Origin of the sequence: Nocardioides okcheonensis (assembly GCF_020991065.1) — a bacterium.
Classification (GTDB): domain Bacteria; phylum Actinomycetota; class Actinomycetes; order Propionibacteriales; family Nocardioidaceae; genus Nocardioides; species Nocardioides okcheonensis.
Genome location: NZ_CP087710.1, coordinates 1,701,369 through 1,756,524, shown reverse-complemented (window position 1 = coordinate 1,756,524; position 55,156 = coordinate 1,701,369). Strand labels below are relative to the sequence as shown.

Here is a 55,156-nt window from a genome sequence, read left to right as displayed (position 1 = left end):
AGCGACGACACCGCGACCGGGCCGACGAGGGCGTCGGACGGCGTGCGGAGCCCGCCGGTGAGCAGCACCGACGTGGTGGGCTCGCCCGTGCGGTGCAGCAGGTCGGCCACCCACACCGAGTTGGTGACCACCGTCAGGTGCGGGATCCGTGCGATGTGCTCGGTGAGCGCGTGGGTGGTGGTGCCGGCCGAGACGGCGATGGCCATGCCGGTGTGGACCAGCTCCGCTGCGGCCGCGGCGATGGCCTGCTTCTCGCGCAGGCGCTGCACCGACTTCGCGGCGAAGCCCGGCTCGGACGCCGACGGCTCGGCGACCGCGAGCGCCCCGCCGTGCACCTTCTCCAGCAGGCCGTCGCGGTGCAGCGCGACGAGGTCGCGCCGCACCGTCATGTCGGAGACGCCGAGCAGCTCGACCAGGTCGGTGACCCGGACGGTCCCGTCCCGGCTGAGCTCGGCGAGGATCCGGCCGCGCCGCTGGGCGGCGAGCATCAGTCGCCCCGTCCGCCGTCGCGTACGGCCTCGCGGACCACGGCGACCCCGCCCGGCGCCACGACCAGGTCGCCGTCGACGTCGGTGCCGGTGACCAGGTCGACGCCCGACACCGGCACGGGGGCCGGGGCGTCGCCGTGGTTGATGACGAAGAGCCAGCTCGCGCCGTCACCGACCCGGCGGGTGACCTCGACCAGGGGGCCCGCGCCGGGCAGGCGCTCCACGCCGGACTCGGCGACGAGCCGTTCGACCAGGCGGTCCGTGCCGGTGGGGTCGAGGCGGGTGGCGACGTACCACGCCGAGCCGCGGCCGACGTCGCGCCGGGTCACGGCCGGCAGGCCGGCCGCGGGGCCGTCGGTGTAGGTCGCGACGACCTCGGCGGCGTCGGCCTCGAGGTCCTCGGTCCAGGTGTCGGCGGTGACGGGGTCGCCGAGGCCCTCGACACGGACCTGCTCACCGGCCAGCAGCGGCATCAGCTCGGTGGTCCGGACGCCGAGCAGGTCGCGGAAGGCGCCCGGGTAGCCGCCGAGCCGGACGTGGTCGTGCTCGTCGACGATGCCGCTGAAGTAGGTGACGACGACCGTGGCCCCGGCCTCGGCGGCGGCGGTCAGCGCCGCGACCGTCTCGTCGGAGACGAGGTAGAGGGTGGGCACCACGACGAGGTCGTAGCCGCTGAGGTCGGTGCTCGGGTGCACCACGTCGGTGCCGACGCCCTGCGCCGACAGCGCGCGGTGGAGGTCCTCGGCACGGTCGCGGTAGTGGACGTCGATGCTCGGGTGGGAGTCGAGCTGGCACCCCCACCACGCCTCGTAGTCGAACAGGATCGCGGCGCGGTTGGCCGCGACCGACCCGGTGACCTCCTCGATCGAGTCGAGCAGGCGGGAGAGCGAGACCACCTCGCGCCACTGGCGCGTGTCGGTGCCGGCGTGGGGGAGCAGGCCGGAGTGGAACTTCTCCGCCCCGGCGCGCGAGGCGCGCCACTGGAAGTAGAGCACCGCGTCCGCGCCGTGGGCGACGTGGGACAGGCTGTTGCGGGTCATCTCGCCGGGTCGCTTGGCGCGGTTGCGCGGCTGCCAGTTGACGGCGCTGGTGGAGTGCTCCATCAGCAGCCAGGGCCGCCCGCCCGCGGTGCCGCGGGTCAGGTCGGCGCTGAAGGCGAGCTCGCGGTGCCCGTCGGCCTCGGCGGCGATGAGGTAGTGGTCGTTGGACACCACGTCGAGCTCGCGGCCCCACCGCAGGTAGTCCATCTCCATGGTCTGGCGCATCACCATGAAGTTGGTGGTCACCGGGACCCCGGGCGACAGGCGGTGCAGCACGTCGCGCTCGACGACGAAGTTGTCGAGCAGCTGGTCGGAGGAGAAGCGCAGGAAGTCGAGCTGCTGCGTGGGGTTGGGGAAGGTCGGGGCCGAGCGCGGCGGCAGCACCTGCTCGAAGTCGTCGTAGCGCTGCGACCAGAACGCCGTGCCCCAGGCGTGGTTGAGCCGGTCGACGTCGTCGTCGTAGCGCCGGCGCAGCCAGTCGCGGAACGCCGCGGCGCTGACGTCGCAGTAGCACCGGGCGTTGTGGCAGCCGAGCTCGTTGGAGACGTGCCACAGCGCGAGGGCGGGGTGGTCGTGGTAGCGCTCGGCCAGCCGGGTGCAGAGCTCGAGCGCGTGCTCGCGGTAGACCGGCGAGCTCGGGCAGAACGCCTGCCGGCCGCCGGGCCACAGCGTGGTGCCGTCCGCGGTGACCGGCAGCATCTCGGGGTGGCGGTGGGTCAGCCACGGTGGCGGCGAGGCGGTCGCGGTGGCGAGGTCGACGCGTACGCCGGCGGCGTGCAGGTCGTCCATCTGCTCGTCGAGCCACGCGAAGTCCCACCGGTCGGGACCCGGCTGCAGCCACGCCCACGAGAACACCCCGAGGGTGACCAGGTCGACGCCTGCCTCGCCCATCAGGGCGCGGTCCTCCACGTGGGCCTCGCGTGGCCACTGCTCGGGGTTGTAGTCGCCACCGAAGGCGAGGGCGGGCAGGGGAGTCGGCATGACGCAACTGTGTCGACCCTCACACGGCAAAGTCAACGTCCGGGCGAGGATTTCAGTTCGGAAATGTTCGATCTGGTCCGAACTGTGACCTTCGAGAGGGTTGACGGCCCTGTGTTGGTCGTCACATGCTGTGCATCCCTGTTTGGTTTTGTCTCCAGGAGGATCCTCGTGTCCCGTTCCAGCTCCAGCGCCATCCCCCGCTCCGCCCTGGTCACGATGGAGGCCTCGCGCCGCTCCGTCCTCCGTGGCATGGCGCTCTCCGGTCTCGCCGTCGGCGGGGCCAGCATGCTCGCCGCCTGTGGTGGTGGCGACTCGGGCCCGGCCACCGGCTCGGGCGCCACGGTGAAGTTCGGCATCAACGAGGCCGAGGGGTCCGGTGCGGCCTACGACCGGCTCAAGGCGATCGCCGACGCCTACACCAAGGAGAGCGACACCGAGGTCGCGCTCAACGCCGTCGACCACAACACCTTCCAGGAGAGCATCAACACCTACCTGCAGGGCACGCCCGACGACGTGTTCACCTGGTTCGCCGGCTTCCGCATGTCGCAGTTCGCCGACAACGGGCTGATCACCGACCTGAGCGACCAGTGGCCCATCGACGGCCTCGGCGACTCCTTCAAGCAGGCCGCCACCGCCTCCGACGGCAAGCAGTACTTCGTGCCGATCAGCTACTACCCGTGGGCGGTCTTCTACCGCAAGTCGGTCTGGGAGAAGAACGGCTGGACCCCGCCGGAGACCAACGACGACTTCACGGCGCTCATGGACGACATGCAGGGCAAGGGCGTCACCCCGTTCGCCTTCGGCGACAAGGACGGCTGGCCCGCGATGGGCACGTTCGACATCCTCAACATGCGCCTCAACGGCTTCGACTTCCACATGAGCCTGATGGCCGGGGACGAGGCGTGGGACGGCGACGAGGTCAAGCTGGTGTTCGACACCTGGCGCAAGCTGCTGCCCTACCACCAGGCCGACCCGCTGGGCCGCACCTGGCAGGAGGCCGCGACGTCGATGGGCAAGGGCGAGTGCGGGATGTACCTCCTCGGCACCTTCGTCGTCGACGCCCTCGGCGAGAACGGTGAGGACCTCGACTTCTTCACCTTCCCCCAGCTCGACTCCTCCATCGCCGCCGACTCCCTCGACGCCCCGATCGACGGCTTCTGCGTGGCCGCGGCGGGCAAGAACCAGGAGGCCGGCAAGGCGATGGCCAAGTGGCTCGGCAGCGCCGCGGCCGCCGACGCCGGCAACAACGGCGCCGACGCGCCGTTCATCGCCGCCAACGAGGGCGCCAGCACCTCCACCTACAGCGACCTGCAGAAGAAGTCCGCCGAGGTCGTCGGCGCGGCCGCCAACATCGCGCAGTTCATGGACCGCGACACCAACGCCGACTTCGCGAACACCGTGATGATCCCGTCGATCCAGGAGTTCCTGAAGAACCCCGACGACATCGACGGGGTGACGGCCAGCATCCAGGAGCAGGCCGCCTCCATCTTCGGCTGAGGTCCTGCCCATGTCCCACATCGACGAGGCGCCGCAGTCCACCGGGGCTGCGGCGCCCCCGCAGGGCCGGGAGAAGAAGCTGCCGGCGCGCGACCGGCTCACCGTGATCCTCATGGTCACGATCCCGCTGCTGCTCGTGCTGCTCCTGGTCTGGCTGCCGGCGCTGCTGTCGGTGGTGCTGTCGTTCGGCAAGTGGAACGGCTTCGGCGACCTCGACACCATCGAGTGGGTCGGGTTCCAGAACTACACCGACATCGCCACGATCTACCCGCCGTTCTGGCCCGCGATCCAGCACAACCTGATCTGGCTGGGCTTCCTGTTCGTGTTCCCCACGCTGCTCGGCATCCTGCTGGCGGTGATCCTCGACCGGGAGATGCGGGGCAGCCGGATCTACCAGACCGCGTTCTACATGCCGGTCGTGCTGTCGCTCGCGCTGATCGGCTTCATCTGGCAGCTGTTCTACTCGCGCGACCAGGGCCTGATCAACCAGGTCTTCGGCACCCAGGTCGACTGGTACGGAGACCCGGACATCAACCTCTGGGCGGTCCTCGTCGCCACGGCCTGGCGCCACACCGGCTACATCATGCTGATCTACCTGGCCGGCCTGAAGGGGGTCGACGCCTCCCTGCGCGAGGCGGCGGCCGTCGACGGCGCCAGCGAGGTGCGGACGTTCTTCAACGTGATCTTCCCGGTGATGCGGCCGATCAACATGATCGTGATCGTCATCGTCGTGATCGAGTCGCTGCGGGCCTTCGACCTCGTGTGGGTGGTCAACAAGGGCCGCAACGGCCTCGAGCTGATCGGCGCGCTGGTCGCGCAGAACGTGATCGGCGAGGCCACGCGCTACGGCTTCGGGTCGGCGCTCGCGGTCATCATGATGCTGATCTCGTCGGTCTTCATCACCGTCTACCTGCGCAACGTCTTCCGTGAGGAGCGCCGAGGATGAGCAGCCACGACCCCGTCCTGGTGGCCACGACGCCGCCCGACGACCAGGTGCGCGACGCCCGTACGCCCCCCAAGCGGGTCGAGGGCGGCGTGATGAGCAAGCCCCGCGGCGTGCTGGTGACCGTCATCGTCGCGCTGCTCGCGCTGGCCTGGCTGTTCCCGCTGCTGTGGGCGCTGGTCAACTCCTTCCGCGAGTACGACTACACCCAGGCCAACGGGTACCTGTCCTTCGGCGGGTGGACCTTCTCCAACTACGAGGACGCCTGGACGCGCGGCAACTTCGGCCTGCACATGAGGAACTCGCTGCTCATCACGGTCCCCGCGGTCCTGCTGACGCTGTGGCTGTCGTCGATGGTGGCGTTCGTGCTGGCGCGCTTCAGCTATCGCTTCAACCTCACCCTGCTCGGCATCTTCCTCGCCGCCAACCTGCTGCCGCCGCAGGCGCTGCTGATCCCGGTGTTCCGGATGTTCCGCGAGGTGCCGCTGCCCTACTTCATGAGCGACTCCGGCTCGATGCTCAACAGCTTCTGGGCGCTCATCCTGGTCAACACCGCGTTCCAGCTCGGCTTCTGCACGTTCGTGCTCAGCAACTACATGAAGACGCTTCCGCACGAGATCTACGAGTCGGCCGAGCTCGACGGCGCCAGCGTGTGGCGGCAGTACTGGCAGCTGACGATGCCGCTGGTCAGGCCGGCGCTGGCCGCGCTCGCGACGCTCCAGGTCACCTGGGTCTACAACGAGTTCTTCTGGGCGACGGTCCTCATCCAGCAGGGCAACAAGCTGCCGGTGACGTCCGCGCTCAACAACCTGCGCGGGCAGTTCTTCACCGACACCAACCTGGTGGCCGCGGGGTCGATCATCGTCGCGCTGCCGGTGCTGGTGGTGTTCTTCGCCCTGCAGAAGCAGTTCGTCTCCGGGCTCACCCTGGGCTCGACGAAGGGCTGACCCAGGCGCCGGCCCGCATCACCCGCACGACCTCGAGGTCGGCGTCGAGCACGACGAGGTCGGCCCGGCGACCGGCCTCGAGCGCTCCGACGTCGGTGAGGTCCCACACGCGGGCGGGCGCGGTGCTGGCGGCGTGCACCGCGTCGGCGAGACCGATCCCCGCGTGCCGGACGGCGTGGCGCACGGCCGCGTCCATGGTGAGCGTCGAGCCGGCGATCGCGCCGTGGCCGTCGTCGGAGGCGAGGCGCGCGACGCCGTCGCGGACCTGCACGTCCATGGTGCCGAGGCGGTAGTCGCCGTCCGGCGCGCCGGCAGCCGCCATCGCGTCGGTGACGAGCAGGCAGCGGCCGGGCTTGGCGGCGAACACCGTCGCCAGGACCGCCGGGTGCAGGTGCACCCCGTCGGCGATCACCTCGACGTCGGTGTCGGAGTCGAGCAGGGCGCCGACCGCGCCGGGCTCGCGGTGGTGCATCGGACGCATCGCGTTGAACAGGTGCGTGCCCACGCGCGCACCGGCGTCGATGGCCGCCCGCGCCTGGTCGTGGGTCGCGTCGGTGTGGCCGACGGCGGCGACGACGCCGCGCTCGACGAGGAGGCGTACGGCCTCCACGCCGCCGGCGAGCTCGGGGGCGAGGGTGACCATCCGCACCGTCCCGCCGCCCGCGTCGAGCAGCGACTCGACGTGCGCACGCTCGGGCAGCGCGAGGGCACCGGGGGAGTGCGCACCCGAGCGGGCCGGGCTGAGCCACGGCCCCTCGAGGTGGAGGCCGGCGAGCACGCCGTCGTGGACGCAGTCGGCGAGGGCGCGGACGGTGCGCTCCATGACGTCGCGCCGGTCCGTCACCAGGCTGGCTGCGATGGAGGTCGTGCCGTGCGCGAGGTGGGCGGCAGCAGCGGTCCGCGCCGCCTCCGGCGTGCCGGTCTCGAACGCGGCGCCACCGCCGCCGTGGACGTGGACGTCGACGAAGCCGGGGCACACGGTGACGTCGCCGAGCGCGAGGTCGGGGCTGCGCGGCGGGGCGCCGTCGCCGACCTCGAGGACGCGGTCGCCGTCGAGGAGCAGCCACCCCGGCGCGAGGACCCGCGCCGGGGTGACGACCTGTGCGGCGGTGAGGAGGGTGGTCACGCGCTGGTGTCCGCCTCGACGAGGGAGTCCTCGCCCTCGTCCTCGCGACCGGGGGTCTTGAGGTTCCACCTCCGGATGACGGCGCGGAAGAGCACGTAGTAGAGCGCGGCGTACGCCAGGCCGATCGGGATCAGCAGGATCGGCTTCGTGGCGATGTTGAAGTTGAGCACGTAGTCGAACAGGCCGGCGGAGAAGCCGAAGCCGTCCTTGATGCCGAGCGCGTTGACCAGGGCCAGCGACGTGCCGGTCAGCAGTGCGTGGATCACGTAGAGCGGCCAGGCGACGAACATGAAGGCGAACTCGAGCGGCTCGGTGACGCCGGTGAGGAACGAGGTCAGCGCGGCAGACAGCATGATGCCGCCGACCGCCTTCTTGTGCTGGGGCTTCGCCTCGTGCCAGATGGCGAGCGCGGCGGCCGGCAGGGCGAACATCATGATCGGGAAGAAGCCGGTCATGAAGGCGCCCGCGGTCGGGTCGCCGTGCAGGAAGCGGGCGATGTCGCCGGTCCACACGTCGCCGTTCGCGTCCTGGTAGGAGCCGATGAGGAACCACGGTCCGGAGTTGAGGATGTGGTGGAGGCCGAGCGGGATCAGCAGCCGGTTGAGGGTGCCGTAGACGAACCCGCCGGTGACGTCGTTGCTGGTGACCCAGTCGCCCAGCGACGTGAGGCCCGCGTCGAAGCCCTTGTAGAGGAAGCTGGTGGCGACCGCGATGAGCATCATCGTGATGGCGGTGATGATCGGCACGAACCGGCGCCCGCCGAAGAACGCGAGGTAGGGCGGCAGCGAGATCCGGTGGTAGCGCTGCCAGAGCCACGCGGCGACCAGGCCGGAGACGATGCCACCGAGCACGCCGTAGTTGATCAGCTGCTGCTCGGCGTCGCCCTCCGGGAGGCCGAGGATGGTCGGTGACATCGCCTCCCCGACGCCCTTGAAGACCAGGTAGCCCACCACCGCGGCCAGCGCGGTCGAGCCGTCGGCCTTCTTCGCCATGCCGATGGCGACGCCGAGGGCGAAGAGCAGCGGCAGGTTGTCGAAGATCGCCCCGCCGGCGGCGCCGATGACGGCGGCCACCTCGGTCCAGCCGAGGCCGTCGGCGCCGAGCAGGTCGGGCTGGCCCAGGCGCAGCAGCAGCGCGGCCACGGGGAGGGCGGCGATCGGGAGCATGAGGCTGCGCCCGAACTTCTGCAGCGGCGCCAGGTTGAGCCGCTTCCTGGTGTCGGTGCCGCCCGAGGCGGCGTCCTGGGTGGTCATGGTGGGTCCCTTCGGGGTCAGGCGGTGGTGGTGTCGCGGGTGATGTCGGCGTCGGCGTCGGCATCGGGGGCCCTGGTCGGGCCCAGGGTCATGTGCAGCTGGTAGCGGTCGCCGCGGTAGCGCGAGACGACGTGCTCGATCGGGCGCCCGTCGGCGCTCGAGAGGCGGCGGAAGACGAGGAGCGGGGTGTGGACCGGGGCCTCGAGGCGGCGCGCCGTGGTGCCCTCCGCGGACTCGCCCCACAGGGTCTGCTCGGCCGCGTCGACGACCAGGTCGTAGCGCTCGGCGAAGACGGTGTAGAGCGACCCGGACAGGTCCTCGGTGTCGAGGTCGGGCAGCAGCGAGCACGGGTACCACCCCTGCTCGATCGCCATCGGCTGGTCGTCGGCGAGCCGGATCCGGTCGATGCGCCAGGCGGTGCCGCTCGCGCCGAGCCGGAGCGTACGGGCGACGTCGGCCGGCGGACGCTCCTCGTCGACGCGCAGCAGGCGGGTGGACGGGGTGAGGCCGCGCCGGCGCATGTCCTGGGAGAACGACGCGAGGTGGAGCCGGCTCTCGACGCGGGGGCGGGCGACGAAGGTGCCCTTGCCCTGGATCCGCTGCAGCAGCCCGCCCGCCACCAGGCTGTCGATGGCCTTGCGGACCGTCGCCCGCGACACGTCGTAGGAGGTCATCAGCTCGCGCTCGGACGGGATGGCGACGCCAGGGCCGAGGTCGCGCAGCGCGAGCTCGGCCAGCACGTCGCTCAGCTGGGCGTGCTTGGGCCGGGGGCCGTCGTCGATCCTGCGGGTCATCGGTGCCTCTCGACGGGAGCTGGTTCTATTGGTACGGTCTGGTACGTACCAGTTGGAGCATGGCCGCACGCGCGGCGGCTTGTCAAGGACCAGGCAGGACAGAGGACACCCATGACCACCACGCAGACCCGGATGGCGGCGGAGGTCGCCGAGCAGCCGGAGGCGGCCCGCCGCACGCTCGACCACCTGCTCGCGCAGCGTGACGCGCTGCGCGAGCTCGCCCGTGACCGCCGCCGGGTGCTGCTGGTCGCGCGCGGCTCCAGCGACAACGCCGCGATCTACGGTCGCTACCTGCTGGAGACCGCGGCCGGGGTGCCGGCCTCGCTCGCGGCACCGAGCGTGGCGACCCACTACCGGGCCCGGCTCGACCTCGCCGACACCCTCGTCGTCTCCGTGTCCCAGTCGGGCTCGACGACCGAGATCGTCGAGACCCAGCAGTGGGCGCGCGACTGCGGAGCCGCCACCGTGGCCGTCTCCAACGTCGCCGGCTCGCCGCTCCTCGAGGCGGCCGACCTCGCCCTGGCCACCCAGGCCGGTCCCGAGGTCGCGGTGCCGGCCACCAAGACGTACCTCACCCAGCTGCTCGCCCTCGGCGTGGTCGCCGCGGCGCTCGGTCCCCGCGAGCAGGCCGAGCGGTCGGTGGCCGACCTCGAGCGGGTGCCCGACGCGGTCGCCGGCCTGCTCGGCACGGACGTCACCGCCGCGGCCGACGCGCTCGCCCGGGCGCAGCAGGTCGTGGTGTCGGGGCGCGGGCTGCTGCTCGGCACCGCGCTCGAGACCGCACTCAAGATGGAGGAGACCTGCCTGCGCCCGGTGCGCGGCTACTCCTACGCCGACCTGCGCCACGGGCCGATCTCGGTCGTCGGCGACGGCGTCCTCGCCGTCCTCGTCGCGGCCGGCAGCGGCCCGCTGGCCGGCGCGATGGCCGAGCTGGCCGACGACCTGCACGAGCGCGGCGCGCGCGTGCTGGGCATCGGTGGCACCGCCGACTTCGCCGGTCGGTGCGACGTCCACCTCGCCGGCCCCGACCTCCCGGAGACGGTCGAGCCGGTCGCGAGCATCGTGCCCGCCCAGCTCATGATCGAGCGCCTCGCGCGCACACTGGGCCTCGACCCCGACAACCCGCGCGGCCTGGCCAAGGTCACCCGGACCGACCGCTGAACCCCCACCCGCACCCATCGAGAGGAACCCTGATGAGCACCAAGGCAGAGCAGATCCTGGCCGGCCTCGGCGGCGCCGACAACGTCGTCGAGATCGAGGCCTGCATCACCCGGCTCCGCACCGAGGTCAAGGACGGCGCGCTCGTCGACCAGGCCGCCCTCAAGGCGGCGGGCGCCCACGGCGTCATGGCCAGCGGCACCGTCGTGCAGGTCGTCGTCGGCCCCGAGGCCGACAACCTCGCCGACGACATCGAGGACCTGATGTGACGTCCTCCAGCCGGAACGTGCTGGCTCCCTGCCCCGGTCGGGTCGTCGCGATGGCCGACGTCCCGGACCCGGTCTTCGCCGAGGAGATGGTCGGCCCAGGCGTCGCCATCGAGCCGGACGCCGGGCGCACGACCGTGGTGTCGCCGATCGCCGGGAAGGTGCTGAAGGTGCTGCCCCACGCGTTCGTCGTGCTCGGCGACGGCGTCGGCGTCCTGGTCCACCTCGGCATCAACACCGTGCGCCTCGAGGGTGAGGGGTTCGAGGTCCTCGCGACCCAGGGCGCCGAGGTCGCCGCGGGCGACCCGATGATCACGTGGGACCCCTCCGCGCTCCCGCCGAGCATCGGCGGGCAGGACGTGTCGCCGGTGGTCCCGATCGTGCTGATGGACGGCGTCAAGGGGTCGGTGACCAGCGACGCGCTGGGCAGCGCCGTGGCCGCCGGCGACCCGCTGTTCGTGCTGCCGTGACGGCGGTCCCCGAGCGGGTCTCCGGGCTGCTGCTCGACCTCGACGGCACCCTGGTCGACTCCGAGCCGCTGCACCGCGCCGGCTACGAGGCGTACTTCGCGCACCGCGGGTGGGACGTCCCCGACCTCTCGGTCTTCACCGGCCGGCGCGCCGAGGACGTCTTCGCCACCGAGCCTGGCCCCTGGGCCGGCCTCGACTCGGCGGAGGTGCTGGCGGGCGTCCTCGCCCACGTGCCGGACGAGGCGGCGCCGGCGGTCCCCGGTGCGCGCGACCTCGTCGTCGCGGCGCGGTCGGGCGGCGTTCCCGTCGCGATCGTGACCTCGGCCGGACCTGCCTGGGTCGAGCGCTCCCTGGTGGAGTCGCTGGGGCTCACGCTGGACAGCGTCGACACGGTGGTCACCGCCCGCGACGTCGCGGACGGCAAGCCGCACCCGGCCGGCTTCGCGCTGGCGTGCGAGCGCCTCGGCGTGGACGCCTCCCGCGCCGTCGCCGCGGACTCGCCCGCCGGTGTCCGCGCGGCGCTCGCCGCCGGCGTACGCCGCGTGCACGGCATCGCGACCACGCACCCCGAGGCGGTGCTGGCCGCCGCCGGCGCCACCGCCGTCGACGACGACCTGCGCCCGCTGCTGGGGCTGCTGCGCCGCTGACGCCCGCTCCTGCCGGGCTCCTGACCGGGCGCCGGCCGGGTACCTGCCCGGCCCGGCCCACCGGGGTACCCGACCGGCCCGGCCCACCGGGGTATCTGCGGACATATCGGTGGGCGGATCGTCACTTTCACCCACCGATATGTCCGCAGATACCCGGGGTGGGGAGGCGAGGGTGGACCCGCGTGCCGGGACCGGTCAGTCGACCGCGCCCTTGCCGACCGTGCGGGCGTGCGGGCGGCCGGGGTCGTCGAGCGCCGGCGTCTCCTCGCCCGCCCGCAGCGCCTCGAGCTGGGCGCAGACCGCGGTGCCGTAGAAGAACGAGATCGACGACAGCAGCGCCCACAGCAGCAGCGCGACCACGCCGGCCAGCGGGCCGTAGACGTCGCCGAACGACCCGCTGAGCCGGACGTAGAGCGCCAGGCCGACCGTCGCGAGCCCGATCAGCGCCACCGCGATCGCCGCCCCGAGCGCGAGCCACGACAGCGCCGGCTGGCGGCGCCGCGGCGAGTGGTCGAGCAGCACGGCGATGGTGAGGACCAGCAGGCCGACGCCGATCGGCCAGCGCAGCACGTCCCACCAGAGCACCGAGGTGTCGGACCAGCCGTAGCTCTCGGCCATCGCGTCGCCGAACGCCCCGCCGCCGACGATCATCACGAAGCCGACGCCGACCGGCACGGCCAGGATCGCGGTCAGCACGGCGGCGCGGCCGTACTTGTGGAGCGCCTTGCGGTCGCGGCGGATGCCGTAGATCCGGTTGGCGCCCCGCTCGACCTGCGCCATCGCCGTCGTCATCGACACGAGCGCGAAGCCGAGGCCGAGGACCAGCGCGACCTCGCCGGCCTCCTCCGAGCCGACGGTGCCGCCCGAGCCGTCGGAGCCCTCGACGGCCGACGCCAGCGCGTCGGCCTGCCCGGATCCGGGGGAGAGGGAGTCGACGACCTGCGCCACGACGGTGGCCGGCCGCTCCTCGTCGAGGTCGGAGGCGAGTCCGGTGAGCGCGAGCAGGAACGGCACCACCGCGAGGCAGGCCTGCAGGGCGAGGGCGCGGGAGTTGGTGAAGCCGTCGCCGTAGCGGAACCGGACGAACGACTCGACCACGATCCGCCGCAGCCCGTGGTGGCGGGCGAGGTGCCAGGCGTCCAGCGCGTCGAGCTCGTCGCCGTCCATCTCCGTGGTGACGGGCACGGTCCGCGCGGTGGTCATGGCCGCACCCTAGGGCGCCGCCCACGACGGCGCCGCCCCGGCTTGGGACAGTCCAGTGGCGATCGGCTGCCCCGCCCCGGTAGTCCAGTGGCGAATGGCTGTCCGGAGGCCCCGGACGCAGCCATCCCTCACTGGACTACCCCGGCTGGGGAAGCTGCCCCGGCGGCGGGCGGGGTCGGCGACCCGGACCCGGACTACCGCGCGGCCGTCTCGAGCGCGGCCACGGCGGCGGTGGCGTCGGGAAGGGCGGCGACCTCGGCCGCGACGGCTCGGCACCGCTCGCGGACCCTGCCCTCGGCCAGCAGGACGGCGGCGCGCTCGGCGACCTCCGCGGGCGTGAGGGTGGCGGCGTCGAGCCGGTCGGCGAGCCCGAGCCCGACGGCCCGCGAGGCGTTGTGCGGCTGGTCCGCGCCGAGCGGGACGAGCAGCGACGGAAGTCCGTGGGCGAGCGCGGCGACCAGGCTGCCGGACCCGCCGTGCGAGACGACCAGGTCGACCGTGGGCAGGACCTCGGCCTGGGGCACGAAGCGCTCGACCCGTACGTGCGCGGGCTGCGGTCCGAGGTCCGCCGGCGCGATCCCGCGCCCCACCGTGGCCACCACGTCGACGTCGAGGGCGGCGAGGCCCTCCAGCAGCCGCTCGAACAGGTCGCCCGAGCCGCCGTTGAAGATGGTGCCGAGCGTGACGTAGACGCCCGGGCGGGTGCGCGGCGCCGGCCTCGGGGCGTCGGTCGAGCGGTAGTGCAGCGGGGTGACCCGCAGGGGCGCCCGCGGGCTCCGGAACGACGGCGGTGCGTCGGACAGCACCAGCCCCGAGGTGAGGGCGGCGAGGTGGGGGTCGGGGGCCAGCCCGTGCTCGGCGCGCACCACGTCCAGCGCCGGCGCGACGAGCCCGGGGCGCGCGAGCATCCCCGAGGCCAGCACCAGGTGCGTCGCGACCGGGACCCCGAGGACCTCCGCGGCGATCGTGGTCCCGAGGTCGGTCTCGTCGCGCAGCACCAGGTCGGGCCCGAAGTCGCGGACCACGTCGGGCATCGCCGCCGCCATCCGCCGGGCGCCGCGGTCGGCGAAGTTGGCGGCGAACTCGATCTCGGTCGCCCGGGCGTCCATCACCTCCAGCGGCCCGCGCTCCTGGTCGACCCCGGAGTGGTGCCGGGCCTCGCTGGTGGGGTACGCCGTGAAGCCGAGGTCCTCGATGCCGGCGACGAGGCCGCCCGAGCCCGCGACGGCGACCTCGTGGCCGGCGTCTCGCGCCGCCCGCGCGATCGGCAGGAGGGGTGCCAGGTGCCCGAGGCCGCCGACGAAGCTGAGGAGGAGACGCATCGCCGCCACCCTAGGCCGGACGCTGGCCGGTGTCGGCGGGCAGCGCCACACTGGCTGCATGAGGGCTCGGGAGCGGATGGCGTCGATGACGGAGCCGGTGGCCCAGGAGGCCCGCCGGTTCTACGACGGCGGCACGCTGGCCGTCGACGGGCGACCCGGCGAGCCGCCGGACCCCGGCTCGGACCCGCGGATCGTGCTCGAGCGGCACGCCGAGGAGGGGGTGGAGACCTTCGCGCTCGAGCGTCGGCTGGCCTACCGCGACCGGCTGCTCGGCGAGCTGGTCGTCCCCGACGACCCGGCGTTCCGCACCGACCTGACGTCGGTGCCGGCGCTGTTCACCTGGCTGGTGCCCAAGACCGGCGCCCACCTGCCGGCCGCGTTGCTCCACGACGCCCTCGTCGCCGGACCCGACGGCCCGTCGTCCTACGTCTCCACCGAGGGCCACGTCGTCGACCGGGTGGCCGCCGACCGGGTCTTCCGCGACGCGATGGCCGACACCGGCACCGGCGTGGTGCGCCGCTGGATCGTCTGGTCGGCCGTCACGGTCGCGACGGTCCTCGTCGGACGCGAGGTGCCCTGGACGCGCGCGCGGCAGTGGTCCTACCGCGTGGCGGCGGCCGTCACGATCGCCGCGATCCTCTACCTCGGCTACTGCGCCACCAGCGACCTGTTCGACCGGTCCTGGCCGGGGGCCGTCGACCTGCCCTGGATGGGTGAGCGGTCGTGGTGGGTCGAGGTCGCCGGTGGTCTCAGCGGGGCGGTCGTCGTGCCGCTCGCGCTGAGCCTGCTGTGGGGCCGGCTCCGGATGGCGGGTGCGATCGCGGGCGTGATGCTCGCGGTGCTGCTCCACGTCACCGTCGGGCTGGCCGCGATCGCCGCGACCTACGTCGCCGTCGAGCGGCTGGCGCGCCGCTCGCCGCTCGCCGCCACGGTCCTGGCAGGCGTCGTGGTCGCGGGGGCGTTCGCGACGTTCGCGGTGGTCAGCCTCGGCTGATCCCGACCTCCGCCAGCCAGCGCGCGGCGAAGGTGTCGGCCGGCAGGTCGCGGGTCAGGAGCGTCACGCCGGTGTGCAGCGCGAAGACCACCAGGCCGAGCGCGACGGCGGTCACCAGCATGCCGTTGACGTTGCGCGGGAACCGGCTCGGGACGCTGCGGACGCGGTGCCAGCCGCCGACCACGCCGGCGGTGACGATCGCGGAGACGATGCTCGCGAAGGCGGCGCCGAGGACGGTGCCGAGCAGGCCCATCCGGCTGATCAGGACGGCCGAGGTCGCGGCGGCGGTGGCGCCGGCGACGAGCTGGGGGAGGCTGAGGTCGAGGAAGGGCTGGCGGTCGTTCTCGGGAGTGTCAGGCATCTCGCGACGGGGGTCGGGGACAGGCGCTTCCCCTGTACGACGACCCGCGCCCCGCGATGGTTTCCGATCGTGAGCAGCCTCACCCCAGCCCACGCGCTCGGCGTCCTCAGGGACGCCGAGCACGCGCGAGCGGAGCGAGCGCCATCAACGCAGGCTGTAGGTCGCCAGCGACACGCCGACGTAGTGCGCGGCGAAGGCCAGCACCGTGAAGGAGTGGAAGACCTCGTGGAAGCCGAACCAGCGCGGCGAGGGGTTGGGCCGCTTGAGGCCGTAGACCACGCCGCCGAGGGTGTAGAGCACGCCGCCCGCGGCCACCAGCACGAGCGTGGCGATCGCGATGCCGGAGCTGAACTTGTCCGCGCCCTCCATGAACTGCGGGATGAAGAACACCGCCGCCCAGCCGAGCGCGATGTACATCGGCGTGTAGAGCCAGCGCGGCGCGTCGGTCCAGAACACCCGGAAGACCACGCCGGCGATCGCGGCGCCCCACACGACGGTGAGCAGCGTGGTGCGCGCCGTGCCGTGCAGGAAGAGCAAGGCGTACGGCGTGTAGGTGCCGGCGATGAGCACGAAGATGTTGGCGTGGTCGAAGCGGCGCAGGAACGCCCACGTGCGCGGCGACCAGGTGCCGCGGTGGTAGATCGCGGAGACGGTGAAGACGAGCAGCGCGGACAGCGCGAAGGCCGCCGAGCCGACCCGGGTGGAGGCGGTGGGGGAGAGCGCGACCAGCACGATGCCGGCGGCGAGGGCGAGCGGGGCGGTGCCGGCGTGCAGCCAGCCGCGCAGCTTCGGCTTCACCTCGGCCATCTTGTCGGCCATCACCTCGCCGGCGCGCTCGACCCTGTCGGCGACGAGCTCGGAGGCGCGCTCGACGCGGTCACGGGGCGTCACGAGGGGGTCTCCATGCATCCAAAGTACCGGTCGAACCGCGAGCCACGCAGCCGGTCGCGCGGAGTGCTCGGTCACACGGCGTTACGATCGGTCGGTGGGCAAGGTCAAGGACGCGGTGCGACGGGTGCTCTACCCGGCGTACGAGTCCCGGATGGTGCGGAGCCTGTCGAGCGACCAGATCCCCCACCACGTCGGCGTGATGCTCGACGGCAACCGCCGCTGGGCGAAGACCGTCGGGCTCAACACAGCCGAGGGATACCAGGCGGGCGCCGACAACATCCGCCCGTTGCTCGGCTGGTGCGAGGAGGTCGGCGTCGGCGTCGTCACGCTGTGGCTGCTCTCGAGCGACAACCTCACCAACCGTCCGCCCGAGCAGCTCACCGGCCTGCTCGAGATCATCGAGGGCGCGGTCGAGTCCCTCGCCGAGGCGGGGCGGTGGCGGATCCACCCGGTCGGCGCGCTCGACCTGCTGCCGCCGGAGACCGCGGCCCGGCTCAAGGCGGCCGAGGAGGCCACCCGCGACATCGACGGCATCCTGGTCAACGTCGCGGTCGGCTACGGCGGCCGGCGCGAGATCGCCGACGCGGTGCGCGCGCTGCTCGCCGACCACGCCACGCGGGGCACCTCGCTCGAGGAGCTCGCCGACCTGATCGACGTCGAGCACATCGCCGAGCACCTCTACACCAAGGGCCAGCCCGATCCCGACCTCGTGATCCGCACCTCGGGCGAGCAGCGCCTCGGCGGCTTCCTGCTGTGGCAGTCGGCGAACTCGGAGTTCTACTTCTGCGAGGCGCTGTGGCCGGACTTCCGGCGGGTCGACTTCCTGCGCGCGATCCGGTCGTACGCCGCCCGCGAGCGCCGCTTCGGCGGCTGACCCGCGAGCGCCACAGACGTCACCCTCCCGTCACCTCGCGTTCGGGCGTGTCGTCCCGGATCGGGCTCCCGGCGGGCGTACGTTCGCGACATCGGCAGGTGGGGAAGCCTGCCGAACCGGGAGGCAGTCCGTGGGCACTCAGGTGGAGGCTCTCCGGTCCGTTGAATGACATCGGACCGGGGCGGGGAGTGCGCGCGCCGGTCCGCTGAGGGGACAGTCGTGGCCAGCAACTCAGCATCGCCCAGCACTGCCGCAGCTCTCGCCGGTGACCGGCTCACCTACGTCCTGGACACGAGCGTCCTGCTCGCCGATCCGGGCGCCATCAAGCGCTTCGCCGAGCACGAGGTCGTGCTGCCGGTCGTGGTGATCACCGAGCTGGAGGGCAAGCGCCACCACCCCGAGCTGGGCTTCTTCGCCCGCTCGGCCCTCCGTGCGCTCGACGAGCTGCGGATCCTGCACGGTCGGCTCGACGAGCCGGTGCCGATCGGCTCCGACGGTGGCAGCCTGCGGGTCGAGCTCAACCACACCGACCCCTCGACGCTGCCGTCGGGCTTCCGCCTCGGCGACAACGACACCCGGATCCTCGCGGTGGCGCGCAACCTCGCCGACGAGGGCCACCGGGTCACGCTCGTGTCCAAGGACCTGCCGCTGCGGATCAAGGCGTCGGCGGTGGGCCTCGACGCCCAGGAGTACCGCGCCGAGGCGATCAGCGACTCCGACACCGGCTACACCGGCATGTCCGAGCTCGAGGTCCCGGCCGTCGACCTCGACGCGCTCTACGAGGACGGCGTCATCGACCTGGCCGAGGCCCGCGACCTGCCCTGCCACAACGGGCTGGTGCTGATCTCCGAGCGCGGCACCGCGCTGGGTCGGGTCGGCGCCGACAAGCGGGTCCACCTCGTCCGCGGCGACCGCGACGCCTTCGGCATCCACGGCCGCTCGGCCGAGCAGCGGGTGGCGCTGGAGATGCTGCTCGACCCCGAGGTCGGCATCGTCTCCCTCGGCGGCCGCGCCGGCACCGGCAAGTCCGCGATGGCGCTGTGCGCCGGGCTGGAGGCGGTGATGGAGCGCCGCCAGCACAAGAAGGTGGTCGTCTTCCGGCCGCTCTTCGCCGTCGGCGGGCAGGAGCTGGGCTACCTCCCCGGCTCGGAGAACGAGAAGATGTCGCCGTGGGGCCAGGCGGTCTTCGACACCCTCGGCGCCCTGACGTCCAGCGACGTCATCGACGAGATCATGGACCGCGGGATGCTCGAGGTGCTGCCGCTGACCCACATCCGCGGCCGCTCGCTGCACGACGCGTTCGTGATCGTCGACGAGGCCCAGTCGCTGGAGCGCAACGTGCTGCTCACCGTGCTCTCGCGCATCGGGGCCAACTCCAAGGTGGTGCTGACCCACGACGTCGCCCAGCGCGACAACCTGCGGGTCGGGCGCCACGACGGCATCGTCGCGGTGGTGGAGAAGCTCAAGGGCCACCCCCTGTTCGCCCACGTGACCCTGACCCGCTCCGAGCGCTCGCCGATCGCGGCGCTGGTCACCGAGATGCTGGAGAACGTCACCCTCTGAGCCCGCGGGTCTCGTCCCGGTGCGGCGGCGTGGGGCCGTCGCACCGGGACGTACGGGGCTGCTGCGATGCCTGTGACGGATGTGGCAGAAGAGACGCGACCAATCGGTGCGTTCGGTTTGCACGCCTCCGGCGCCTCATGCATGGTGGCTCGTGACCGTTTCGTGATCTTGGTACGCGGGCAGAGCCCGCGAGCACGTCGGTCGGCGAACCCCCGCGCCGAACGTCCCTGTCCTCTACCCCCGAGAGAACTGTGCCGAAGCCCGACAAGTACGTCCCGAAGCACCGCGCCCCCGGCAAGCACAAGGCGGCGCGCCCACGCCAGAAGGCGCTGCGCACCGGTGTTGCCCTGACCGGCCTCGCCGCCGCGGCGACCGGTCTCACCGTCTCCGGTGGCCTGCTGGCCGACGACCCGTCGCTGACCCCCGCCGCCGCCGACGTCACCCGTGCGGCCTCGTCCGAGACCTCGTCCGAGACCTCGTCGGAGACCGGGTCGGAGACCGGGTCGGAGGCTGGGGGCATGAGCGCCGCCGAGCTCGAGCAGCGCGCGCAGCGGCAGACCGCCTCCCGCTCGGCCGTGCGCCAGGCCCGCTCCGGTTCGGAGAAGGCCGCCGCCCTCTCGGTGTCGTCCGGCACGGCGGTCACCAGGTCGGAGAAGCTCTCCGAGGGCGACCCGCGCGACATCGCCCGCGCCCTGCTCCCGACCTACGGCTTCTCCTCCGACCAGTTCTCCTGCCTCGACTCCCTCTACGTCAGCGAGTCCGGCTGGCGGATCGACGCGGACAACCCGACGTCCTCGGCCTACGGCATCCCGCAGGCCCTCACCGAGCTCCACGACATGCCGGCGGGCTACATGACCTCCGCCGAGGTGCAGATCCGATGGGGCCTGGAGTACATCCAGGACACCTACGGCACCCCGTGCAGCGCCTGGAGCTTCAAGCAGGGCAACGGCTGGTACTGACCGGCGTCGGGCCGGTCGTCACCGGCCCGTCATCGAGTCGACGTCGAGGGCGGCGTCGAGCTCCTCCTCGGTGAGGTCACCGCGCTCGACGTGGCCGAGCGCGATCACGGTCTCGCGGATCGTCGCGCCGTCGGCGAGCGCCTTCTTCGCGACCTTCGCGGCCGCCTCGTAGCCGATGTGCCGGTTGAGCGGGGTGACGACCGACGGCGACGACTCGGCGTAGCGCCGCATCCGGTCGGCGTCGGCGGTGATGCCGTCGACGCACCGCTCGGCGAGCAGCACGGTCGAGGTCGACAGGACGTGGATCGACTCCAGCAGCGCGTGCGCCATGACCGGCATCTGCACGTTGAGCTCGAAGGACCCCGACGCCCCGGCCCAGGCGATGGTGGCGTCGTTGCCGACGACGCGCGCGCACACCATGAGCGTCGCCTCGGGCAGCACCGGGTTGACCTTGCCCGGCATGATGCTCGAGCCCGGCTGCAGGTCCGGGAGGTGGATCTCGGCCAGCCCGGTCGTCGGGCCCGACGACATCCAGCGCAGGTCGTTGCAGGTCTTGGTGAGGCCGACCGCGATCGTGCGCAGCACGCCGGAGAGCTCGACCAGCGAGTCGCGCGTGCCCTGGGCCTCGAAGTGGTCGCGCGCCTCGGTGAATGGCTGGCCGGTGCGCTCGACCAGCGCGGCGATCGCCCGCTCGGCGAAGGCGGCCGGGGTGTTGATGCCGGTGCCGACGGCCGTCCCGCCCAGCGGCAGCTCGCGCACGCGCGGGAGCACGCCCTCGAGCCGCTCGATCCCGATCCGCAGCGACGCGGCGTACGCGCCCATCTCCTGCCCGAGCGTCACGGGCGTGGCGTCCATCAGGTGGGTGCGCCCGGCCTTCACCGTCGCGGCGAACTCGTCGGCCTTGCGCTCGAACGACGACGCGAGCCGGTCGAGCGCCGGCACGAGGTCGTCGACCACCGCGAGGGTCGCCGCGACGTGGATGCTGGTCGGGAAGGTGTCGTTGCTGCTCTGCGAGGCGTTGACGTGGTCGTTGGGGTGGACCTCGACGCCGGCGCGTGCGGCGAGGGAGGCGATCACCTCGTTGGCGTTCATGTTCGAGCTGGTGCCCGACCCGGTCTGGAAGACGTCGAGCGGGAAGTGGTCGTCGTGCTCGCCGGCCACCACCGCGTCGGCGGCGGCGACGATCGCCCGCGCCTGCTCGGGTCCCAGCACGCCGAGGCCCTCGTTCGCCGTCGCGGCGGCGGCCTTCACGTGCCCGAGCGCCTGGACGTGGCGACGTTGCAGCCGCAGCCCGCTGATCGGGAAGTTCTCCACCGCGCGCTGGGTCTGGGCCCGCCAGAGTGCGTCGCGAGGCACCTCGACCTCGCCCATCGAGTCGTGCTCGGTGCGTGTCCCGGTCTCCTCGGAGGTCATGGGCCGACGCTAGCGCTTGACAGATAGGTAACCAATTGGTTACCAATAGCGGGTGGACACCTTCGCCGCCCTCGCGGACCCGGTGCGGCGCGACCTGGTCGTCCGGCTGGCGCGCGGGAGCGCCCGGGTGGTCGACCTGACCGCGGAGCACGCGATCAGCCGCCCGGCGATCAGCCGCCACCTGCGCGTCCTGGCCGAGGCCGGGCTGGTGACCGCGGAGGACCGCGGGCGCGAGCGGCACTACCGGCTGGAGCGGTCGGCGCTGGCGGTCCTGACCGACTGGCTCGCCGCGCTGGAGCCGCGGGCGCCGTTCGACGAGTCCGCGTTCGACGGCCTCGACCTCGAGGTCCGCCGGACCACGCGCGAGCGGCGCGCTGGCGAGGCCCGTACGCCCCACCACCCCGCCGCGGGGACCACCCCGAGAGAGGACACCGCATGAGCACCACCGTCATGACCGGCCGACGCGAGGAGCGCGACGGCCGCACCCTGCTCGTGATCGAGCGCGAGCTCCGTGCGCCCGTCGCGGACGTGTGGGCGGCCTGCACCGAGCCGACCCGCATGGAGCGCTGGATCGGCACCTGGAGCGGTGACCCGGCCTCCGGCTCCGTGACCTTCCGGATGACCGCCGAGGGCGACGACGTCGCGGCCGAGGAGATGGACGTGCTGACGTGCGAGCCGCCCCACCGCTTCGTGGTGCGGGGGCGCACGGCCGAGTCGTTCAGCGAGGACGGCTCCGGGGAGAAGGTCGTTTGGGAGATGGGGCTCGAGCTCACCGAGGCGGACGGCGTGACCTCGCTGAGGTTCGTGCAGGTGCTCGTCCCCGGAGCGACCGGCGTCGACATGGCCGCCAGCGTCGGGCCGGGCTGGGACTACTACCTCGACCGCCTCGTCGCGGCCGTCGACGGCCGTGACGTGGCGGCCATCGACTGGGAGTCCTACGCGTCCGGATCGGCCCACTACCGTCAGACCTTCGGCTGAGCCTCGCCGCACGACGGCGTTGCGGCTTGGTCCGGAGGGTCGCGCTGACGAGCATGGACGGATGCGTCTGCGTCTCGGTGTCGGTGTCGTGCTGTCCGGTGTCCTCGTGGCCGGCGGGTCCGCCTGCTCGGTGCTCGGCGGCGGCGAGGACCAGGACACCGCCGCCGCGCTCGCCGACGAGCTGGCGGCGGCGCTGTCCGACCACACGCTCGGCGAGGTGCCGTTGACCGACGAGGCCGACCGGGCCGCGTTCGCCGGCCAGGTCGGGCCGCTCGACGACACCCCGGTCGCGGTCGAGGCGCGGACGGTGCAGGAGGACGAGGGCGGCGAGGCGGCGACCGCGACCCTCGGCTGGGCGTGGGACCTCGGCGGCCCGAGCCCGTGGGAGTACGAGACCACCGTCGCGCTCAGCGGTGCCGGCGAGCAGTGGCGCGTGGACTGGTCGAGCGCCTCGCTCGCCCCCGACCTCGCCGACACCGACACCCTCGGGCTGCGCACGGTCACGCCGGCCCGCGGCGACATCACCGGCGCCGACGGCGCGGTGCTGGTGACCGAGCGACCCGTGCTGCGCTACGGCCTGGACAAGACGAAGGTCGAGGGGGCGCAGGTCGCGCGCAGCGCCCGCCGGATCGCGCGGGTGCTCGACGTCGACGCGGGGTCCTACGTCGAGCGCGCGGAGGCGATGGGGCCCGACGCGTTCGTCGAGGCGCTCGTGCTGCGCGAGGACGACGCGCTCGAGGTGCTCCCGGCGTTCCGCGAGGTGCCGGGGGCGCTCGCGGTGCGCGACACGCTCCCGCTCGCCCCGACGCGGGAGTTCGCCGCGGCGCTGCTCGGACGGGTGGGCCCCGCCACGGCCGAGCTCGTCGAGGGGTCCGACGGCCGGATCGAGGCTGGCGACGAGGTCGGGCTCTCCGGCCTCCAGGCCCGCTACGACGAGCAGCTCAGCGGCACGCCCGGCACCGCGGTCGTCGCGCGCGACGACCAGGACGTGCTGCGCACCCTCGTCGAGGTGCCCGCCACCGACGGCGCGGACCTGGCCACCACCCTCGACCCGGGGCTGCAGGAGAAGGCCGAGACCATCCTGGCCGGCGCGGGGGCGCAGGCGCCGGCCAGCGCGCTGGTGGCGATCCGACCCTCCGACGGCGCGGTGCTCGCCGCCGCCAACGGTCCCGGTGCGGCCGGCGCCGACCTCGCCTCGACCGGCCAGTACGCCCCCGGGTCGACGTTCAAGGTCGTCTCGGGCCTGGCCCTGCTCCGCTCCGGCCTCGCCCCCGGCGACGTCGTGGCGTGCCCCGCGACCACCGTGGTCGACGGTCGCTCCTTCAAGAACTACGACGACTACCCGTCGTCGGCCCTCGGCGACGTGACGTTCACCCGCGCGATCGCCAACTCCTGCAACACCGCGATGATCGGCAACGCCGACCGGCTCGCCCCCGGGGACCTGGGTGCCGCGGCGGCGGCGCTCGGCCTCGGCGTCGACCACGACCTGGGGTTCCCGGCCTACTTCGGGCAGGTCCCGCCGGCCGAGACCGAGACCGGCGCCGCGGCCGACATGATCGGCCAGGGGACCGTCCTCGCGAGCCCGCTCGCGATGGCCACCGTGGCCGCGTCCGTGTCGGCGGGCCGCGCGATGCTGCCGGTGCTGCTGCCGGCCCACGAGGTTTCCCAGGTGCCGCCCGAGCGGCCGCTGACGGCGGGGGAGGCCGACCAGCTCCGCGGGCTGATGCGGGCCGTCGTCACCGAGGGCTCCGGGCGCTTCCTGCTCGACGTGCCCGGCGCGGTGGGGGCCAAGACCGGCACCGCGGAGTACGGCGAGCCGGACGCCTCCGGGAGCCTGCCCACCCACACGTGGATGATCGCCACGCGCGACGACCTCGCCGTCGCGGTCTTCGTCGAGACCGGCGAGTCCGGGTCGCAGACGGCCGGACCGCTGCTGGAGGCGTTCCTCCGGTGACCCGCCCCGGCGCTCAGCGGCGCGAGAGGTAGAGGACGTACTCCTCGGGGCGGTCCTGCAGCAGCACCTGGTGGGCCTGCTCCTCCGCGTTGCCGAAGACCTCGCGCATCGCGGCGAGCAGCGCCGGGGCGGGGTCGGCCGACCAGACGACGAGCACGCCGCCGTCGCGCAGCACCTCGCGGCAGCGGTGCAGGAACGGGTGCTCGTAGACGGCCTCGTTGGCCTGGTGGACGAGGTAGCCCGGCCCGTTGTCGACGTCGAGCAGGACCAGGTCGTAGGAGGAGCGTGCCTCGGCGACGGCCATCGCGATGTCGGCGTTGACGATCGTCGCGCGGGTGTCGGCCAGCAGCGCCGGGCCGTGCGGCACGGTGCCGTCGCGCATCCACTGCACGAGCGGCTCCTCGATCTCCACGACCACCGCCCGCTCGACGCGGGGGTCGGCCAGGACCCGCTGCAGCGTGAACCCGAGGCCGAGCCCGCCGATCAGCACCGACGCGGGGTCGGGCACCACGGCGAGCGCCTGGGCGGCGAGCTCGATCTCGCTGGACGTCTCGAGCGTGTCCATCACGAAGACGCCGTTGACCCGCAGCTCGAGGACGTCCGCGCCGGTCCCGGTCGTACGTCGGCGCAGCACCACCTCGCCGCGCTCGGTCTCGGCGCGGGCGACCTCCCTGCTCTGCACGCTGTCGATGCTCTCCACGCCCCACATCCTGTCCGATGCCGGCAGGTGCGCGTCCCGCGGCCCGCCGGGCTGATCAGGACACGACGACGACCGTGATGGCGGAGTCCGCGCAGCCCGACGCGACGTCGCGCAGGGCAGCGACCTCGGTGGAGTCGGCGGTCAGGCTCCAGCGGATCTTGGCCGCCACCCAGTCCTTGACGTAGCGGCACTGGTTGATCGGTGGCAGCCACTCCGCCGCGTCCTGGTCGCCCTTGGAGCGGTTGTAGGACGCGGTCACCCCGACGAGCGTGCGGCTGTCGCCGAGGTCGTTGGCGTAGGCCTCGCGCCGCGTGGAGGTCCAGGTGCGGGCGCCGGAGTCCCACGCCTCGGCGAGCGGCACCATGTGGTCGATGTCGAGGGCGGACGGGTCGGTCTGGGAGGCGCCCTCGTAGTAGGAGTACCAGCGTCCGCCGGAGAGGCCGCAGCCCGAGCCGACGGTCGGCGCGACGTCGGCCTCGGCGATGAGCACCTCGTCGCGGGTGTCGCACCCGTCGCCGTCGGCGTCGACCCAGTGGCGGAACAGGTCGCGCGAGTAGCCGGTGCGGTTCTCGGTGCCGACGGACAGCGCGGAGATGCCGGAGGTGAGGGTGCCGGTCCAGGTGGTGTCGGCCCGGGCCGACGCGCTGGAGAGGGCCAGCAGCGTGGACGAGAGCAGGACGGTGGATGCAGAGGTCGCGAGGACCCGCCCGAGAGAGGTCATGGCGCCATCCTGTGGCGCGGCGTGCCGCGGCCGGAAGGCTCAGGTTCGTGCACTGCACACACCTGAGGCAGGTGCGTGCCGGGGAACCGGGGTCAGGTCAGTGGGCGACCTCGGCGGACGCCTGCTCGGCGCACCCGCTGCTGAAGGTGGCGGAGTCGGCGAGGCGCATCACGCAGTCCTCGTCGCCGACCGCCCCGCTGCCCACGGCCGTCCCGCTCGCGACCGACCCCACCGCAGCGGCGAGGATCGCGACGAGGCCGGCGATGCGCAGGCGTCGGTGGAGGCGGGCGTCGGCATCGCTGCCGGCGTCCGGGTGCAGGTCCCGCTCCAGGTTCACGTCGCTCACCGTCATGGGGTCCTCCTCGGCCCGGCCCTGCGGCTTGTCCACAGTTTGTCCACCGTTGGTGGACAAACGGAGCGTAGGGCGCGTGTCCAATGTTTGTCCAAAGTCGGGTACCCTCGTGGGTGTGTACACCGTCGGACGCACCGCGCAGCTCACTGGAGTACCCCGCGAGACGCTGCGCAAGTGGGAGCAGCGCTACGGCGTGGTGACCCCGGTGCGCACGGAGGGCAACTACCGGCTCTACGACGACGAGTCCGTCCGGCGGCTCACCGTCATGCGTGACCTGGTCGACTCGGGGTGGTCCCCGAAGGAGGCGGCCCGACGGGTGCTGCAGGTCCCGGACGCCACGCCGTCCGCGGTCAGCGACGCGCCGGCCCCGCTCGACGAGCTCGCCCGCTGCGCGGAGAACTTCGACCTCAACCGCGTGGAGCAGGTGCTCGACGAGGCCTTCGCGCGCTCCGACCTCGACTCGGTCATCGACGACTGGCTGATGCCCGCGCTCGTACGCCTGGGCGTGGCCTGGCAGCGTGGTCAGGTCACGGTCGCGGGGGAGCACTTCATCAGCGCGGCGGTCCACCGGCGCCTGGCCCACGCCTTCCAGCAGCTGCCGACGGCCGGCCCGGACGCGCCGCGCGTCGCCGTCGGCCTCGCCCGCGGGTCGCGCCACGAGCTCGGCGTGCTGTCGTTCGCCGCCGTGCTCCGCAGCCACGGGATCGGCGTCACCTACCTCGGCAGCGACCTGCCGGTCGAGGCGTGGGTCGACATGGTGCGCGCGCTCGACCCCGCCGCGATCGTGATCGGGGTGCCGACCATCGAGGACCTGCCCGCCGTGCGCGAGGTCGTCACGGCCGTCGCCCGACGCCGCAGCCTGGTGCTCGTCGGCGGCTCGTTCCAGGACCGGGTCGAGGGCGCCGAGCCGCTCGGTCACGCGCCCGGCGCGGGGGCCCGCAGCCTCGCCGTACGCCTCGCCGGCGACAACTAGCGCGTCAGCGAGCCGCCCGCGACCCGTCCGTCACGGGCTTCACGCGGCGGTGCCTGCCCAGCTTCGTGCCGAGCAGCACGAGGGCCACGAAGAACGGCAGCACCAGGATCCACCGCCGTTCCGAGGACGGCGAGTCGAAGCGCACGGCGCCGCTGTCGGTGGTCCAGACGCGGTAGGTGCGGTCCTGTCGTGGCGACCACGACCGGCACTGCTCCATCGTGCGCACCCGGTCCTCGCCCTCGAGCACGTAGCTGATCGCGTAGTCGTGCTTGCGCTTCGCGCACATGTCGCCCTGCACCGAGTCGTGGACCTCGATGCTCGTGCTCTCGCAGGCAGCGCCCGAGCAGCCAGACGTAGCGCGCGGCCCAGCCCCGCCGGCCTCCCTGCGCCGCGTCCCCCGTGGACACCGGTCTACTCGGCCGAGCGGACGCGGATGCCTGAGATGGGGACGGTCACCGCGCCCGACGGGTCGGTGAAGAAGTCGTTGCCCTTGTCGTCGACGACGATGAAGGCCGGGAAGTCCTCGACCTCGATCTTCCAGACCGCCTCCATGCCGAGCTCCTCGTACTCCACCACCTCGACCGACCGGATGCAGTCCTGCGCGAGCCGGGCCGCGGGGCCGCCGATGGAGCCGAGGTAGAACCCGCCGTGGGTGCCGCACGCCTCGGTGACCTGCTTGGAGCGGTTGCCCTTGGCGAGCATCACCATCGAGCCGCCCGCGGCCTGGAACTGCTCGACGTAGGAGTCCATCCGGCCCGCCGTCGTGGGGCCGAAGGATCCCGACGGCATCCCCTCGGGCGTCTTGGCCGGGCCGGCGTAGTAGACCGGGTGGTCCTTGAGGTAGGCCGGCATGTCCTCGCCGGCGTCGAGGCGCTCCTTGATCTTGGCGTGCGCGATGTCGCGCGCCACGACGAGGGGTCCGGTGAGCGAGAGCCGTGTCTTGACCGGGTGCTGGGAGAGCTCGGCGAGGATGTCGGCCATCGGCTGGTTGAGGTCGATCGGGACGACCGCGCCCCCCTCGATGTCGTGGGCCATCCCGGCGTCGGGCATGTACTGCGCGGGGTCGGTCTCGAGCTGCTCGAGGAAGACGCCCTCCGGGGTGATCTTGCCGAGCGCCTGGCGGTCGGCGGAGCAGGAGACCGCGATCGCGACCGGGCACGACGCTCCGTGGCGGGGGAGCCGGACGACGCGGACGTCGTGGCAGAAGTACTTGCCACCGAACTGCGCGCCGATGCCGAACGACTGGGTGAGCTCGAAGACCTTCTCCTCCAGCTCGGTGTCGCGGATGCCGTGCGCGGCCATCGAGCCCTCGATCGGCAGGTCGTCGAGGTAGTGCGCGGAGGCGTACTTCGCGGTCTTCAGCGCGAACTCCGCGCTGGTGCCGCCGATGACGATCGCGAGGTGGTAGGGCGGGCAGGCGGCGGTGCCGAGGGAGCGGATCTTCTCGTCGAGGAACTCCATCAGGCGCGTCGGGTTGAGGACCGCCTTGGTCTCCTGGAAGAGGAAGGACTTGTTGGCCGAGCCGCCGCCCTTGGCCATGAAGAGGAACTTGTACTCGGGAACGTCCTTCGCGGGCGTGGAGTAGAGCTCGATCTGGGCCGGCAGGTTGGTGCCGGTGTTCTTCTCCTCGAACGTCGTCAGCGGCGCGAGCTGCGAGTAGCGCAGGTTGAGCCGGGTGTACGCGTCGTAGACGCCGCGGCTGATCGCCTCGCCGTCGTCGGCGCCGGTCAGCACGCCCTCGGACTTCTTGCCCATCACGATCGCGGTGCCGGTGTCCTGGCACATCGGCAGCACGCCGCCCGCGGAGATGTTGACGTTCTTGAGCAGGTCGAGCGCGACGAAGCGGTCGTTGCCGGAGGCCTCGGGGTCGTCGATGATCGTGCGCAGCTGCGACAGGTGCCCGGGCCGCAGGTAGTGGCTGATGTCGTGCATCGCCTCCTCGGTGAGCCGCCGGATCGCCTCGGGCTCGACCTCGAGGAAGGTGCGGCCGCCGACCTCGACGGTCGAGACACCCTCCGTGGTCACGAGCCGGTACGGCGTCTCCTCGGCTCCGTTGGAGCCGGCGGTGGGCAGGAGGTCGGAGTAGTGGAACTCAGCATCGCTCACGGCGGCTGATGCTACGCCGGGTCCGCGCCCTCGCCCGACTCGCCCTCGAGCTCGCGCCGCTTCCTCTCCCGGGCCAGCCGTCGCTGCTCCTCGGCGCGCTCGCGCACCTTCTTGAGGAACTCCTCGTCGGCGGCCGGGTCGGTGGCGGCGAACCGGCCGGGGCGGTCGTACTCGGGGAACGCGGAGGCGCTGCGCTCGTGCGGTCCGGTCGGCCGCGGCGCGCGCTGGGGACGCCCGGCGGCCAGCCACGCCACCGACCCCACCACCGGGAAGAAGAGGATCAGCAGGATCCACCAGGTCTTCTGCAGGTGGCGCACCTCGTCGTCGCGGCTGGTGATGGCGTCGACGAGGCAGTAGATGCCCAGCACGAGCGGCAGCAGGAACAAGACGATGCGCATGACGTGACCCCCGCAGGTCGGCCCTGCCGGGGCCGCGGACGCCGGGGACGACCCGGTGCGAGCGGGAGCGTAGCGCCCGCACGACGGGATCCGGCACGAAATCGAGGTTCATCGAGCGGTCGCGCGGCGGCCATCCGGGAGTAGCCTCCGATCCAACGGGACCGTCGAGGCTCCGCGCGGCACGCACCACCTGGTTCTCGGCCCATGCACAGACACCCTGGAGGCACAGTGAAGACCCGCAAGACATTCGCATCCCTCACCGCACTGGCGACGCTCATGTCCGTCGCGGCCTGCGCGGCGCCGGAGAAGCAGGCGGACACGACCACCGAGAGCGGCGTCGACGCGGCCACGGCGACCTCCGCCGAGGACTTCGGTGGCATGGACGAGCTGGTCAAGGCCGCGCAGGACGAGGGCGAGCTCAACGTCATCGCGCTGCCGCCCGACTGGGCCAACTACGCCGAGATCATCTCCACCTTCGAGGACACCTACGACATCGAGGTCAACTCCGACCAGCCGGACGCCGCCTCGCAGGACGAGATCAACGCCGCCAACGACCTCAAGGGCACCGACCGCGCCCCCGACGTCTTCGACCTCGGCCAGTCGGTCGCGCTGGCCAACACCGACATGTTCGCCCCCTACCAGGTGGAGACCTTCGACGACATCCCCGCCGAGTTCAAGGACCCGGACGGCCTCTGGGTCAACGACTACGGCGGCTACATGTCGATCGGCTACGACTCCGCCAAGGTGCCCGACGTGACGTCCGTTCAGGACCTGCTCGGGCCGGAGTTCAAGGGCAAGGTCGCCCTCAACGGCGACCCGACCCAGGCCGGCGCCGCGTTCAGCGGCGTGATGATGGCGGCGATCGCCAACGGCGGCTCGGCCGACGACATCGCCCCCGGCGTCGACTTCTTCGCCGAGCTGAAGCAGGCCGGCAACTTCCTCACCGTCGACCCCGACTCCGGCACCATCGAGCAGGGCACGACGCCCGTCGTCATCGACTGGGACTACCTCGGCTCCGCGGCCGCGGCCAACGTCGACACCTGGAAGACCGTCGTCCCGGAGGAGGCCGTCGTCGCCGGCTACTACTTCCAGGCGATCAACGCCGACGCGCCGCACCCGGCCGCCGCGCGCCTGTGGCAGGAGTTCCTCTACAGCGACGAGGGCCAGAACCTGTGGCTCAAGGGCGGCGCCCGCCCGGTCCGCGGCGACCAGATGGCCGAGGACGGCACCATCGACGCCGACCTGTGGGAGGCCCTGCCCGAGGTGACCGGCGACCCGGTCATCCCGACCGACGACCAGACCACCACGGCCGGCGAGTACCTCGCGGCCAACTGGTCGAAGGCCATCCGCTGAGCACCACCGCCACGAGTGGTCCGGGGTCGGGTCGACGCAGCGCCGTCGGCCCGGCCCTCGGGCTGCTGCCCTTCCTCGTCTTCGTCCTGGTCTTCCTCGTCGTCCCCACGGTCACCGTGGTGGTAGGCGCGTTCCAGGACGGGGACGGGCGCCCGACGCTCGGCAACCTCGACGCCCTCACCAGCGACGCCGCGCTGTCGGCACTGAAGGGCTCGCTGGTGCTCTCGGCCACCACGGCGCTCATCGGCGCCGCCCTCGGTGCGCTGCTCGCCTACCTCGTGGTGTCGCTGCCGACGCAGAGCCTGCTGCGGCGGACCACGCTCGCGATCAGCGGCGTGCTCGCCCAGTTCGGCGGGGTCGTGCTCGCGTTCGCCTGGATCGCGACCATCGGGTCGGTCGGGATCGTGACCAAGGCGATGGACAGCGCGTTCGGCGTCGACCTCTACGGCTCGGGCTGGCTCTTCGACCTGCCGGGCCTCGTCGTGGTCTACGCCTACTTCCAGATCCCGCTGATGGTGATCGTCTTCGCCCCGGCCTTCGAGGGGCTCCGGCCGCAGTGGCGCGAGGCCGCGGTCAACCTCGGCGCCTCGACCTGGGACTACTGGCGCCACGTCGCGCTGCCGCTGCTGACGCCGGCGTTCCTCGGCGCGCTGCTGCTGCTGTTCGCCAACGCCTTCGCCGCCTACGCCACGGCCGCCGTCCTGGTGAGCCAGGGCCAGCCGATCGTCCCGCTACTGATCCGTCAGGCCATCACCAGCGAGGTGCTGCTCGGCCAGGCCAACGTGGGCTTCGCGCTCGCGCTGGAGATGATCGTCGTGGTGACGCTCGTGATGGTCGCCTACAACCTGCTGCTGAAGCGGACCTCGAGGTGGATGCGATGACCCCCTCGCGGACCTTCAGGGCGGTGCGCACCGTGCTGCTGCTCGCCTTCGCGGCGTACTTCTTCGTGCCGCTGCTGGCGATGCTCGACTTCTCCACCCAGGCCCGCGGCAGCGCCGAGGGCCGCACGTGGGACAACTGGCAGTTCATGGTGACCGACGAGGACCTGCGCTCCTCGATCATCGCCTCGCTGCTGCTCGCGCTGTTCACCGTCGTGCTCATGGTGGTGCTGCTCGTGCCGACGATGGTGTGGGTGCGGCTGCGGGTGCCGCGTGCGCGCGGGCTGGTCGAGTTCCTGTGCCTGCTGCCGCTCACCATCCCGGCGCTCGTGATCGTGGTCGGCATCAGCAACGTCTACTCGTGGGTGACCTACCTGCTCGGCGACTCGCCGCTGGTGCTGACCTTCGCCTACGTCGTGCTGGTGCTGCCCTACTCCTACCGCGCGATCGACGCCGCGCTGTCCGCGATCGACGTCGCCACGCTGTCCGAGGCCGCGCGCTCGCTCGGCGCGGGCTGGCCCACCGTGATCGTGCGGATCGTGCTGCCCAACATCACCGGCGGCGTCCTCGGTGCGGCGTTCATCAGCGTGGCGCTGGTGATGGGTGAGTACGTCTTCGCCTCCCTGCTGCACTTCGACACCCTGCCGGTCGCGATGGCGGGCATCTACCGGAGCAACCCCGCCGCGGCGATGGCCGCGGCCCTCGCCTCGATGCTGTTCGTCGCGCTGCTGCTGGTGGGCCTCACCTTCCTCAGCCGCGACCGGCACCGGCACGACCAAGGAGCATCCCGATGACCGACGTGACCACCCGCCCCGGCACGGACCGCGGCCTCGCCGTCGAGCTGTCCGACCTCACCCGCGTCTACGGCTCGGTGCGCGCGCTCGACGGGCTCACCCTCCACCTCGCCCCCGGCGAGCTGGTCTGCCTCCTCGGCCCGTCCGGCTGCGGCAAGACGACCGCGCTGCGGATCCTCGCCGGCCTCGACCACCCGACCTCCGGGTCGGTGTCGGTGGGCGGCAAGGACCTGACCCGGGTCCCGGCCAACAAGCGCGACATGGGGATGGTGTTCCAGGCCTACAGCCTCTTCCCGCACATGACCGTCATCGACAACGTCGCCTTCGGGCTCAAGCTGCGCGGCCGCGACGGGGCCACCCGGCGCCGGCGTGCCGGCGACATGCTCGACCTGGTCGGGCTGGGCGAGCAGGCCGACCGCTACGCCCACCAGCTCTCCGGCGGGCAGCAGCAGCGCGTCGCGCTCGCCCGGGCGCTCGCGGTCGAGCCGTCGGTGCTGCTGCTCGACGAGCCGCTGTCCGCCCTCGACGCCAAGGTCCGCGTGCAGCTGCGCGACGAGATCCGCCGCGTGCAGATCGAGGTCGGCACGACCACCCTGTTCGTCACCCACGACCAGGAGGAGGCGCTCGCCGTGGCCGACCGGGTCGGCGTGATGAACGCCGGACACCTCGAGCAGCTCGCGCCGCCGGCGGAGCTCTACTCGGCCCCGGCCACGCAGTTCGTCGGCGAGTTCGTCGGCCTGAGCAACCGGATCCCCGCGCAGGTCGACGGCTCCACCGCGTCGGTCCTCGGCCAGCAGGTCCCGGTGCTGCCGGGCTCGGCGTCGGGCCCCGGGCTCGCCCTCGTCCGACCGGAGGCGGTGTCGGTGACGCCGGACCCGGCCGGCCAGGTGACCGTGACGACGGTGATGTTCCTCGGCCCGCTGTCCCGCGTGACCTGTGCGCTGCCCGACGGCACCGGCGTCGTCGCCCAGCTCTCGAGCTCCGACGCGCTGCGCCTCGAGCCCGGGCAGCGGGTCACCCTCGGGATCGACCCGTCCCCGGTGCTCGTCGTCGCAGCCTGACCGACCTGCCGCGCGGGCTTGTCGGAGTGCTTTCAGCGATCCCCGGCTGACCGGGGATCGCTGAACTTGTCAGGCCGTGCACGCCCTGACAAGTTCAGCGAGAGCCTGACCGACCCGCGCCACAGGGGTGCTCGAGCGGACCTGTGTCCGCTCGACGTCCGGCGTGGACGGCCAGGGCGTACGCCGTCAGCGCCAGGGGGCGACGAGGGCGGCGAGGTCGGGGGTGAGCTCCTTCATCAGCAGCGGGCCGAAGGTGACCCGGTGCACGCCCATCACCTGGAGGTCCTCGAGCGAGCCGGCCGGAGTGCCGGTGCGGGGGTTGGCGGTGACGTTGAGCGGACCGTCGAGCGCGTCGAGCAGCGCCTGGAGGGAGGCGGCGTCGGGGACGCGGACGGGATAGCTGCTGCGCGAGCCGGCCGCCTCGCAGGCGGTCATCCGGGTGATCGCCTCGGCGAGCGGGTCGTCGAAGCGGTCGGCGTGGACGAAGGCGTCGGTGCGGGCGTTGATCACGAGGTCGACTCCGGCGGCGTCGGCGGCCTGCCGGATGCCGCCGATGTAGTCGGCGTGCTCGGCGACCTCGCGCAGGCGCCCGCCCTCGGAGTGCACGGTGTCCTCGATGTTGAGCCCGACCGCACCGGCCTCGAGCAGCCGCTCGACCAGCTCGGCCGGGGCGACGCCGTAGCCCGACTCCATGTCGGCGGTGACCGGGACGTCGGGGACGGCGGCGCACACCCGGCGGATGCCGTCGAGCGCGTCGTCGATGCTCATGCCCTCGTTGTCGGCCTGCCCGCGGGAGTCCGCGAGGGGGTGGCTGCCGATGCTGAGCGCGGGGAAGCCGGCGTCGACGACGGTGCGGGCCGACCAGGCGTCCCAGACGGTCGGCAGGACCAGCGTGGTGCCGGTGTGGTGGAGGTCGAGCAGCGTCGTGGCGCGGGTGGCGGTGTCCATGGTCCGAGGCTGCCACGCAGGCGGTCGCGGGCATAGGCCCGCACGGGCGGGTGTTGCACCCGACGTGGAGGACCCCGAGCGCGTGAGGGACGCCGTCGTGGTCGGCGCCGGCCAGGCCGGGCTGGCCGCGTCGTACTTCCTCACCCGTCGCGGCATCGACCACCTCGTGCTCGACGCCAACGCCGGACCGGGCGGCGCCTGGCGGCACCGCTGGGACTCCCTCGCGATGGTCGACGTGCACGGCGTCGCCGACCTCCCCGGGGCACCCGCGCCGGCCCGGTCGGACCTGCCCGCCAACGTGGTGGTGCCCGACTGGTTCGCCGCCTACGAGCAGCGCCTCGACCTCCCGGTCGTCCGCCCCGTGCGGGTGGACCGGGTCGAGGACGACCGGGGGATCCTCGTCGTCCGCGCCGGAGGTCGTCGCTGGCGCACCCGGACCCTCGTCAACGCGACCGGCACCTGGACCCGGCCGTTCGTGCCGTCCTATCCCGGGGCCGCCGACTTCGCCGGCGAGCAGCTCCACACCGCCGACTACCCCGGCGCGGAGGACTTCCGCGGGCGTCGGGTCCTGGTGGTGGGTGGCGGGGCGTCCGCGGTCCAGCTGCTCGGCGAGCTGGCGCCGGTGACCGACACGCTGTGGGTGACGCGTCGCCCGCCGGTGTGGCGTGAGGGCTTCGACGCCGCCGCCGGCCTCGCCGCGGTGACCGCCGTCGAGGAGCGCGTACGCCGCGGGCTGCCGCCGGCCAGCGTGGTCAGCGTCACCGGCCTCGCGCTGCGTCCGCAGGAGCAGGAGGCGGCGGCGCTGGGCGCCTACGACCGGCTGCCGATGTTCGAGCGGGTCGAGCCGCACGGGGTCCGCTGGGCCGACGGCAGGTTCGAGGCCGTCGACGTCATCCTCTGGGCGACCGGCTTCCGGCCGGCGCTCGACCACCTCGCGCCGCTGCGGCTGCGTGGCCCCGAGGGCGGGATCGCGCTGCTCCCGGTGCCCGGCAACGTCCAGGGCGCGACCACGACGGCCCGCGACCCGCGGGTGCAGCTGGTCGGCTACGGGCCGTCGGCGAGCACCCTCGGCGCCTCCCGCGCGGGGCGCCAGGCCGCGCTGGCGGTGGCGCGTCAGCTGGCGTCGACCGCCGCGACGTCGGCTGCGGACGACCTGACCGGCTGACCGGTCCGGCCGGCCCGTGTGGGGGCGCCGGGCACACTCGGGAGATGGGAGTCCGGACCTGGGGCGGCGCGGCAGCGGCGACGCTCGCCCTGACGGCATGCACCTCGGCGCCCGTGGGGGACACCCGCACCCCCGGTGACGCACCGGTCGCGGATGCCGCGGTCGCGGCGCCCCCCGGCGGCGAGGTCACGCTCGCGTTCGCCGGCGACGTCCACTTCGAGGCGCACGTCGGCGCGCTGCTGCGCCGCGGGCTCGGACCGATCGCCCGGACCCTGCGCTCGGCGGACGTCGCGATGGTCAACCTCGAGACGCCGGTCACGACCCGGGGGCGGCGCGACCCCAAGGAGCTCGAGCTCGCCTCCGACCGCTACTACTTCCGGACCCCGGTCGGGGCGCTCGGCGCGCTCGCCGACGCGGGCGTCGACGTGGTCACGGTCGCCAACAACCACGCCGGCGACTACGGGCAGGTCGGGCTCGACGACACGATGAGGGCGGCGAGGCGCAGCCGCGTCGCGGTGGTGGGGGCGGGACGCGATGCTGAGGCCGCCTTCACCCCGCACGTGGCGCGGGTCGGCGACCTCGACGTGGCGATCCTCGCTGCCGACACGGTCCAGCGCGAGGGCAGCAGCGGCGTCTGGGAGGCGGGGCCGGACAACGCCGGCATCGCCGCCGCGCGCGGGAGCCGGACCGACCTGCTGCTCGACGCCGTCGAGACCGCGGGGGAGCGCCAGGACCTGGTCGTGGTCTACCTGCACTGGGGGCGCGAGAACGAGGCGTGCCCGACGCAGAGCCAGCGCCTGCTCGCCGACCGTCTCGCCGGGGCCGGGGCGGACGTCGTCGTCGGCAGCCACTCCCACGTCCTGGGCGGGGCCGGCTGGTCCGGCGACACCTACGTCTCCTACGGCCTCGGCAACTTCGTCTGGTACCACTCGCGCCAGCCCGACACGGGCGTGCTCACCCTGCGCCTCGACGCGGACGGGGTGGTCGGCGAGGAGTGGACGCCCGCCCGCATCGCCCCCGACGGACGGCCGATCCCGGTGACGGGCGCGGCCCGTCCCGGCGCGGTCCGCGACTGGGAGGCGGGGGCCCGCTGCTCGGGCCTCGGGTCGAGCCGCGGCGAGCCGCAGGCGGCGGACCCGGCGTTCGAGTCCACCGTCGCGCCGATCGACGCGGCCCTCGCCGCGCGGATGCGGGGCAGCAGCCACCGGCCCGGCTGCCCCGTCCCGCTGTCGGACCTGCGCCACCTGACCATGACCTACCGCGGCTTCGGCGGCGCGGCCCGCACCGGGGAGATGGTGGTCCACCGCGCCTTCGCGCGCGAGGTCACCGAGGTGTTCGAGAGGCTGTACGACGTCGGCTACCCGATCGCGCGGATGCGGCTCGTCGACCACTACGGCGGCGACGACGACGCGTCGATGGCCGACAACAACACGTCCGGCTTCAACTGCCGTCGGGTCGCCGGGCAGGAGGGCTGGTCGGACCACGCCTTCGGTGCGGCGATCGACGTCAACCCGGTGCAGAACCCCTACGTGCGTCCCGGCTCGATCGACCCGCCGGCGGGCCGGCGCTTCGCGGGGATCGACCGCGGCCGGTCCGCGCCGGTGCCGGTCGGGACGATCCGCCAGGGCGACCTGCTCGTGCGGGAGTTCGCGCGCATCGGGTGGGAGTGGGGCGGCTACTGGACCTCGTCGAAGGACTACCAGCACGTCGCGGCGCGCGTACGACCCTGACGCCCGTCATGGTCGTGGCCCCGGGCCGCTCGCTAGTCTTGCCCCATGGGGGAGATCGAGAACCGCCCGCACGATCCGTCGCAGATGCGCATCTCCGACGCCGACCGCCAGCGCGTCGCCGACGTGCTGCGTGACGCTGCGGGTGACGGCCGCCTCGACCTCGACGAGCTCGAGGAGCGCCTCGAGATGACGTGGGCCGCGAAGACCTACGGCGAGCTGGTCCCGATCACCCTCGACCTGCAGGCGACCGGCCCGGTCGCCCCGCCGACGGGCACGCCCGCGCGGCACGCGCCCGGCGGCGTACCGGCCGTGGGCCACAACTCCTCGACCGCGATCATGGGCGACTGCAAGCGGCGCGGCGTGTGGCAGGTCCCGGAGCACCACTCCGCGTTCTCCCTGATGGGCAGCGTGACGCTCGACCTGCGCGAGGCGATCCTCACCAGCCACCACACCCAGATCAACGCCAGCGCGATCATGGGCGACGTCCAGATCATCGTGCCCGCCGACATGCACGTCGTCGTGGACGGCACCCCGATCATGGGCGACTACGGCCAGGCCAAGGACAAGGTCCCGGCCGAGGTCGGCCCGGACTCCCCGACGGTGCGGGTCCGGGGGGTGGCGCTCATGGGCTCGGTGCAGGTGCGCCGGCTCCCCGCCCCCGGGACCCCGAAGAAGTACCTCGGCACCTACTGACGCGAGCGTCGCCCGGCCCCCGCCCGGACCGGTGCGGGACCGGTCGAGCCGCGCACGACCAGGTCGGTCGGGAGGGTGAGGCGGGTCTCCTCGGGCTCGCGCCCGGAGAGCAGGTCGAGCACCATCCGGCTGGCCGCGCGCGCCTGGTCGACGACGTGCTGGTCGACCGTGGTGAGGTCGAAGAGCTCGCCGAGCCCGTTGCCGTCGACCCCGACGAGGGAGAGGTCCTCCGGCACCCGGAGCCCGCGCCGCCGGGCGGCCGTCGCTGCGGCGACGGCGATGTCGTCGGAGTAGCAGAACACCGCCGTCGGAGGGTCGTCGAGCGACAGCAGCCGCTCCATGCCGACGGCGCCGGCGTCCACCCCGTAGGGAGCGGTGACGAGCAGGGCGGGGTCGTGGTCGATGCCGTGGCCGGTGAGCGCCTGGAGGTACCCGGTGCGCCGGTGCAGGTCGCTCGCCCACCGCGCGCCGTCGGTGTCGCTGGTGCGGATCATCCCGATGCGGGTGTGGCCGAGGTCGAGGAGGTGCTCCACCGCGGCGACCGCGATGGCGACGTCGTCGACGCTCACCGAGGGGAAGTCGCGCAGCCGGAACCCCGCGACCACGACCTCCACACCCATCAGGTCCAGCCGCTCCTCCTCCTCAGGCCGGATCGGGAGCGTGATCAGGACGACCGCGTCGACCTTGCGCCGGGTGGGCAGGTCGCGGAAGAAGTGGGTGCGCTTCTCCTCGGTGCCGACCTGGTAGAGCAGCACATCGAGGTCGGCCTGGCGCAGCCCCGCCTCGACGGTCGCGAGCATGGTGGAGGAGAACCAGCTGTCGAGCCGCGGGAGCACGACCGCGACCCGGCGGGTCGCGCCGCGCAGGGACGACGCGGCGGGGGAGACGACGTAGTCGAGCTCCGCCACGGTCGACAGCACCCGGCTGCGCGTCCGGGCGCTCACGCCCGGCAGCCCGCGCAGCGCCCGCGACACGGTCGCGATCGACACGCCGGCTCGCTCCGCGACGTCGGCCATGTTGACGTGGCCGCGTCCCTCGGGGGTCTCGGTCATCGCCCCGACCTCCGGGGCGTCACCACAGCGGCGACGTGGCCGGAGCCCGGCCAGGTGCCGTGCACGGCTCCTTCGCCTGGACCCTCATGGACAACGTCGAGTGGGCCGAGGGCTACGCCAAGACCTTCGGTCTGGTCCACGTGGACCGCTCCTCTCCGCTGCTGACCCGGACGCCGAAGGCGTCGTACCACTGGTTCGCCGACCGGGCAGCGCCCGCACGGGGCCGTGCGGGCGCTGCCGGGCTGGTCACCCCTTGACGCTCCCGGCGAGCAGTCCGCGCACGAAGTAGCGCTGCAGCGACAAGAACACGACCAGCGGGACCACGAGGGAGACGAAGGCGCCCGCGGAGAGCAGGTGCCAGTCCTCGCCCCTCTGGCCGGCCAGTGCGGCGAGCCTGACGGTCAGGGGTGAGACGGACGGGTTGCCGCCGGCGAACACCAGCGCGACCAGGAGGTCGTTCCAGACCCAGAGGAACTGGAAGATGCCGAACGCGGCGATCGCCGGAGTCATCAGGGGCAGCATGATCTTGGAGAAGATCTGCACGTGCCCGGCGCCGTCCACGCGGGCCGACTCGATCAGCTCGCCCGGGATCTCCCGCATGAAGTTGTGCAGCAGGAAGATCGCCAGCGGCAGGGCGAAGATCGTGTGGGACAGCCAGACCGTGTAGAAGCCGCCGCCCGGGGCGTCGTTGCCCGAGAGCGGCATCAGGTTGAAGGGCGGGTCCACGTAGAGCCGCAGCAGCGGGATCATCGTCACCTGGATCGGCACGATCTGCAGGGCGAAGACCGCCACGAAGAGCGTGTCGCGTCCCCGGAACGGGATCCAGGCGAAGGCGTAGGCCGCCATCACGGCGAGGCTGATCGGGATCAGCACCGACGGGATGGTGATGACCACCGAGTTGATCAGGTAGGTGGCGAGGTCGATGTCCGCGCCGTTGATCACCTGCTTGTAGGAGTCGAGGGTGAGCTGGGGGTCGGTGAAGACGTTCCACCAGCCGTTGGTCTTGACCTCGGACTCGGGACGGAAGGACGAGATGAACAGGCCGAACGTGGGCAGCGTCCACAGGACCGCGATCACGATGGCGGCGGCCGAGGCCCAGCGGCCGGTGAGGCCCTCGCGGGCCGCCGAGCTGGCGCTCTTGCGGGGTGCCGCGGTCACGCCGGCGACGGGGGCCGGGGGTGTCGTGGTGGTCATCGTGCCTCCAGGCGACGCATCTGGCGGATGTTGTAGACGACGATCGGCGTCACGAGGACGAAGATCAGCGTGGCGAGCGCCGCACCGAGCCCGAAGTTGAACGACCGGAAGCTCTGCACGTAGAACTCGTAGGCGAGCACGCTGGTGCCGAACTGGCCGCCCGTCGCGGTGCGGACGATGTCGAAGACCTTCAGCGTGGTGATGCTGATGGTCGTCAGCACGACGATCAGGGACGGGCGGATGCTGGGGACCGTGATGTAGCGGAAGAGCTTGAGCCCGTTGACCCCGTCGAGGCGCGCGGCCTCGATGATGTCGTCGGGGATCGCCTTGATGGCCGCCGAGAGGATGGTCATCGCGAAGCCCGCCTGGACCCACACGATGATCACGATGAGGAACAGCGTGTTCCACGGCTCGGTCAGCAGGAAGCGGTAGGTGTCGAAGCCGGCGGCCTTGAGCAGGCCGTTGAGGACGCCGAGCTGGGACTGGTCGCTGCCCTTGTAGTCGTAGACGAACTTCCAGATGATCGACGCGCCGACGAGCGAGATCGCCATCGGCAGGAAGATCAGGGCCTTTGCGACCTTCTCGAAGCGGGAGCGGTCGATGAGCACGGCGTAGACGAGGCCGATGCCGGTGGCGAGGAGCGGGGTGAGCACCACCCACACGGCGGTGTTCTGGAGCACCTGCAGCAGGTCGTCGTTGGTGAAGATCTGGCGGTAGTTGTCCAGCCCGTTGAAGGTGCCGCCCTCGGAGCCGACGAGCGGCTCGTAGGCGGAGCCGAAGAACGACTGGTAGATCGTGCGCAGTGCGGGGTAGAGCAGCCCGATCGCGATGAGCAGCAGCGACGGCGCGATGAAGGCCGCCGCCTGCACCTTCTCGCCGGTGCGCGAGCGCAGCTTGGTGGTGAGGATCAAGATCACGCCCATCACCGCGAAGAACAGCACCACGGCGATGACCATCTGGACGAGCTTGTCGGTGGATGACATCCGGACCTCCTCGGTCGGGGGGAGGGAGAACGGGGCGCCCGGGTGTGTCACCCGGGCGCCCCGCTCACCTGGTCAGCTCGGCCAGGAGTCCTCGATGTTGTCGAGGGTCGTCTGGGTGTCCGCACCCGTGATCCAGTTGGTCATCTCCGACCAGAACGAGCCGGCGCCCACGGCTCCGGGCATCTGGTCCGAGCCGTCGAAGCGGAAGACCGCCTCGGGGTCCTGGAGGATCTCCGCGGAGAGCTTGTCGATCGGGCTCTTGAGGTTGGCGATGTCGAGGCCGGTGTTGGCGCTCACCCATCCGCCGGGGGTCGCGATGGCCTTCTCGTTGGCCCACACGTCCGAGGACAGGTAGGTCTGGAACGCCTGGACCTCCGGGCGGTCCGAGAACGCCGCCACGAACTCGCCACCGCCGAGGACGGGGGTGCCGAACTCGTCGCTGGTCGTGGGCAGGTAGAAGGCGAAGACGTCGCCGGTCTCGGACACGTCGGTGCCCTCGGGCCACTGCGCGGCGTAGAACGACGCCTGGCGGTGCAGGCCGCACTCGCCGTCGAGGATCGGCAGGCCGCCCTCCTGGAACGCGGTGGTGGCGATCGACTTCACGTCGCCGATGCCGCCGTTGACGTAGTCGTCGTTCTTCAGGATGTCGCCGACGCGGTCGAGCGACTCGACGATGGCCGGGTCGTTGAACGGGATCTCGTGGTTGACCCACTGGTCGTAGACGTCCGGGCCGGCGTCACGCAGGACGACGTCCTCGAGCCAGTCGGTGGTCGGCCAGCCGGTCGCGTCGCCGGACTCGATGCCGGCGCACCACGGGTCGACGCCCGCGTCGACCATGTCGTCGGAGAGGGCGACCATGTCGTCCCAGGTCTGGGGGACCTCCCAGCCGTTCTCCTCGAACATCGACGGCGAGTACCAGACGAACGACTTCACGTTGGCGCCGAGCGGAGCGGCGTAGAAGGTGTCGTCGACCGTGCCGTAGGCCTTCCAGTCCTCGCCGAAGAACTCGTCGACGTTCTCGGACACCGGGTCGGGGGCCGCCACGACGGCGTCGGTGTCGCGCACCAGCGTCTGGAGGAGGCCGGGCTGCGGGATGTAGGCGATGTCGGGGGCGTTGCCGCCCTGGACCCGCACGACGAGCTGGGCCTCGAACTCCGAGGAGCCCTCGTAGGCCACGGTGGCGCCGGTGCACTCCTCGAAGACCTTGTAGGACTCCTTGTGGACGGCGTCCTCGGGCGCGATGATCGAGGTGTAGACGCTCACCTCCTTGCCGGTCAGGTCACCGAACTGCTCGAGCTGGGCGCACTCGGCCCGGCCGGCGCCGGGCGCGTCGCCGCTGACCTCGTTGCTGCCGCCGTCGCCGTCGTCAGCGCACGCGGCGAGCCCGAGGCTCGACACGGCGATGACCGCGATGGTGGCCAGTCCCTTTCGGGTCCGTTGGTTCTTCATTCGACGTTTCCCTCTCCTTGGGTGCGGCCACGGCGGGATGGGTGCCCCGGCTCGTCAGTCTGCGTGCCGGCCACCCAGAAGTGTGATCGGCATCACGCAATGATGTAAACGTTTGCTCTGCCCTTTCGTCAACGCTGGTCTAGGTCACGGTTCCGTAACAGACGCCCGGGGCGGAACCGGGTAGGGTGCCGCCGTGTGACGCCCCTCACGGGCGTCGCGGACCCTTCCACCACGGATCGTCCGGCACGTACCTGCCGGTGAAGGAGCAGAAAAATGGCATCAGTGACGTTCGAGAAGGCCCAGCGGTGGTATCCCGGGGCCGACGAGCCCGCCGTCCCCGGCATCGACCTGGAGATCAAGGACGGCGAGTTCATGGTCCTCGTCGGGCCCTCCGGCTGCGGCAAGTCGACCACCCTGCGGATGCTCGCGGGCCTCGAGGAGGTCAACAGCGGGAGCATCTACATCGGTGACCGCGAGGTCACCAACGTCCCGCCGAAGGACCGGGACATCGCGATGGTGTTCCAGAACTACGCCCTCTACCCGCACATGACGGTCGAGGAGAACATGGCGTTCTCGCTCAAGATGGCCAAGGTCCCGGCGGCCGAGCGCAAGGAGCGCGTCGCCAAGGCCGCGGAGATCCTCCAGCTGACCGAGTTCCTCCAGCGCAAGCCCAAGGCGCTCTCCGGCGGTCAGCGCCAGCGCGTGGCGATGGGCCGCGCGATCGTGCGCGCCCCGCAGGTCTTCTGCATGGACGAGCCGCTGTCCAACCTCGACGCCAAGATGCGGGTCGCCACCCGCACCGACATCGCCCGCCTCCAGCAGGACCTGGGCGTCACGACCGTCTACGTCACCCACGACCAGGTCGAGGCGATGACCATGGGCGACCGCGTCGCGGTGATGAAGCTCGGTGTCCTCCAGCAGGTCGACACCCCGCTCAAGCTCTACGACAAGCCCGCCAACCTGTTCGTCGCCGGCTTCATCGGCTCGCCGCAGATGAACCTGCTCGAGGGCGTCGCCGCCGAGGACGGCACGGTGAAGGTCGGGGGCTACAAGGTCCCGGTCGACCCGGCCGCGGAGCGCAAGATGAGCGGTCGGGTGACGGTCGGCGTGCGTCCCGAGAACTGGCGCCTCGTGACCTCCGAGGAGGGCGGCCTGCCCGTCACGGTCACGGTCGTCGAGGAGCTCGGCGCCGACAGCTTCGTCTACGGCACGTGCGACGTGGAGGGCACGCCCTCCAACGTGATCGTCCGGGTCGCGGGTCGCCACCACCCGCAGAAGGGCGAGACGCTCCACGTCACGACCGACCCGCAGCACGTGCACGTCTTCGACACCGACACCGGCGAGCGCCTGTCCGACTGACGCGTCGCGGTCGCGTGGCCCCCGCACGACGCGGGGGCCACGCGCTGCCGCCGTGCCACGACACCGCCATGACAGACGTGCCGACCCACCCGCACGACGCCGCGTTCCAGAGCCGGCTGGCCACCTGGCAGCCCGACCTGGCCCGCACGCTCGCCCGGGTCTACGGACGCGACGCCGCGCCCGCCGTGACGTCCCGGCTGGTCGCGATCGCGCGGGCCGCCCACGACGTACGCCCCGAGGAGCTGCTCCGGCTCGACGAGCAGCGGCTGGGGGAGCCCGACTGGTTCCAGCGACCCACGATGCTCGGCTACGCCGCCTACGCCGACCGGTTCGGCGGCACCCTGCGCGGCGTGGCCGGGCGCGCCCCCTACCTGCGCGACCTCGGGGTCGGCTACCTCCACCTCATGCCGCTGCTGACGCCGCGGCCCGAGCCCAACGACGGCGGCTACGCGGTGATGGACTACCGCTCGGTGCGGCCCGACCTCGGCGACGTCGAGGACCTGCGCCACCTCGCGACGGTGCTGCGCGGGCAGGGGATCAGCCTCTGCCTCGACCTGGTGCTCAACCACGTCGCCCGCGAGCACGCGTGGGCGCGCGCTGCCCGGGAGGGCGACGCTGCCCGGCGGGCGTACTTCCACGTCCACCCCGACCGCACGGTGCCCGACGCCTTCGAGGCGACCCTGCCGGAGGTGTTCCCCGACTTCGCCCCGGGCAGCTTCAGCTGGGACGACGAGCTCGACGGCTGGGTCTGGACGACGTTCAACGACTACCAGTGGGACCTCGACTGGTCGAACCCCGACGTGCTGTGCGAGTTCGCCGACATCATCCTCGCGCTCGCCAACCTCGGGGTGGAGGTCTTCCGCCTCGACGCGATCGCCTTCCTCTGGAAGCGGCTGGGCACCGACTGCCAGAACCAGCCGGAGGTCCACGAGCTCACCCGCGCGCTGCGGACGGTCGCGCGGATCGCCGCGCCGGCGGTGGCGTTCAAGGCCGAGGCGATCGTCGGCCCGGCGGACCTGCCGGCCTACCTCGGCGTGGGCGAGCACGCCGGCCGGGTCAGCGACCTGGCCTACCACAACTCGCTCATGGTGCAGGTGTGGTCGATGCTCGCCTCCCGCGAGACCCGGCTCGCCACCCGAGCGCTCCAGCAGCTCCCGCAGCCACCGGCCAGCACGGCGTGGGTCACCTACGTCCGCTGCCACGACGACATCGGCTGGGCGATCGCCGACGACGACGCCCGCGCGGTCGGCCTCGACCCGGTGGCGCACCGCCGGTTCCTGTCCGATTGGTACTCCGGTGCGTTCCCGGGCTCGTGGGCGCGGGGCCTGGTCTTCCAGCAGAACGAGGTCACCGGCGACCGGCGCATCTCGGGGTCGCTCGCCTCGCTGGCGGGCCTCGAGGCGGGCGACCCGGGCGCGCCGGCGCGGATCCTGCTCGCGCACGCCATCGTCCTGTCCTACGGCGGGCTGCCCGTGATCTGGATGGGCGACGAGCTCGGGCTGCTCAACGACGAGGGATGGGCCGACGACCCCGACCACGCGGCCGACAACCGCTGGGTGCACCGCCCGGCGATGCCGTGGCCGGTGGTGGGCGAGGGCGCGGACCCGCACGGCATCACGGCCGGGCTGCGCCACCTGGTCGACGTGCGCCGCGGGCTGCCGCACCTGCACGCCGCGGTGCCCACCGAGGTGTGGGACCCGCGCGACCACCGGGTGCTGCTCGTGGTGCGTCGCCACCCGGACGGACCGTTGCTGGCCGCGCACAACGTCACCGACGAGGAGGCGTGGGTGGCCGGCGACGTGCTCGACTGGCTGGGCCTGCGCGGGCCCGGGCTGCTGGACGCGCTCACCGGCGCGGCTCCCGAGGTCCGCGACGGCGCGGTGCGCCTCGGGCCGTACGCCTCGGCGTGGCTGCACGACGGCGGGTGACGACGGCAGAGGCCCCGGGAGCGGTGCTCCCGGGGCCTCGTCACGCGCCGACCTGCGGGGCCGGACACCTGGGGGGGACGCTCGGTCAGGTGGTCTTCTCCGCCTGCGCCACGTCGTCCTGCTCGTCGCCGACCCGCTCGGCCTTCGCCAGTGCGTCGCCGCCCGGGACGATCCCCGCGCGGTCGGCGTCCATCGTGAGGTTCTCCCCGGTCGAGGGGTCGAACAGGTGGATCTTGCGGGCGTCGACCCAGATCGTCGCCTCGTCGCCCTCGCTGATCCGGCTGGCGCCGTCGAGCGAGACCACCATCTGGGTGCGCAGCGACTCGCCGTCGAGGTCGCGCTCGAGCTCCTGGAGCTGCTTCTCGACCTCCGGCGGAGCCTCGAACGGGATGTAGGCGTAGGCCTCGTTGCCGAGCCACTCGACGACGTCGACCTGGGAGGTGAACGTCGACTCGTCGGTCACCTTGTCGCTGTCGACGACGCTGGCGTCCTCGAAGTGCTCGGGGCGGATGCCGGCGATGAGCAGGCCCTTGCCCTGCGCGCGCCTCGCCTTGTCCTCCGGCATGGTGACCGTGCCGAAGGGCAGCTCGACCCGGTTGCCGTCGACCTTGGCGGGCAGGAAGTTCATCGGCGGCGAGCCGATGAAGCCGGCGACGAAGAGGTTGGCCGGGTTCTCGTAGAGCTCGCGCGGGGTGGCGTGCTGCTGGAGCACGCCGCGCTTGAGCACCGCGACCCGGTCGCCCAGGGTCATCGCCTCGGTCTGGTCGTGGGTGACGTAGACGGTGGTGATGCCCAGGCGCTTCTGCAGCCGGGAGATCTCCGTCCTCATCTGCCCGCGCAGCTTGGCGTCGAGGTTCGACAGCGGCTCGTCGAACAGGAACGCCTCCGCGTCGCGCACGATCGCGCGCCCCATCGCGACCCGCTGGCGCTGGCCGCCCGACAGGTTGCCCGGCTTGCGCTCGAGGTGCTCGTCGAGCTCGAGGGTCTTCGACGCCTCGCGCACCTTCTCGTCGACCTCGGAGTCGGACTTGCCGGCCAGCCGCAGCGGGAAGGCGATGTTCTCGTAGACGGTGAGGTGCGGGTAGAGCGCGTAGTTCTGGAAGACCATCGACAGGTTGCGCTCGCGGGGTGCGAGGTCGTTGACCTTGCGGCCCCCGATGACCATGTCGCCGCCGGTGATGTCCTCCAGTCCCACGATCATCCGCAGCAGCGTGGACTTCCCGCAGCCGGACGGGCCGACCAGGATGAGGAACTCCCCGTCCTCCACGTCGATGCTCACGTCGTTGACGGCAGGGAAGCCGTCGCCGTACTGCTTGACGATGTTCTTCATCTCGATGGCAGCCATGAGCTGATCACCCCTTCACTGCGCCGGAGGTGAGGCCGGCGACGATCTTGCGCTGGAACAGCAGGACGATGACGATGATCGGAATCGTCGAGACGACGGCTCCGGCGGCCAGCAGCGACGCCGGCCGGTTGAACGGGTCGGCGCCGACGAAGAAGGACAGCGCGGCCGGGATCGGTCGGGCGTTCTCCGTCGAGGTGAGCGAGATGCCGAAGACGAAGTCGTTCCAGGCGAAGAAGAACGTCAGGATCGCCGCGGTGAACACGCCGGGTGCCGCGAGCGGCACGATCACCTTGCGGAACGCCTGCCACGACGTCGCGCCGTCGACCTGGGCGGCCTGCTCCATCTCCCACGGGATCTCGCGGAAGAAGGCCGACAGGGTCCAGATCGCCAGCGGCAGCGTGAACGACATGTAGGGGATGATCAGGCCGGGCCAGGTGTCGTAGATCCCGAAGGTGCGCCACATGTCGAACAGCGGGCCCACCAGCGAGACCACCGGGAACATCGCGATCACCAGCGCGAGGGTGAGCACGAACTTCTTGCCGGTGAACTCCAGGCGCGCGATGGCGTAGGCCGCCAGGGTCGCGATGATGACCGACAGCACGGTCGCGATGAGCGAGATGCCGATCGAGTTGAAGATGGCCCGGCGGAACTGCTCGTCGGCCAGCACGTCGGAGTAGTTCTGCCACCCCGCGCCACCGCCCTCGGAGGGCAGGAAGCCCGGGCTGCCGTTGGTGATCGCGTCCTGGCTCTTGAACGACAGCGAGATGATCCACGCCACCGGGAGCAGGCACCACACGAGGATGAGGACGGCGCCGACGACGACGCCGATCTTGTTCTTGGTGCTCATGTCATCCCTCCTGCCGGGCCGCGGCCAGGTCGACGCGGAAGATCTTCACGATCAGGAAGGCGATCAGCAGCACCGACAGGAACAGCAGCACCGACAGCGCCGACCCGATGCCGAGCTGGAACTGCTCGATCACCTGCCGGTAGGTCAGGAACGACACGGACTCGGTGCCGTTGGCACCCGCCGTCATCACGAAGATGTTGTCGAAGATGCGGTAGGCGTCGAGCGCGCGGAACAGCACCGCGACCATGATCGCCGAGCGCATGTTGGGCAGGATCACCTTCCACAGCCGCTGCCACCACGTGGCGCCGTCGACCTTGGCGGCCTCGAGCATGTCCTCCGACACCTGCGCCAGGCCCGCCAGCAGCAGCAGCGACATGAACGGCGTGGTCTTCCAGATCTCGGAGACCATGATCGCGACGATGCTGCTGCCGTACTGGCCGAACCAGTTGAAGTCGTCGCCGATCAACGGCAGCCAGCCGTTGACGAAGCCGTTGTTGTTGCTGAAGGCGAACTGCCAGGCGAAGCCCGAGACCACGGTGATGATGCCGTAGGGGATCAGGATCGAGGTGCGGATCACGCCGCGGGCGAAGATCACGCGGTGCATCACCATCGCGAAGACGAAGCCGATCACGAGCTCCACCGCGACGGTGACGACCATGATCAGCACCGTGTTGAGGGTGTCGCGCCAGAACAGGCTGTCGGTCAGCGCCGTGGCGTAGTTGGAGAGCCCGACGAAGTCGCGCTCCTCGGGGGCGGTCAGGCTGTAGTTGAACAGGCTGAGGTAGAGCGCCCGCAGCATCGGGAACGCGGTCACCAGCAGCATGAGGAAGATCGCGGGGGCGACCAGCCGCATGCCCAGGCTGTTCTCGGCACGGGCGCGGTCGCTGGCCTCGGGCCGCTTGCGACGCCGCGTCCGCTCGGTGTCGGGTGCCACGGTCGCGCTCGTCACAGGAGCCTCCTTCCGGCCAGGACGTCGGTCAGGAACTGCGCCGACTCCTTCGGCGTCGAGTCGGGGTCGACCGACGTGGGGGAGTGCCAGACCGACTGCACGGCGCTGGAGATCTGGCTGTAGAACGGGCTCTTGGGCCGCGGCCCGCCCTCGTCGACGCTGGTGCGGTAGAGGTCGAGGAGGTCCTCGGGGAACTCACCGCTCGCGGCGACCTCGTCGTAGGCGGAGTTGGTCGAGGGCATCAGCCCGTCGTTGACCGCGAGGTCGACCTGGGCCTTCGTGGAGGTGATGCACTGCGCCGCCTCCATCGCCCAGTCGGGGTGCTCGGAGTAGGCGCCGACGCCGATGTCGATGCCGCCGATCGGCGGCTTGGAGGTCTCGCCCTGGACCGTCTGCGGGTAGCGCGCCCAGCCGAGGTCCTCGAACTGCTGCTCGTCCGCCGGACCGCCGGGCTTGCCGACCAGCCCCTTGTAGTTGGCGTAGACGAACGTCCAGTTGGTCATGAACTCGCCCGGGCCCTCGGCCGGGAACATCTGGCCGAGGCTGGTGCCCTCGTTGGAGACCGTGAAGTCGGCCTGGCGGGCGTCGCTGTCGGCGAGCTTCTGGATGACCGCGGCGGCCGCGCGGCCGGCGTCGGAGTCGAGGTCGACCTTCGCGTCGCGCCCAGCCTCGGTGTCGCTGACGATGTCGCCCCCAGCGCCCTGCACGAGCGCGTTGATCCACACCACGTAGGCCTCGTAGCGGTTGGCCTGGACGCCGACGGTGCCGCCCTGGTCCGCGGCGGCGTCGATCACCTGGTCCCAGGTGACCGGCTGGCTCATGTCGAGCCCGGCCGCCTCGGCGAGCGACTTGCGGTACCAGAGGACCTGCGTGTTGGCCCAGAGCGGGATGGCGAAGACGCCGTCGTCCCACACGACCGTGTCGGCGGCGCCCTCGAGGTAGTCGTCGCCCTCGGTGATCTTCGAGGCGACCTCCTCGGGCACCTCCTGCAGCCAGCCGGCGTTGGCGAACTCGGCCACGAACACCGGGTCGAGGTTCATGATGTCGGTGGAGGAGTCCTCCGCGGCGAGGCGCCGCGCCAGCTGGGTGCGCTGGTCGGTGGCGCTCGCCGGCAGCTGCTGCACCGCGATGTCGTACTGGTCGGTGCTGCACTCGTCGGCGTAGGTCCGGAAGGTGTCGACGCCGTCCGGGTTGACGTACCAGTTCAGCTGCGGCGTGCCGCTGCCGCCGCCGCACGCGGCCAGCAGGCTGCTGGCCAGGGCCATGGTCGCCACCGACGCCGCGACGCGTCTCCGGCGTCCCCCTCCTGGTCGTCGGCTCGATGATCGTGCTGGCATGCGCCCTCCCCGTGCTCGATGACCCGAACCACTGGTCTATCGGCACCCGATAGGGTTTGGCAACCGCCCCTACGTGTGACTGCGAGGCCTGTCGTGACGCGTTTCTTCGCGCCCGGACGCATCAACCTGATCGGTGAGCACACCGACTACAACGACGGTTTCGTGCTCCCTGTCGCGCTCGTGCAGGGGTGCACCGCGACGGTCGAGGACGCCGCCTCGGGGTGGGCCGTGACGTCGGCCCAGACCTCCGACGAGGTGGTCGTCGAGCGCGGCGGGCTCGCCGGTCGCGACGGCGTCGCCGAGTGGGCGACGTACGTCCTCGGTGCCCTGTGGCTGCTCCACGACGACGGCGTCGACGTGCCCCCGCTGCGGATCGCCGTCGACTCCGACGTGCCCACCGGCGCCGGCCTGTCGTCGTCGGCCGCGCTGGTCTGCTCGGTCGTCTCCGCCCTCGACGCCCACCTCGGCCTCGACCTCGGTCCGGCCGGGCTGCTGGCGCTGAGCCGCCGGGTCGAGAACGACGCCGTCGGCGCGCCGACGGGCGGGATGGACCAGCTGGTCAGCCTCCGCGGGGAGGCCGGCCACGCGCTTTTCTGCGACATGCGCGACCTCACCTCGCAGGCCGTCCCCTTCGACCCCGCCGCGTCGGGGCTCGCGCTGCTGGTCGTCGACACCCGCGCGCCGCACCGCCTGGTCGACGGCGAGTACGCCGCGCGCCGCAGCGGCTGCGAGGAGGCGGCGAAGCGGCTCGGCGTGCCGGCGCTGCGCGACGTCACCGCCGACGGCCTCGACGACGCCCTCGCCGAGCTCAACGACGACGAGCTGCGTCGCTACACCCGCCACGTCGTCACCGAGGACGACCGCGTGCTCGCGGTCGTCGACCTGCTCCGCGCCGGTCGCCTCGACGAGATCGGTCCGCTGTTGACCGCCTCCCACGTCTCGATGCGCGACGACTTCCGGATCACCGTGCCCGAGGTCGACCTCGCGGTCGACGCGCTGCACGAGGCGGGCGCGATCGGCGCCCGGATGACCGGCGGCGGGTTCGGCGGCTGCGTCATCGGTCTGGTGCCGGTCGACGAGCTCGACGCCGCGCAGGACGCCGTGCGCCGGGCCTTCGCCGACGCGGGCTTCGGCGAGCCGTCCCTGTTCACCGCCACCGCCGAGGCGGGCGCCCGCCGGCTGTGACCGAGCGACCACCCGGCTCCGACCGCTGGTCGAGGAGGTCGCGCAGCGACCGTCACGAGACCCCGGTGGTGCAGCGGTCTCGTGACAGGACTTCGTCCTTCCTCGACAGCGAGGTCAGTCGGTGGCCCGGTCCGCCGTGCGGGCGATCGCCTCGACGAACGTGCCGAACAGCTCGGCCGGCAGGTCGTGGCCCATCTCCTCGACGAGCAGCAGCTCGGCGCCGGGGATCGCCGCCGCGGTCGAGCGACCGCCGCTGACGTGCACCATCTTGTCGGCGGTGCCGTGGATGACGAGCGCCGGCACCCGCAGGCTGCGCAGCCGCGGCGTGCGGTCGGGCTGGGTCAGGATGGCGAGCATCTGGCGCACCGCGCCGCTGGCGCTCACGCCCCGGTCGAACGTCTCGCCCGCGCGGGTGCGCAGCGCCTCGGGGTCGTTGGGGTAGCCGGCCGAGCCGATCAGCGACCACATGGCGACGCTGCTCTCGACGTAGGCCTCCCGCCCCGCCTTCCGCGGCGCGATCAGCCGGGGGAGGAGCGCCGGGTGCTGCCAGCCGACGCTGCGCCGGCCGGTCGTCGAGCTGATGCTGGTCAGCGACCGCACCCGCGTGGGGTGCTCGACGGCCACGGTCTGGGCGATCATGCCGCCCATGGAGACGCCGACGACGTGCGCGGAGTCGAGTCCGAGGTGGTCGAGCAGGGCGACGGCGTCGCCGGCCAGGTCGCCCATCGTGTAGGGCGGGCGGACCCGGCGACCGGCGAACGCCCGCACCAGGTGGCCGCGCTTCACGCGGGCGCGCACGCGCGACGAGTGCCCGGTGTCGCGGTTGTCGTAGCGCACGACGTGGAAGCCGGCCTCCGCGAGCCGCTCGCAGAAGGTGCGGTCCCACCACGTCATCGGGCCGCTGAGCCCCATTACGAGGAGCAGCGGCTCCCCGTCGGGGGCACCGAAGGTCTGGTAGCAGAGCTCGACGTCGTTGCCGACCGGAGCGAGCAGCTCGTCGGAGACGACCGGGGCCTCGGAGGAGGTGCGACGTGCGGGAGCCATCCCCCCAGTGAACACGACGGACGTCCCCAAAACAGCGCAACGTGAGCCACATCCCCCATTCGCAGGGGGATCTGGGCTACGTTCGATGACTGTGACCCAGCGCACAGTCGCGCCGTTCCTCACCCCGGAGGGCTTCGCCCAGCCGTCGGTGGGCGCCGTGCTGCGCGAGGGATCGGCGCTGCTCGAGGGCGGCCGGTACGCCGTGCACGCCTGGTCGTCGCGCGGGTCGTGGCGGCGTACGCCGCTGGGCTCCGCACCCGTCCGGGTGGGGGAGCCGGTGCTGCTGGTGCCGGGGTTCCTCGCCGGCGACTCGTCGCTGGCCCCGATGAGCCGCGCCCTGCGCCACCTCGGCTTCCGGACCTACCGCGCCGACATCCGCGCCAACGTGGGCTGCACGCTCGCCGCCGCCGCCCAGCTGGAGGAGCGCCTCGAGGAGCTCGCCCAGCGCCGCGGCACCCGCGCCCGCGTCGTCGGCCACAGCCTCGGCGGGATGCTCGCTCGCGGCGTCGCCGCGCGCCGGCCCGACCTGGTGGCCGGCATCGTGACCATGGGCAGCCCGGTGCTGGCGCCGGGGGCGCACCACGCGTCGCTCACCCGCAGCGTCGACCTGCTGGTGCGGCTCAACCGGGCCGGGATGCGCAACCTGATGGCCGCCGACTGCGTGGCGGGCCGGTGCGCGCAGGAGAGCTTCGACCAGGCGCGCCTCCCGCTGCCGGACGGCGTCGACTTCACGGCGCTCTACTCGCGCCGCGACGGCATCGTCGACTGGCGCGCGTGCATCGACCCGGCCGCCCGGGCGGTCGAGGTGCGCTCCTCGCACGTCGGGATGGCGTTCGACCCCACGGTCATAGCGCTCGTGGCCGCGGCGCTGCGGCCCGCGACGGCCTCAGCTGTCGAAGTCGATCGCGGAGAGATCGCGTAGCTTCGAGAGCCGGTGCTCGGCGGTGATCGAGCGGACCGTGCCGCTGCGCGAGCGCATCACCAGCGAGTGCGTGGTGACGCCCTCGCCGCGGTAGCGCACGCCGCGCATCAGCTCGCCGTCGGTGATGCCGGTGGCGACGAAGAAGGCGTCGTCGCCGGTGACCAGGTCGTCGGTCTCGAGCACGAAGTCGGCGTCGAGGTCGTGGCCCGCGTCGAGCGCGCGCTGCCGCTCGTCGTCGTCCTGGGGCCACAGCTTCCCCTGGATCTTGCCGCCGAGGCACTTCATCGCGCACGCCGCGATGATCCCCTCGGGCGTGCCGCCGACGCCGAGCATCAGGTCGATGCCGGTGTCGGGACGGGCGGCCATGATCGCGCCGGCCACGTCGCCGTCGGTGATGTACTTGATGCGGGCACCGGTCTCCCGGATGTCCTCGACGAGACGCGCGTGGCGCGGCCGGTCGAGCAGCACGACGCTCACGTCGTGCACCGAGATGCCCTTGGCCTTCGCGACGCGGGCGATGTTCTCCTTCACCGGCAGCCGGATGTCGACGCGGTCGGCGGCCTCGGGGCCGGTGACCAGCTTGTCCATGTAGAACACCGCGCTGGGGTCGTACATCGTGCCGCGCGGCGACACCGCGAGCACCGCGATGGCGTTGTTCATGCCCTTGGCGGTCAGCGTCGTCCCGTCGATCGGGTCGACCGCGACGTCGCACTCGGGGCCGGTGCCGTCGCCGACCTCCTCGCCGTTGAAGAGCATGGGGGCGTTGTCCTTCTCGCCCTCGCCGATCACCACGACGCCGCGCATGCCGATCGTGGAGATCATCTCGCGCATCGCCTCGACGGCGACCCCGTCGGCGTCGTTCTTGTCGCCGCGTCCCACCCAGCGACCGGCGGCCATGGCGGCCGCCTCGGTGACCCGCACCAGCTCGAGGGCGAGGTTGCGGTCGGGCTTCGGGGCGCTGGCGCTCATGGCGCGCATGCTAGCGGGCGGCGTACCGGCTCACGGCCGTCGCCTTGGCCGACAGCCACACCTCGCGCCCGGGCGCGAGCCCGAGCTCGGTCGCCGCCGCCGGCGTGACGTCGGCGAGCAGGTCCGGGGAGGCGTGCACGAGCAGGCGTACGGCGTCACCGTGCGGCGCGACCGTGGCGACCCGGCCGCGCCAGCGCAGCCGCGACGAGCCGTGCGGCTCGTCGAGGGAGACGACGACCGCCTCGGGGGAGAACGCCATCAGCTCGTCGCCGTCGTCGACCAGGTTGAGCCCGACCAGGCGGGCGACGTGGGGCGTGCGCGGCTCGGCCGCGACCTCCGCCGGCCGTCCCGCCTGGGCGACCCTGCCGTCGTCGAGCACGAGCACCCGGTCGGCCAGGGTCAGCGCGTCGATGGCGTCGTGGGTGACGAGCAGGGCGATCCCCGGGAAGTCGCGCAGGTGGCTGCCGAGCTCGATCCGCAGCGCCATCTGGACCGACACGTCGAGGCCGGTGAAGGGCTCGTCGAGCAGCAGCAGTGCGGGATCGGTGGCGAGCGCCCGCGCGATCGCGACCCGCTGGGCCTGTCCGCCGGACAGCTCG

General features: G+C 72.4%; 55 protein-coding genes (2 of these 55 only partly in view). 27 read left to right on the top strand and 28 right to left on the bottom strand.

Features of this window, described 5'->3' with window-relative positions; translation table 11 throughout:
* Together LN652_RS08500 and LN652_RS08495 are read right to left on the bottom strand one after the other, a co-directional pair.
* Window positions 1–488, bottom strand: partial view of a DeoR/GlpR family DNA-binding transcription regulator gene (locus tag LN652_RS08500; protein ID WP_230444233.1) — the 5' portion only. 340 nt of this gene lie to the left of the window's left edge; the window shows 488 of its 828 coding nt (coding positions 1–488); its start codon is at window positions 486–488; its stop codon lies off the left edge, out of view.
* A complete protein-coding gene (locus tag LN652_RS08495; protein WP_230444232.1) occupies window positions 488–2,509 on the bottom strand; it encodes a beta-galactosidase in 2,022 nt (673 codons plus the stop codon). The genes LN652_RS08500 and LN652_RS08495 overlap by 1 nt, the downstream gene beginning before the upstream one ends.
* Window positions 2,510–2,677: 168 nt before the next feature.
* Here LN652_RS08495 and LN652_RS08490 point away from each other — a divergent pair, with 168 nt between their 5' ends.
* Genes LN652_RS08490 through LN652_RS08480 form a run of 3 tightly spaced genes read left to right on the top strand, consistent with a single transcriptional unit; the run spans window position 2,678 to window position 5,896 of the window.
* On the top strand, window positions 2,678–4,006 hold the full coding sequence (locus tag LN652_RS08490) for an ABC transporter substrate-binding protein (protein ID WP_230444231.1): 1,329 nt from the start codon (window positions 2,678–2,680) through the stop codon (window positions 4,004–4,006).
* Between the two features lie 10 nt (window positions 4,007–4,016).
* Window positions 4,017–4,952, top strand: coding sequence for a carbohydrate ABC transporter permease (locus LN652_RS08485; RefSeq protein WP_230444230.1), 936 nt, complete (start codon window positions 4,017–4,019; stop codon window positions 4,950–4,952).
* Entirely contained in the window at window positions 4,949–5,896 is a 948-nt protein-coding gene (locus LN652_RS08480; protein ID WP_230444229.1) for a carbohydrate ABC transporter permease, read from the top strand. Before LN652_RS08485 ends, LN652_RS08480 begins: the two co-directional genes overlap by 4 nt.
* On the opposite strand, the gene nagA is transcribed toward LN652_RS08480, so the two are convergent.
* The 3 genes from nagA to LN652_RS08465 are packed head-to-tail and all read right to left on the bottom strand — an operon-like array spanning window position 5,871 to window position 9,069.
* The gene (gene nagA / locus LN652_RS08475) at window positions 5,871–7,022 is read right to left on the bottom strand and encodes an N-acetylglucosamine-6-phosphate deacetylase (RefSeq protein ID WP_230444228.1); all 1,152 of its coding nucleotides are present in this window, start codon (window positions 7,020–7,022) and stop codon (window positions 5,871–5,873) included. The two genes, LN652_RS08480 and nagA, sit on opposite strands and share 26 nt — an antisense overlap.
* Complete coding sequence (locus tag LN652_RS08470) at window positions 7,019–8,275, bottom strand: PTS transporter subunit EIIC (protein ID WP_329958473.1); 1,257 nt, start codon at window positions 8,273–8,275, stop codon at window positions 7,019–7,021. Before LN652_RS08470 ends, nagA begins: the two co-directional genes overlap by 4 nt.
* 17 nt (window positions 8,276–8,292) lie before the next feature.
* Window positions 8,293–9,069, bottom strand: a complete 777-nt coding sequence (locus LN652_RS08465) for a GntR family transcriptional regulator (protein ID WP_230444227.1) — start codon at window positions 9,067–9,069, stop codon at window positions 8,293–8,295.
* A gap of 111 nt (window positions 9,070–9,180) precedes the next feature.
* Between LN652_RS08465 and LN652_RS08460 the strand changes: the two genes are divergently transcribed.
* The 4 genes from LN652_RS08460 to LN652_RS08445 are packed head-to-tail and all read left to right on the top strand — an operon-like array spanning window position 9,181 to window position 11,610.
* Entirely contained in the window at window positions 9,181–10,230 is a 1,050-nt protein-coding gene (locus LN652_RS08460) for an SIS domain-containing protein (RefSeq protein WP_230444226.1), read from the top strand.
* A 32-nt stretch (window positions 10,231–10,262) separates the two neighbouring features.
* Window positions 10,263–10,496 carry a glucose PTS transporter subunit EIIB gene (locus LN652_RS08455; protein WP_230444225.1) on the top strand — a complete coding sequence of 78 codons (234 nt, stop codon included), beginning with the start codon at window positions 10,263–10,265 and terminating at the stop codon, window positions 10,494–10,496.
* Between the two features lie 50 nt (window positions 10,497–10,546).
* Window positions 10,547–10,963 (top strand): PTS sugar transporter subunit IIA, encoded by a 417-nt coding sequence (locus LN652_RS08450; protein WP_230444224.1) that lies wholly within the window; start codon window positions 10,547–10,549, stop codon window positions 10,961–10,963.
* Entirely contained in the window at window positions 10,960–11,610 is a 651-nt protein-coding gene (locus tag LN652_RS08445; RefSeq protein WP_230444223.1) for an HAD family hydrolase, read from the top strand. Before LN652_RS08450 ends, LN652_RS08445 begins: the two co-directional genes overlap by 4 nt.
* A gap of 195 nt (window positions 11,611–11,805) precedes the next feature.
* Here LN652_RS08445 and LN652_RS08440 read toward each other — a convergent pair whose 3' ends face one another.
* On the bottom strand, window positions 11,806–12,813 hold the full coding sequence (locus LN652_RS08440) for a YihY/virulence factor BrkB family protein (RefSeq protein ID WP_230444222.1): 1,008 nt from the start codon (window positions 12,811–12,813) through the stop codon (window positions 11,806–11,808).
* A gap of 194 nt (window positions 12,814–13,007) precedes the next feature.
* On the bottom strand, window positions 13,008–14,135 hold the full coding sequence (locus LN652_RS08435; RefSeq protein ID WP_230444221.1) for a glycosyltransferase: 1,128 nt from the start codon (window positions 14,133–14,135) through the stop codon (window positions 13,008–13,010).
* A gap of 58 nt (window positions 14,136–14,193) precedes the next feature.
* Here LN652_RS08435 and LN652_RS08430 point away from each other — a divergent pair, with 58 nt between their 5' ends.
* A complete protein-coding gene (locus tag LN652_RS08430; RefSeq protein WP_230444220.1) occupies window positions 14,194–15,129 on the top strand; it encodes a DUF1353 domain-containing protein in 936 nt (311 codons plus the stop codon).
* On the opposite strand, the gene LN652_RS08425 is transcribed toward LN652_RS08430, so the two are convergent.
* Window positions 15,116–15,490, bottom strand: coding sequence for a hypothetical protein (locus tag LN652_RS08425; protein ID WP_230444219.1), 375 nt, complete (start codon window positions 15,488–15,490; stop codon window positions 15,116–15,118). The genes LN652_RS08430 and LN652_RS08425 overlap by 14 nt on opposite strands.
* A 144-nt stretch (window positions 15,491–15,634) precedes the next feature.
* Window positions 15,635–16,381 (bottom strand): PAQR family membrane homeostasis protein TrhA, encoded by a 747-nt coding sequence (gene trhA / locus LN652_RS08420; RefSeq protein ID WP_230444218.1) that lies wholly within the window; start codon window positions 16,379–16,381, stop codon window positions 15,635–15,637.
* Between the two features lie 151 nt (window positions 16,382–16,532).
* Between trhA and LN652_RS08415 the strand changes: the two genes are divergently transcribed.
* The 3 genes from LN652_RS08415 to LN652_RS08405 all read left to right on the top strand — a co-directional run bounded on the left by LN652_RS08415 (window position 16,533) and on the right by LN652_RS08405 (window position 19,777).
* Window positions 16,533–17,255, top strand: coding sequence for an isoprenyl transferase (locus LN652_RS08415; protein ID WP_230444711.1), 723 nt, complete (start codon window positions 16,533–16,535; stop codon window positions 17,253–17,255).
* 219 nt (window positions 17,256–17,474) lie between these two features.
* Window positions 17,475–18,818, top strand: a complete 1,344-nt coding sequence (locus tag LN652_RS08410) for a PhoH family protein (RefSeq protein WP_230444217.1) — start codon at window positions 17,475–17,477, stop codon at window positions 18,816–18,818.
* A 251-nt stretch (window positions 18,819–19,069) separates the two neighbouring features.
* Window positions 19,070–19,777: an aggregation-promoting factor C-terminal-like domain-containing protein gene (locus LN652_RS08405; RefSeq protein WP_230444216.1), complete on the top strand. Its 708-nt coding sequence runs from the start codon at window positions 19,070–19,072 to the stop codon at window positions 19,775–19,777.
* Window positions 19,778–19,795: 18 nt separating this feature from the next.
* Here LN652_RS08405 and LN652_RS08400 read toward each other — a convergent pair whose 3' ends face one another.
* Window positions 19,796–21,190 (bottom strand): class II fumarate hydratase, encoded by a 1,395-nt coding sequence (locus tag LN652_RS08400; protein WP_230444215.1) that lies wholly within the window; start codon window positions 21,188–21,190, stop codon window positions 19,796–19,798.
* Between the two features lie 52 nt (window positions 21,191–21,242).
* Here LN652_RS08400 and LN652_RS08395 point away from each other — a divergent pair, with 52 nt between their 5' ends.
* The 3 genes from LN652_RS08395 (at window position 21,243) to LN652_RS08385 (ending at window position 24,122) form a co-directional block, all read left to right on the top strand.
* Window positions 21,243–21,629 (top strand): ArsR/SmtB family transcription factor, encoded by a 387-nt coding sequence (locus LN652_RS08395; RefSeq protein WP_230444214.1) that lies wholly within the window; start codon window positions 21,243–21,245, stop codon window positions 21,627–21,629.
* Entirely contained in the window at window positions 21,626–22,168 is a 543-nt protein-coding gene (locus LN652_RS08390) for an SRPBCC family protein (protein ID WP_230444213.1), read from the top strand. The genes LN652_RS08395 and LN652_RS08390 overlap by 4 nt, the downstream gene beginning before the upstream one ends.
* A gap of 61 nt (window positions 22,169–22,229) precedes the next feature.
* Window positions 22,230–24,122: a penicillin-binding transpeptidase domain-containing protein gene (locus tag LN652_RS08385; protein WP_230444212.1), complete on the top strand. Its 1,893-nt coding sequence runs from the start codon at window positions 22,230–22,232 to the stop codon at window positions 24,120–24,122.
* 13 nt (window positions 24,123–24,135) lie between these two features.
* On the opposite strand, the gene LN652_RS08380 is transcribed toward LN652_RS08385, so the two are convergent.
* From LN652_RS08380 to LN652_RS08370, 3 genes are all read right to left on the bottom strand, one after another.
* Window positions 24,136–24,822 carry a spermidine synthase gene (locus LN652_RS08380; RefSeq protein ID WP_230444211.1) on the bottom strand — a complete coding sequence of 229 codons (687 nt, stop codon included), beginning with the start codon at window positions 24,820–24,822 and terminating at the stop codon, window positions 24,136–24,138.
* Between the two features lie 55 nt (window positions 24,823–24,877).
* Window positions 24,878–25,543: an HNH endonuclease family protein gene (locus LN652_RS08375; protein ID WP_230444210.1), complete on the bottom strand. Its 666-nt coding sequence runs from the start codon at window positions 25,541–25,543 to the stop codon at window positions 24,878–24,880.
* 97 nt (window positions 25,544–25,640) lie between these two features.
* Window positions 25,641–25,895, bottom strand: coding sequence for a hypothetical protein (locus tag LN652_RS08370; protein ID WP_230444209.1), 255 nt, complete (start codon window positions 25,893–25,895; stop codon window positions 25,641–25,643).
* A gap of 115 nt (window positions 25,896–26,010) precedes the next feature.
* Here LN652_RS08370 and LN652_RS08365 point away from each other — a divergent pair, with 115 nt between their 5' ends.
* The gene (locus LN652_RS08365; RefSeq protein WP_230444208.1) at window positions 26,011–26,868 is read left to right on the top strand and encodes a MerR family transcriptional regulator; all 858 of its coding nucleotides are present in this window, start codon (window positions 26,011–26,013) and stop codon (window positions 26,866–26,868) included.
* 4 nt (window positions 26,869–26,872) lie between these two features.
* Here the strand turns inward: LN652_RS08365 and LN652_RS08360 are convergent, their stop codons facing one another.
* The 3 genes from LN652_RS08360 to LN652_RS08350 form a co-directional block, all read right to left on the bottom strand.
* On the bottom strand, window positions 26,873–27,154 hold the full coding sequence (locus LN652_RS08360; RefSeq protein WP_230444207.1) for a hypothetical protein: 282 nt from the start codon (window positions 27,152–27,154) through the stop codon (window positions 26,873–26,875).
* 125 nt (window positions 27,155–27,279) lie between these two features.
* Entirely contained in the window at window positions 27,280–28,974 is a 1,695-nt protein-coding gene (locus tag LN652_RS08355) for a fumarate hydratase (protein WP_230444206.1), read from the bottom strand.
* A gap of 11 nt (window positions 28,975–28,985) precedes the next feature.
* Entirely contained in the window at window positions 28,986–29,372 is a 387-nt protein-coding gene (locus tag LN652_RS08350) for a PLD nuclease N-terminal domain-containing protein (RefSeq protein ID WP_230444205.1), read from the bottom strand.
* Between the two features lie 276 nt (window positions 29,373–29,648).
* Between LN652_RS08350 and LN652_RS08345 the strand changes: the two genes are divergently transcribed.
* The 4 genes from LN652_RS08345 (at window position 29,649) to LN652_RS08330 (ending at window position 33,458) form a co-directional block, all read left to right on the top strand.
* Window positions 29,649–30,725: an ABC transporter substrate-binding protein gene (locus LN652_RS08345; RefSeq protein ID WP_230444204.1), complete on the top strand. Its 1,077-nt coding sequence runs from the start codon at window positions 29,649–29,651 to the stop codon at window positions 30,723–30,725.
* 119 nt (window positions 30,726–30,844) lie between these two features.
* The gene (locus LN652_RS08340; protein ID WP_230444203.1) at window positions 30,845–31,606 is read left to right on the top strand and encodes an ABC transporter permease; all 762 of its coding nucleotides are present in this window, start codon (window positions 30,845–30,847) and stop codon (window positions 31,604–31,606) included.
* Complete coding sequence (locus LN652_RS08335; RefSeq protein WP_230444202.1) at window positions 31,603–32,397, top strand: ABC transporter permease; 795 nt, start codon at window positions 31,603–31,605, stop codon at window positions 32,395–32,397. The genes LN652_RS08340 and LN652_RS08335 overlap by 4 nt, the downstream gene beginning before the upstream one ends.
* Window positions 32,394–33,458: an ABC transporter ATP-binding protein gene (locus LN652_RS08330; protein ID WP_230444201.1), complete on the top strand. Its 1,065-nt coding sequence runs from the start codon at window positions 32,394–32,396 to the stop codon at window positions 33,456–33,458. The genes LN652_RS08335 and LN652_RS08330 overlap by 4 nt, the downstream gene beginning before the upstream one ends.
* Window positions 33,459–33,644: 186 nt before the next feature.
* Here LN652_RS08330 and LN652_RS08325 read toward each other — a convergent pair whose 3' ends face one another.
* A complete protein-coding gene (locus LN652_RS08325; protein ID WP_230444200.1) occupies window positions 33,645–34,406 on the bottom strand; it encodes an isocitrate lyase/PEP mutase family protein in 762 nt (253 codons plus the stop codon).
* Between the two features lie 82 nt (window positions 34,407–34,488).
* Here LN652_RS08325 and LN652_RS08320 point away from each other — a divergent pair, with 82 nt between their 5' ends.
* From LN652_RS08320 to LN652_RS08310, 3 genes are read left to right on the top strand one after another with little or no spacing between them, the layout of a single operon-like run.
* Window positions 34,489–35,571: an NAD(P)-binding domain-containing protein gene (locus tag LN652_RS08320; protein ID WP_230444199.1), complete on the top strand. Its 1,083-nt coding sequence runs from the start codon at window positions 34,489–34,491 to the stop codon at window positions 35,569–35,571.
* A gap of 44 nt (window positions 35,572–35,615) precedes the next feature.
* Window positions 35,616–37,301, top strand: a complete 1,686-nt coding sequence (locus tag LN652_RS08315) for a CapA family protein (RefSeq protein ID WP_230444198.1) — start codon at window positions 35,616–35,618, stop codon at window positions 37,299–37,301.
* Between the two features lie 45 nt (window positions 37,302–37,346).
* Window positions 37,347–37,994, top strand: coding sequence for a DUF1707 SHOCT-like domain-containing protein (locus LN652_RS08310; protein WP_230444197.1), 648 nt, complete (start codon window positions 37,347–37,349; stop codon window positions 37,992–37,994).
* Here the strand turns inward: LN652_RS08310 and LN652_RS08305 are convergent.
* Window positions 37,988–39,046: a LacI family DNA-binding transcriptional regulator gene (locus tag LN652_RS08305; RefSeq protein ID WP_230444196.1), complete on the bottom strand. Its 1,059-nt coding sequence runs from the start codon at window positions 39,044–39,046 to the stop codon at window positions 37,988–37,990. The genes LN652_RS08310 and LN652_RS08305 overlap by 7 nt on opposite strands.
* A gap of 35 nt (window positions 39,047–39,081) precedes the next feature.
* Here LN652_RS08305 and LN652_RS08300 point away from each other — a divergent pair, with 35 nt between their 5' ends.
* The gene (locus LN652_RS08300; RefSeq protein WP_230444195.1) at window positions 39,082–39,303 is read left to right on the top strand and encodes a family 1 glycosylhydrolase; all 222 of its coding nucleotides are present in this window, start codon (window positions 39,082–39,084) and stop codon (window positions 39,301–39,303) included.
* Here the strand turns inward: LN652_RS08300 and LN652_RS08295 are convergent.
* The 3 genes from LN652_RS08295 to LN652_RS08285 form a co-directional block, all read right to left on the bottom strand.
* Window positions 39,293–40,240, bottom strand: coding sequence for a carbohydrate ABC transporter permease (locus LN652_RS08295; RefSeq protein ID WP_230444194.1), 948 nt, complete (start codon window positions 40,238–40,240; stop codon window positions 39,293–39,295). The two genes, LN652_RS08300 and LN652_RS08295, sit on opposite strands and share 11 nt — an antisense overlap.
* Window positions 40,237–41,223: a carbohydrate ABC transporter permease gene (locus LN652_RS08290; RefSeq protein WP_230444193.1), complete on the bottom strand. Its 987-nt coding sequence runs from the start codon at window positions 41,221–41,223 to the stop codon at window positions 40,237–40,239. The genes LN652_RS08295 and LN652_RS08290 overlap by 4 nt, the downstream gene beginning before the upstream one ends.
* Window positions 41,224–41,295: 72 nt before the next feature.
* The gene (locus LN652_RS08285) at window positions 41,296–42,672 is read right to left on the bottom strand and encodes an ABC transporter substrate-binding protein (protein WP_230444192.1); all 1,377 of its coding nucleotides are present in this window, start codon (window positions 42,670–42,672) and stop codon (window positions 41,296–41,298) included.
* Between the two features lie 273 nt (window positions 42,673–42,945).
* On the opposite strand from LN652_RS08285, the gene LN652_RS08280 reads away from it, so the two are divergent.
* Window positions 42,946–44,031, top strand: coding sequence for an ABC transporter ATP-binding protein (locus LN652_RS08280; RefSeq protein ID WP_230444191.1), 1,086 nt, complete (start codon window positions 42,946–42,948; stop codon window positions 44,029–44,031).
* A 68-nt stretch (window positions 44,032–44,099) separates the two neighbouring features.
* On the top strand, window positions 44,100–45,959 hold the full coding sequence (locus LN652_RS08275; RefSeq protein WP_230444190.1) for an alpha-amylase family protein: 1,860 nt from the start codon (window positions 44,100–44,102) through the stop codon (window positions 45,957–45,959).
* 85 nt (window positions 45,960–46,044) lie between these two features.
* Here LN652_RS08275 and LN652_RS08270 read toward each other — a convergent pair whose 3' ends face one another.
* Genes LN652_RS08270 through LN652_RS08255 form a run of 4 tightly spaced genes read right to left on the bottom strand, consistent with a single transcriptional unit; the run spans window position 46,045 to window position 50,365 of the window.
* Window positions 46,045–47,304, bottom strand: a complete 1,260-nt coding sequence (locus LN652_RS08270) for an ABC transporter ATP-binding protein (RefSeq protein WP_230444189.1) — start codon at window positions 47,302–47,304, stop codon at window positions 46,045–46,047.
* 7 nt (window positions 47,305–47,311) lie between these two features.
* Window positions 47,312–48,151, bottom strand: a complete 840-nt coding sequence (locus tag LN652_RS08265; RefSeq protein WP_230444188.1) for a carbohydrate ABC transporter permease — start codon at window positions 48,149–48,151, stop codon at window positions 47,312–47,314.
* 1 nt (window position 48,152) lies between these two features.
* Complete coding sequence (locus tag LN652_RS08260) at window positions 48,153–49,100, bottom strand: carbohydrate ABC transporter permease (RefSeq protein ID WP_230444187.1); 948 nt, start codon at window positions 49,098–49,100, stop codon at window positions 48,153–48,155.
* A complete protein-coding gene (locus tag LN652_RS08255) occupies window positions 49,097–50,365 on the bottom strand; it encodes an extracellular solute-binding protein (protein ID WP_230444186.1) in 1,269 nt (422 codons plus the stop codon). Before LN652_RS08255 ends, LN652_RS08260 begins: the two co-directional genes overlap by 4 nt.
* A gap of 165 nt (window positions 50,366–50,530) precedes the next feature.
* On the opposite strand from LN652_RS08255, the gene galK reads away from it, so the two are divergent.
* Complete coding sequence (gene galK / locus LN652_RS08250) at window positions 50,531–51,622, top strand: galactokinase (protein WP_230444185.1); 1,092 nt, start codon at window positions 50,531–50,533, stop codon at window positions 51,620–51,622.
* A gap of 114 nt (window positions 51,623–51,736) precedes the next feature.
* Here galK and LN652_RS08245 read toward each other — a convergent pair whose 3' ends face one another.
* A complete protein-coding gene (locus tag LN652_RS08245; RefSeq protein WP_230444184.1) occupies window positions 51,737–52,666 on the bottom strand; it encodes an alpha/beta fold hydrolase in 930 nt (309 codons plus the stop codon).
* Window positions 52,667–52,757: 91 nt separating this feature from the next.
* Between LN652_RS08245 and LN652_RS08240 the strand changes: the two genes are divergently transcribed.
* Complete coding sequence (locus LN652_RS08240) at window positions 52,758–53,588, top strand: esterase/lipase family protein (protein WP_230444183.1); 831 nt, start codon at window positions 52,758–52,760, stop codon at window positions 53,586–53,588.
* Here the strand turns inward: LN652_RS08240 and glpX are convergent.
* Both glpX and LN652_RS08230 read right to left on the bottom strand, forming a co-directional pair.
* Complete coding sequence (gene glpX / locus LN652_RS08235) at window positions 53,553–54,566, bottom strand: class II fructose-bisphosphatase (protein WP_268932241.1); 1,014 nt, start codon at window positions 54,564–54,566, stop codon at window positions 53,553–53,555. The genes LN652_RS08240 and glpX overlap by 36 nt on opposite strands.
* A 1-nt stretch (window position 54,567) precedes the next feature.
* Window positions 54,568–55,156, bottom strand: partial view of an ABC transporter ATP-binding protein gene (locus LN652_RS08230; RefSeq protein WP_230444181.1) — the 3' portion only. The gene runs 377 nt beyond the window's last position; 589 of the gene's 966 nt are visible here — the last part of the coding sequence; its start codon lies beyond the right edge, outside the window; the stop codon is at window positions 54,568–54,570.

Coding starts and splice junctions, on each gene's coding strand:
- LN652_RS08495 (WP_230444232.1), bottom strand. CDS start 2,509: ATGCCGACTCCCCTGCCCGCCCTCGCCTTCGGTGGCGACTACAACCCC.
- LN652_RS08485 (WP_230444230.1), top strand. CDS start 4,017: ATGTCCCACATCGACGAGGCGCCGCAGTCCACCGGGGCTGCGGCGCCC.
- LN652_RS08480 (WP_230444229.1), top strand. CDS start 4,949: ATGAGCAGCCACGACCCCGTCCTGGTGGCCACGACGCCGCCCGACGAC.
- LN652_RS08470 (WP_329958473.1), bottom strand. CDS start 8,275: ATGACCACCCAGGACGCCGCCTCGGGCGGCACCGACACCAGGAAGCGG.
- LN652_RS08465 (WP_230444227.1), bottom strand. CDS start 9,069: ATGACCCGCAGGATCGACGACGGCCCCCGGCCCAAGCACGCCCAGCTG.
- LN652_RS08460 (WP_230444226.1), top strand. CDS start 9,181: ATGACCACCACGCAGACCCGGATGGCGGCGGAGGTCGCCGAGCAGCCG.
- LN652_RS08455 (WP_230444225.1), top strand. CDS start 10,263: ATGAGCACCAAGGCAGAGCAGATCCTGGCCGGCCTCGGCGGCGCCGAC.
- LN652_RS08450 (WP_230444224.1), top strand. CDS start 10,547: ATGGCCGACGTCCCGGACCCGGTCTTCGCCGAGGAGATGGTCGGCCCA.
- LN652_RS08440 (WP_230444222.1), bottom strand. CDS start 12,813: ATGACCACCGCGCGGACCGTGCCCGTCACCACGGAGATGGACGGCGAC.
- LN652_RS08435 (WP_230444221.1), bottom strand. CDS start 14,135: ATGCGTCTCCTCCTCAGCTTCGTCGGCGGCCTCGGGCACCTGGCACCC.
- LN652_RS08430 (WP_230444220.1), top strand. CDS start 14,194: ATGAGGGCTCGGGAGCGGATGGCGTCGATGACGGAGCCGGTGGCCCAG.
- LN652_RS08425 (WP_230444219.1), bottom strand. CDS start 15,490: ATGCCTGACACTCCCGAGAACGACCGCCAGCCCTTCCTCGACCTCAGC.
- LN652_RS08415 (WP_230444711.1), top strand. CDS start 16,533: ATGGTGCGGAGCCTGTCGAGCGACCAGATCCCCCACCACGTCGGCGTG.
- LN652_RS08400 (WP_230444215.1), bottom strand. CDS start 21,190: ATGACCTCCGAGGAGACCGGGACACGCACCGAGCACGACTCGATGGGC.
- LN652_RS08390 (WP_230444213.1), top strand. CDS start 21,626: ATGAGCACCACCGTCATGACCGGCCGACGCGAGGAGCGCGACGGCCGC.
- LN652_RS08385 (WP_230444212.1), top strand. CDS start 22,230: ATGCGTCTGCGTCTCGGTGTCGGTGTCGTGCTGTCCGGTGTCCTCGTG.
- LN652_RS08375 (WP_230444210.1), bottom strand. CDS start 25,543: ATGACCTCTCTCGGGCGGGTCCTCGCGACCTCTGCATCCACCGTCCTG.
- LN652_RS08370 (WP_230444209.1), bottom strand. CDS start 25,895: ATGACGGTGAGCGACGTGAACCTGGAGCGGGACCTGCACCCGGACGCC.
- LN652_RS08360 (WP_230444207.1), bottom strand. CDS start 27,154: ATGTGCGCGAAGCGCAAGCACGACTACGCGATCAGCTACGTGCTCGAG.
- LN652_RS08350 (WP_230444205.1), bottom strand. CDS start 29,372: ATGCGCATCGTCTTGTTCCTGCTGCCGCTCGTGCTGGGCATCTACTGC.
- LN652_RS08345 (WP_230444204.1), top strand. CDS start 29,649: ATGTCCGTCGCGGCCTGCGCGGCGCCGGAGAAGCAGGCGGACACGACC.
- LN652_RS08335 (WP_230444202.1), top strand. CDS start 31,603: ATGACCCCCTCGCGGACCTTCAGGGCGGTGCGCACCGTGCTGCTGCTC.
- LN652_RS08330 (WP_230444201.1), top strand. CDS start 32,394: ATGACCGACGTGACCACCCGCCCCGGCACGGACCGCGGCCTCGCCGTC.
- LN652_RS08325 (WP_230444200.1), bottom strand. CDS start 34,406: ATGGACACCGCCACCCGCGCCACGACGCTGCTCGACCTCCACCACACC.
- LN652_RS08315 (WP_230444198.1), top strand. CDS start 35,616: ATGGGAGTCCGGACCTGGGGCGGCGCGGCAGCGGCGACGCTCGCCCTG.
- LN652_RS08310 (WP_230444197.1), top strand. CDS start 37,347: ATGGGGGAGATCGAGAACCGCCCGCACGATCCGTCGCAGATGCGCATC.
- LN652_RS08305 (WP_230444196.1), bottom strand. CDS start 39,046: ATGACCGAGACCCCCGAGGGACGCGGCCACGTCAACATGGCCGACGTC.
- LN652_RS08295 (WP_230444194.1), bottom strand. CDS start 40,240: ATGACCACCACGACACCCCCGGCCCCCGTCGCCGGCGTGACCGCGGCA.
- LN652_RS08290 (WP_230444193.1), bottom strand. CDS start 41,223: ATGTCATCCACCGACAAGCTCGTCCAGATGGTCATCGCCGTGGTGCTG.
- LN652_RS08285 (WP_230444192.1), bottom strand. CDS start 42,672: ATGAAGAACCAACGGACCCGAAAGGGACTGGCCACCATCGCGGTCATC.
- LN652_RS08280 (WP_230444191.1), top strand. CDS start 42,946: ATGGCATCAGTGACGTTCGAGAAGGCCCAGCGGTGGTATCCCGGGGCC.
- LN652_RS08275 (WP_230444190.1), top strand. CDS start 44,100: ATGACAGACGTGCCGACCCACCCGCACGACGCCGCGTTCCAGAGCCGG.
- LN652_RS08270 (WP_230444189.1), bottom strand. CDS start 47,304: ATGGCTGCCATCGAGATGAAGAACATCGTCAAGCAGTACGGCGACGGC.
- LN652_RS08265 (WP_230444188.1), bottom strand. CDS start 48,151: ATGAGCACCAAGAACAAGATCGGCGTCGTCGTCGGCGCCGTCCTCATC.
- LN652_RS08255 (WP_230444186.1), bottom strand. CDS start 50,365: ATGGCCCTGGCCAGCAGCCTGCTGGCCGCGTGCGGCGGCGGCAGCGGC.
- LN652_RS08245 (WP_230444184.1), bottom strand. CDS start 52,666: ATGGCTCCCGCACGTCGCACCTCCTCCGAGGCCCCGGTCGTCTCCGAC.
- glpX (WP_268932241.1), bottom strand. CDS start 54,566: ATGCGCGCCATGAGCGCCAGCGCCCCGAAGCCCGACCGCAACCTCGCC.